The following is a 57,671-nucleotide window of genomic DNA, read 5'->3' as shown; positions in this document are numbered from 1 at the left end:
GCTTATGCGGCATACACGGAAGCACAACAAGCTGACGATGCAAGCCAAACGCTACAGATGAAACTGGACGATCTTGCCAAATAAGGGCACAAGTTGATGAAAAAGTTGTTCAACAAAGTGCTCGTTTCTGCCGTTGTGCTTGGAGCACTTGCAGGGTGTGCTAGCGAAGAAGACACCATTATCATGGCTCCTGTGCCAATGGTAACGAGTGAATTTACGCCCACAACTCAGTGGAGCACATCGATTGGTGATGGCGTAGGGCATTACTTCTCAAAGTTATCTCCAGAATACGCTTACGACAAAGTATTTATTGCTAGCCGTGATGGTTTGGTGAAAGCCTTGAACCCTAAAACGGGTAAAGAGCTGTGGAAAACCGATCTTGAACAAGATGGCACCATGCGTTTATCCGGCGGTATAGCGGCGGCCTATAGCCAAATTTACATTGGTAGTGAAAACGGTTTAGTCACTGCGCTTAATGAAGCTACAGGCGAGCTTGTATGGCAAGTTAAAGTCGACGGTGAAGTGCTAGCAGCTCCGGCTGCAGATGCGAACATGATCATTGTTAATACCAGTCGTGGCACTTTGGTGAGTTTAGACCAAGCGACGGGTGAGCAAAAATGGACCATCAGTACTGAAGTTCCTAATTTAACGTTGAGAGGCGACAGCAAACCTGTTGCGGTATCGGGCGGTGTTTTTTGGGGAACCTCAGGTGGCCGTCTTGCTGCCGCTATCGTTGAGCGTGGTCAGTTGATTTGGCAACAACCGATTGGCATGCCTAAAGGTGCCACTGAAATTGACCGCCTAGTCGATGTTGATGCCTCACCTATCGTGATTGGCGGCATGCTGTATGCGGTTGGTTTTAATGGCCAGTTGATCGCCATTGATCTGCGTTCGGGCAAACCAGCTTGGAAGCGGAATTACTCTTCAGCAACAGACATGGCTAGCGATGGTGGCCGATTATTTGTGGTGACCGACAAAGATCATGTGGTGGCTGTGGATACAAGAAGCGGTACCGAACTTTGGAGCAACAAACAGCTTGAACACCGTTTGCTAACTGCACCAGCGATTATCAATGGCTACCTTGTGCTAGGTGACAGTGAAGGTTATCTACATTGGATTGATCGCAGCAGTGGCGAATTCGTTGCCCAACAGTTGGTTGATAAGAGCGGTTTTGCGGTGAGTCCTCTCGCTGTCGATGATGGTTATGTCAGCATGACCCGTAATGGCAATGTAAAGAAACTGACGATTAAAAAATAAATCGTGATATAATTCACATTCGGCTCCTGGCTGGTAACAGTTAGGGGCCGTTTTATTGAATAAATAGATGTGGTTATAGGTAAAAATTTAATGCTTGCTAGCAAGTGTTTACCTATAACTACATAAGAGAAAATATTGTAGAGGTTAGTATGGTTCCTGTTGTTGCTCTTGTTGGGCGTCCCAATGTCGGTAAATCTACGTTGTTTAACCGATTAACTCGCACTCGCGATGCGTTGGTGGCGGATTTCCCCGGTTTAACGCGTGACCGTAAATATGGCCAAGCTAAATTGGGTGAGCACGACTTCATTGTTATCGATACTGGCGGTATTGATGGTAGTGAAGAGGGTGTAGAAACGAAAATGGCTCAACAGTCATTGGCCGCGATTGATGAAGCTGATGTTGTGCTATTTATGGTTGATGGTCGCGCTGGTTTAACGGCGGCTGATGAAGTGATCGCCCAACATCTGCGTAAGATTGAAAAGCGCGCTATTTTAGTCGTGAATAAAGTGGATGGCATTGACGCTGATGCTGCAAGTGCTGAGTTTTGGCAATTGGGCGTCGATCAAATGTACCAAATTGCTGCCGCTCATGGCCGTGGTGTTGGGATCCTTATCGACCGAGCTTTGAATCCACTTGCTGAAGAAATGATCGAGCAGGCTGAAGGCGAAATCGAAGATCTAACCGACTTTGAAGATGCCGAAGAAGAAAAGTTAGATTACACCGAAGAAGAAGCCGAAGCTGAATACAAACGTCTGCAAGATCAGCCGATAAAACTGGCGATCATTGGCCGTCCGAATGTCGGTAAATCGACACTCACCAACCGCATTCTCGGTGAAGAGCGTGTTGTGGTTTACGACATGCCCGGAACGACGCGAGACTCCATCTACATCCCGATGATGCGTGATGAGCGCGAGTATGTATTGATTGATACTGCTGGCGTGCGTCGTCGTACTCGCATTAACGAAACGGTTGAAAAATTCTCGGTCGTCAAAACCTTAAAAGCCGTTGAAGATGCAAACGTTGTTCTGTTAGTCATTGACGCTCGTGAGAATATCTCAGATCAAGATCTTAGCCTGCTAGGTTTTGCACTAAACGCCGGACGTTCAATAGTGCTTGCAGTCAATAAGTGGGATGGGCTCGATAACGACGTCAAAGAACGTGTCAAGAAAGAGCTCGATCGCCGTTTAGGCTTTGTCGATTTTGCTCGTATCCACTTTATCTCTGCATTGCATGGTACGGGTGTTGGTCATCTATTTGAATCGGTTCAAGAAGCGTATAAATCGGCGACAACACGTGTTGGTACATCGGTATTGACTCGCATTCTTAAAATGGCAACCGATGATCACCAACCGCCTATGGTTCGTAGCCGCCGCGTAAAACTCAAATACGCTCACGCAGGTGGTTATAACCCGCCGATTATCGTTGTACACGGTAACTTGGTGAATGAGCTGCCAGATTCTTACAAACGTTATTTGATGAACTATTACCGTAAGTCTTTAGAAATCATGGGTACGCCTATTCGTATCCAGTTCCAAAGCAGTGATAACCCATTTGAAGGAAAAGTGAATAAGCTGACCTTATCTCAAGAGCGTAAACGTAAACGCTTAATGACGATGATGAAAGGACGCAGCAAGTAGCCTTCCTCATAATTGAAATACCCAAGTTTAGACTTGGGTATTTTTTTGCCTAAAATTTATCATTGGCGATAGAGTCTCACTAACGTGGCGGTCTGGAAATGAAGTGCAGTACCAAAATGATTGAGTGAAAAACAGAGCATGGCAACGTTGCTGCTTTGTATAAGTATCAAACAAAACGAGTAGAACATTTCGCCAAAAGATCATTTTAATATATTCTGGTTTCTTTTATTTATTAGCTGTAATTTGGATTTTTATATCGTTATAAATCCATATGCAGAATATGTAACTTATGCTTTCGGTGTGTGGTTATATAAATGTTCTTTTGAGAGTAGATCGCTGAACGGAGCAGATAAAGCAAATGATCAGGCTGAGATCTTTTATCGATCATAGCCTAATGTGTATGAGGTGGTTGGTGAGCCTAAAGGTATTGTGATAGAGATCAAAGCTGAACTCTCGATAATCCGAGACCATACGTGCCGTTTGATGAAGTGTCGGCTATCACATGCACGATCTATCTACGCAAACGAGCTATCTATTAAAACGAACGATATAAAACATCTACCAAAATCACACTATGTGAAAGATGTTATGTGAAAGACACAAAGAGAGATGGGATCAATATGCAGGAAAATCTTTGCCCTTGTTGCCAAAATCCACTGATGTGGGATGGGCGTTACCATTGTGCTCAGTGCAAACATCACTTTAACAAAATTGGTTTTTGCCCTGAGTGTGATTCTGAGCTGGAGAAATTGCAGGCGTGTGGCGCAGCAAACTTTTTCTGTAATTCATGCAATGAGCTCAAATCAAAATCTAAGATTCGATTTGAGTTTCAAGCACAAGATTAAGTGATTAATTAACGGTAGAGAAAACTTCGCCATCCGCCACTCGGGTGATCAATTGATCGCCAGTTTTTAGATCGCAAGCGCGGTGAATCACTTTGCCTGAGCTATCTCGCGTGATCGAATAGCCTCGTTTTAGTGTCGCTAATGGGCTTACTGCGTCAAGCTTCTCTGCGGCTAGCGTTAAACGGTGTGCTGTGCGCAGGAGTTTTTTCTCCATTACGTCCAGTAATCGTTGCTCGCTTTTGGCTAGTCGATGCTGCTGCTTCGCTAAGGTTTGTACGGGAGAATGCAACTGCAGTTGATGGTATTGCTGGCCAATGTGCTCACGCTGAGTCGAAATATAGCGCTGTATCGCCCGCTGTAGGCGCATTTCTGTGTCATCAAGTTGCTGGCTTTGACGCTGCAAGCGGTAAGTGGGGTGCTGTTTCTCTAGCGCGTGAACCAAAGCGCGTAAATGATGCGCTTGTTGACTGGTGTAATAGCGCATCGCACTTTGTAGCTTGTGCTGGTATGAGGCGAAAGCTTGTCGCTTATTACTGTTGTCTCGGCTGACTAATTCTGCAGCAGCGGAGGGGGTTGGGGCACGTACGTCAGCCACAAAATCAGCAATCGTCACATCGATTTCATGCCCGACGGCACTGATAATTGGGATCTGACTAGCGGCAATTGTGCGCGCTACGATCTCGTGGTTAAAACACCATAAATCTTCTAAAGAACCGCCACCGCGACCCACAATCAATACATCACACTCTTGCCTCGCATTTGCTCTACCAATCGCTTGAGCAATTTGAATGGCCGCTTGTTCGCCTTGAACCAGTGTAGGATAAATGATGACGGGCAAGCTTGGATCGCGCCGCTTGAGCACATCAAGAATATCAAACAGGGCTGCGCCAGTTTTTGAAGTAATAACTCCGACGCATTGAGGATTTTCCGGCAAGGGGCGCTTATTGGATTGTGCAAACAGCCCTTCCGCGGCCAACTGCATCTTCAGCTTTTCAAACTCTTGCTGGAGACGACCATCTCCTTCGGGTTGCATGCTCTCGATAATGACTTGGTAGTCACCTCTGGGTTCATAAAGAGAAAGACGCGCTTTAACAAGTACCTGCTGGCCATTTTTAGGTTTGAAGGTCACAAAGCGATTATTGCCTTTGAACATCGCACATTTTACCTGCGCGCGAGAATCTTTGAGTGAGAGATACCAATGGCCAGAAACCGGAGCGGAGAAGTTCGATATTTCACCAACGAGCCACACAATGCCCATTTCATTTTCAAGTAACAGGCGTACTTCAGCATTGAGACGAGAGACAGTGTAGATGTTTTCGTTGGTCAAAGAAGGCAAGGCTAATCCCCTAGACGAGGGTATGGAAATTAGCGGCAATATAATACATATCAAGGGTTGGAATGCAAATTAAAAATGAAAAAATGAGTGGTCAAGCGATTACCTCGGGCGTATAATCCGACCGCAATATCAAATCCAAATCGATTTATCCTGTTCATTGTGTATTAGGGCAAATTGAGACAACTTGGATTTACCTTTTATTCACTCCTCTTAATTGTGAGATATTGCAAATGCTAAGAATTGCCAAAGAAGCGCTGACATTCGATGATGTTCTTCTCGTACCAGCACACTCCACCGTTCTCCCAAACACAGCCGATCTCCATACTCAGCTGACCAAAAATATCGCACTGAACATTCCGATGATCTCAGCTTCTATGGATACAGTGACAGAGGCTCGCCTTGCGATCGCTCTTGCCCAAGAGGGTGGTATTGGTTTTATCCACAAAAATATGCCCATTGAAGAGCAGGCTGAACAAGTCCGTCTTGTCAAAATTTTTGAAGCGGGTGTAGTCACTGCGCCAGTAACAGTTCGCCCTGATGCAACCATTCAAGATGTGATTGCTTTGACAGAGAAACATGGTTTTGCCGGTTTCCCTGTGGTGAGCGATCACAATGAGCTTGTCGGTATCATCACCGGCCGCGATATTCGCTTTGTTACTGATTTAACAAAAAAAGTTGAAGCAGTCATGACACCAAAAGATCGCTTAGCCACAGTTAAAGAGGGCGCATCTCGTCAGGATGTACAAGAGCGCATGCACAAAGCGCGTGTTGAAAAAGTCTTGGTAGTGAATGATGAATTCAAACTGACTGGTATGATCACCGCGAAAGATTTCCATAAAGCAGAACGCAAACCGAATGCTTGTAAAGATGAACAAGGGCGTTTACGTGTTGGTGCGGCTGTTGGTGCCGGTGCTGGCAATGAAGAGCGCGTAAAAGCATTAGTGGAAGCGGGAGTGGATGTTCTACTGATTGACTCTTCTCATGGCCATTCAGAAGGTGTACTTAACCGTATTCGTGAAACGCGCGCCGCTTATCCTGATCTCGATATTATCGGCGGCAATGTTGCAACGGGTGCCGGTGCGAAAGCTCTAATTGACGCGGGCGTAAGCGCGGTCAAAGTCGGTATTGGCCCGGGTTCAATCTGTACAACGCGTATTGTAACGGGTGTTGGTGTTCCTCAAATTACGGCGATTTCTGATGCAGCTGAAGTGGCTGATCAATACGGTATTCCTGTGATTGCTGATGGCGGTATTCGTTTTTCTGGCGATATTTGTAAAGCGATTGCTGCTGGTGCATCTTGCGTGATGGTCGGCTCCATGTTTGCTGGTACTGAAGAAGCTCCGGGTGAAGTTATTTTGTTCCAAGGTCGTTCATATAAAGCTTATCGCGGCATGGGTTCGCTGGGTGCAATGTCTCAAGGTTCTTCTGATCGTTATTTCCAATCTGACAATGCGGCTGACAAGCTTGTACCTGAAGGGATCGAAGGCCGTATCGCTTATCGAGGCCGTCTAAAAGAGATCGTTCATCAACAAATGGGTGGTTTACGCTCAAGCATGGGCTTAACTGGCTCGGCCACTATCGAAGATCTGCGCACTAAAGCCGAGTTTGTTCGTATCTCTGGTGCAGGTATGAAAGAGTCACACGTGCACGACGTTCAAATTACCAAAGAAGCGCCAAACTACCGCTTGGGTTAATGACGAACCACGAATAGCTTGAAGCTTATGGGGAGCGCGATGCTCCCCATCCACTACATTAATGATTGAGATTGACCTTAAATGACTAAAGATATCCATGACCAACGTATTCTGATCTTAGATTTCGGCTCTCAGTACACACAACTGGTTGCCCGCCGTGTTCGCGAAATCGGTGTTTATTGTGAGCTGTGGAGCTGGGATGTTGAAGAAGCAGACATCCGTGAATTCAACCCAGATGGCATTATTCTTTCTGGTGGTCCTGAAAGCGTGACTGAAGCCAACTCTCCGCGTGCGCCACAATATGTGTTTGATTCTGGCGTACCTGTGTTTGGTGTTTGCTATGGCATGCAAACCATGGCTGAACAGTTGGGCGGAAAAGTGGCCAGTTCTGAGGAGCGTGAATTTGGTTATGCAGCTGTACAGCTAATGGGTGAATCGGCCCTGTTTAGCGACCTTGAGCTAACGCAAGACGTTTGGATGAGCCACGGAGATAAAGTGGTGCAAATTCCGGCTGATTTTGTCAAAACAGCGCAAACGGAAACTTGTCCTTATGCGGCAATGGCGAATGAAGAGAAAAAATATTATGGCGTGCAGTTTCACCCAGAAGTGACGCACACCAAAAACGGTCTAAAAATGCTTGAGAATTTCGTTCTCAACGTTTGTGGTTGCGAGCGTCTATGGACGGCTGAGTCTATCATCGAAGATGCGGTTGCTCGTATTAAAGAGCAAGTCGGCGACGATGAAGTGATCCTTGGCCTATCGGGTGGTGTAGATTCGTCAGTTGTGGCGATGCTGGCTCATCGAGCGATTGGCGATAAATTAACCTGTGTATTCGTTGATAACGGCCTATTGCGTCTGAATGAAGCTCAGCAAGTAATGGATATGTTTGGCAACAAGTTTGGTTTAAACATCATTTATGTTAATGCAGAAGATCGTTTCCTCAACGCACTGCAAGGTGAGTCTGATCCGGAAGCGAAACGCAAAATCATCGGCCATGTGTTTGTTGATATCTTTGATGAAGAATCAAAGAAATTGAAAAATGCGAAATGGCTTGCGCAAGGCACGATTTACCCAGATGTGATTGAATCGGCCGCCTCTAAAACAGGTAAAGCGCACGTGATTAAATCTCACCATAACGTTGGCGGTTTGCCTGATGATATGGAAATGGGATTGGTTGAACCACTGCGTGAGCTTTTCAAAGATGAAGTACGCAAGATTGGCCTAGAGCTTGGTCTGCCTTACAACATGCTTTACCGTCATCCATTCCCAGGCCCTGGCCTTGGCGTACGCGTGTTGGGCGAAGTGAAGAAAGAGTACTGTGATTTGCTGCGCCGCGCCGATGCTATTTTCATTGAAGAGCTGCATGCCGCTGATCTGTATAACAAAGTGTCACAAGCTTTCACGGTTTTCTTACCTGTTCGTTCGGTAGGCGTTATGGGTGATGGACGTAAATACGATTGGGTTGTATCGCTACGCGCAGTGGAAACCATTGACTTTATGACAGCACATTGGGCGCACCTGCCTTATGAGTTCTTGGGTAAGGTTTCTAACCGTATCATCAATGAAGTTAATGGTATTTCTCGTGTGGTTTACGATATTTCAGGTAAGCCACCAGCCACCATTGAGTGGGAATAATTCCTCCAGAAAAGCGTACTCCTTCTGTGAGTGCCCTGTTATGATTGCTGCGAAATAGTCGGGGAGCCGATGCAGATTCTGCATCGGCTGAGATCGAAATTCGAGACCCGTCGAACCTGATTCAGTTAATACTGACGTAGGGAACTATGAGCACTTTGTCACGAGCCGAATAACAACGGCTAACCTTTGTAAATTCGATTACCGAACTTTCCAAACCACGGTCAAAGTCAGTTCCTGTATGTCTTGTCATAGGAGCGACCATGGCACAACCAATACAGAAACACACACAAGAAACGACGCTATTAAACATACCTGTTGTACTCACTATCGCAGGGTCTGATAGCGGTGGAGGGGCAGGCATTCAAGCCGACATAAAAGCGATATCGGCAACTGGCAGTTTCGCGTGTTCCGTTATTACCGCCATTACTTCACAAAATACTCAAGGCGTCTCCGCCATTTTCCCCATTCCACTTGATCATATCGAAAGCCAGTTAGATGCCGTCTTTAGCGACTTGAAGATCGTGGCCGTTAAAATTGGCATGCTAGCCGATGCCAGTATCATCAAGATCGTTGCCAAAAAAATGCAGCAATACCAACCCAAGAGCCTTGTGATTGACCCCGTGATGGTGGCGACCAGTGGTGATTTATTACTTGAGCAATCGGCAATCAGTACATTAAAAGAAATATTGATCCCTTTGGCTGACATTATTACCCCCAATTTATTTGAGGGAGCAGTACTTACTGGCAAGCCGGTTCCTCAATCTGGAGTCGAAATGAGCGGTATGGTGGCTGATTTACGAGCGTTGGGTGCAAAGGCGGTGCTGCTAAAAGGTGGGCATTTAGAACAAGATGCAAACAGCAATGATCTTTTGATCATGCAATCTTCGTCAGAATTACTCAGTGCGAAGCGCTTTCCAACCCAAAATACCCATGGGACGGGTTGCACGCTCTCTTCCGCGATTGCTTCCTATCTTGCTCAAGGTAATAACCTGCACAAATCCGTGTATTTGGCTAAACAGTATATCTCGCAAGCTATTGGCTATGCCGATGAGCTGGATGTTGGCCAAGGTCGCGGCCCAGTTCATCACTTTTTTACTGGCCACGCTCATGTGCGCTAAGCCATTGCCGGTGCGATGATGCTTGAGAAATTTGAGGCATTGGTTGTTCACTTAACCTGATGAAAAATAGATTGAACTCTAAAAGCCTCAAGCTTTTTTGAGGCTTTTTCATATTTATCGACTTGCCTTCAAAGGGCGATGTCGCCGTACGATAATTGGTTTACATCATGATGAAACCACTCGCATTTTGACATTTAATTAATAAGTTTCACTGTCAACAATGGCTCGGCTATCCATACTATTTTCACCGTACCCACTAAGCAAAAAATAAGGGATTGATATGTTGAAAACAAAGCATTTAGCCGTGCTGATTAGCAGTGTCTTAGCCGCAAACAGTTACGCGTTAAATATCTTACCTGACCCTGAAAATTCCGCGGGTTATATTGTCTCTAAAGTAGAGCTACAAGCGGCAGAAAAAGCCAAAACAGCGGATCCTATGTATGCCATCTGGTCGAAAGCACTAGAAACGCGTTCGAATGCGATTGTTGAAGCAATAGTACCGGGTTTAAGTTCTAACCCTGAAAACGTCAAGCGTGTTGAACGAGTTTTTCCACAGTACGAGTGGGATTTCTTAACTCAAATGGCGGCTCCCGAATACACCTACACACGCTTCTTACGGGCAATTGGCAAATTCCCCGCGTTTTGTGGCGAATATACGGATGGCCGAGATTCTGACGCAATTTGTAAAAAATCCATCGTGACGGCTTTTGCTCATTTCTCACAAGAAACGGGTGGTCACATTGCGAAAGACAACGTATCTGATAATCCGAATAGGCTTGAAGAATGGCAGCAAGCATTGGTTCATGTGCGTGAAATGGGTTGGTCTGAAGGGCAAAGTGGCTACACAACCGGTTGTGGCCAAAATGATTGGCAAAATGCTCGTTGGCCGTGCGCCGCTGGGCAAGGTTATTTTGGTCGAGGTGCGAAGCAGCTCTCTTACCATTTCAACTATGGCGCTTTTTCTGAAGTGATGTTTGATGGTGATGCCAAAGTACTACTCAATAACCCCGGGTTGGTAGCGGATTCTTGGTTGAATTTAGCTTCAGCGATTTGGTTTTTCTTAACACCTCAAGCACCGAAACCGGCAATGTTGCACGTAATTGACCGTACATGGACACCTTCGCAACGTGAAAGCGATGCCGGTATTGGCTATGGTTTTGGCACCACAATTAACGTTATCAATGGTGGCATTGAGTGCGGTGAGCAGAACAAAGATAAAGGTCAACCGGTTAATCGCATTCGCTACTGGGAAGGGTTAGCGGATCATTATCAAATACCGATTGAGTCAGATGAAAAGAATACCTGTTGGCAGCAAACGCCTTACGGTAGCTTAAATTTGAACGGTGCGACGGATGTGTTGTATACCAACTGGGATGGTAATTGGAAATATTACTCTGATCGCCCAGGTGGCTACTCGTTTGAATGTGAACTGGTTGGTTTCCAAACCGCGTATTCAGCCCTTGTGGCTGGTGATTACGAAAAATGTGTGACTAACTTTTATGGTTCACATTCTAGCTGGCCCCAAGTGCGTGTTGTGGATGCGATTGATCCCGGTACGCCACCAGAGCCACCAGTGGATGGCATCGTCGGCTGGGAAGCAACAAAGGTATATAACACGGGCGATAAGGTGAGCTATAAAGGCGCTACTTATGAAGCTAAGTGGTGGTCACAAGGTAATGAACCCACTCAAGGTGATCCTTGGAAGCTTATTACAGGTGAACCAACAGCGCCCACAACGCCTGACCCTGTTGAGCCCCCGCCAGTGGTCTCCGAGCCAGAACCGCCCGTCACGCCAGAGCCTACGCCACCAAGCAGTGATTTTTCAAGCTGGGTTGCAGGGGTTACTGTTGCAAAAAATGGCGATAAAATTACGCATAATGGAAAGTGTTTTATGGCTAAAAATAACCCCGGAGTATGGGAATCACCCACGCAAAGTAACTGGTTTTGGGATGAAATAAACTGTCAATAGAGAGTGATGTTCGGTAGAAAAAGATCAGCACGATCGATTTAGGTCGTGCTGTTCTATTTTTGAACGATCAAGTGGCTAAATTTACAATCTTAGTTTCCGTTAACGTTCTTTCCATTTTGTGTGTTACTCCACTAAAATCCGCGCGTAATTTTTATCAACATTTTTTAAGGTACTCGCGAATGTCTACTAAATTGGCCAATCCAGCGCCGCTAGGCCTAATGGGTTTTGGCATGACGACTATCCTGCTTAATATCCATAATGCAGGCTTTTTCCCTATCGACTCTATGATTTTGGCGATGGGTATTTTCTACGGCGGCTTAAGTCAAGTCATCGTGGGTATCATGTGTTTCAAACGTGGTGACACTTTTGGCACCACAGCGTTTACCTCTTACGGTCTATTTTGGCTCACATTGGTTGGCCTGATTGTCATGCCATACATGGGACTACCAGCAAGCCCTGCTCATTTTATGGGTTGGTACTTAGCGTTGTGGGGCATTTTCACTGGTTTCATGTTTATCGGTTCATTGTGCTACCCGCGTGCTAAACAAGTGGTATTCGGCTCACTGACCATTCTATTTGCTTTGCTAGCGGCGCGTGATTTCACTGGTAGCGAGCTTATCGGCACGATTGCCGGCTTTGAAGGTATCTTCTGTGGCGCAAGTGCGATTTATTTTGCAATGGCTCAAGTTCTGAATAACGAATACGGCCGTGTTATTTTGCCGATTGGTGAAAAGAAAGCGCAAAACGCTGTTGTCGAAAAGTTGACGACACAAGAAATCGCAGCCTAATACGGGTTGATGAAAAAGAAAAAAGGTTAGCGTTTGCTAACCCTTTTTGCGTTTACCTTGAATGCTTTTTGCTGATGAGTTTAGCTAATCCGTTAGGATGATGGTTGTTCAACACCCACGGAGCTCTCTTCTACGGTTGGTTCTTGTCCCGTTTTGCGTTTATATTTTCCTTCCCAATATGTCGCATTCTTAATGCCGAGTTTTACTGGGTTGAAAAGATACTCATCGACACCTTGTTTTTGTTGCTCTTCATAATCTTTGAGTGCTGCAATAGCTGGTTTAGCCATAAAGAAGATGATCAAAATCCCGACTATGTTTAGCCACGCCATCAAACCCACGCCCACATCACCCATTGCCCAAGCAAGGTTCGCGGTTCTCACTGTGCCGTAGAATACCGTTGCGATGATCACTACTTTAAGAAGGAACATCAGGCCATCGACTTTAAAGGTGCGGCGAATGTAAGCAATGTTCGTTTCAGCAATGTAGTAGTATGCCAAGATCGTGGTAAAGGCGAAGAAGAACAGAGCAAACGCAACAAAAGGTTTACCCACGCCCGGTAGTGCGCTCTCAATCGCCATTTGGGTAAATACTGGGCCATTGGCACTAATATCCGCCGCGATGTTCTGTACTAAAAATGCACCTTCTGCGCCGCCGTGTACGTTATAAGCACCAGTGATCAGAATCATGAACGCGGTTGCGGAACAGACCAGCAAAGTATCAATGTAGATAGAAAATGCTTGCACTAAACCTTGCTGCGCTGGGTGATCAACACTCGCGGCAGCCGCAGCGTGCGGTCCAGTACCTTGGCCTGCTTCGTTTGAGTAAACACCTCGTTTTACCCCCCAACCAATCGCAGCACCAATACCTGCCATTGGTGTGAACGCATCACCAATGATCATGGAAAAAATACGTGGTACTTCACTGATGTTAAGCAGGATGATAACAAACGCAGTAATGACATAGGCCAAAGCCATAAATGGCACCACGACCTGTGTGAAGTTAGCGATACGCTTAAGACCACCAAAGATGATGAAAGCTAAAATAATTGACACTACGGTACCAGTAAAAATCTTAGCAAAAGTGAAGCTACCGATAGTGGTTTCAATGATTGGGCCAGCCCCAAAAGCCGCTTCTACGGCATTACCAATGCTGTTGGATTGCACGCCAGGTAAAAGCACACCACAGGCAAAGATGGTGGAAATGGCGAAGATCCATGCATACCATTTTTGTCCCATCGCTTTTTCGATGTAATAAGCGGGGCCACCACGGAATTCACCTTCATCTTCTTCTTTATAAATCTGTGCCAGAGTTGATTCAGCATAAGCAGTCGCGGCACCAAAAAAGGCCACTACCCACATCCAGAAAATAGCACCAGGGCCACCAAAACCAATTGCTGCGGCTACGCCTGCAATATTACCCGTACCGACGCGTCCCGAAAGTGAAACGGCCAAAGCTTGGAAAGAGGATATCCCTTTGGTTGAGCTTTTTCCGGAAAGAAGAAGTCGCCACATTTCAAAAAAGTGACGGACCTGAACGAATCGGGTCACAATTGAGTAGAATAAACCCGCACCAAGGCATAAATAAATTAGCGCCGGGCTCCAGATTATTCCATTCAGAAAATCAACAAATGACTGCATATGCATTTCCCTGTTTTAGTAGTTTTGGTGAGTGTTGTGTTTGCTTTGTGGGCAACATATTAATCTTTTTGTAACTTAGATGTTAATTTATTTGTCTGTGAATAATCGTTAGCGTGATGAGGAACACAAAATGCTAATGAAATGTTAAATAATAGGTGGGTTAATTAGAATTGGCTAAAATTTCAGCGCATATGGGTTGGTCACCCGAAAGGTTGGAAATTAAATTCTCTCGGATGAATCATTATGCATAATAACTTTCCACTAAGGTTTAGCTAATAATAAGCATTTTCTATTGTGGCTAGTTGATGAGGTAGCGAGAGAGATTCAACTCATGAATTGGCAAAGCACAAGTTTGCTCACTGACAATGTCGGCAAGAAGCTGTCCAGATCCGCAAGCCATCGTCCACCCTAAGGTTCCATGTCCGGTATTGGTGTAGAGGTTTTCAAATGGAGTGGAGCCTATAATCGGAGTCCCGTCAGGCGTCATTGGTCTAAAGCCTGTCCAGAATTCAGCTTGTGCTAAATCACCGCCTTGAGGAAAGAGATCGGTCACGACTTTTGCAATGGTTGCTTTGCGCGCATCAGGCAAGGCAGGATCAAACCCGGCTAACTCTGCCGTGCCCGCGACACGAATTCGATCCTCAAAACGAGTGATGGCCACTTTATATGTTTCGTCCATTACCGTTGAACGTGGGGACAATTCGACGTCGACAATCGGCAGCGTTAGTGAGTACCCTTTCACTGGATAAACAGGAATGGAGATACCCAATGTCGCCAGTAAAGCGGTAGAGTAACTGCCGAGTGCGACGACATATTTGTCTGCTTTTAGCTCACCTTTATCGGTTTGGACAGCGGTGATCTTTTTGCCTTCAGTGGTTAATGTTTTTATTTGCGTATCAAACAGAAATTGCACCCCACGGCTTTTCGCGAGCTCTGTTAATTGTTGGCAAAACAGATAGCAGTCTCCGGTTTCATCGTCGGGGAGGTACAAACCACCTCGCAATTTATCGCGTACAAGAGTAAGCCCCGGCTCTTGCTTAATGCACCCATCGACATCAAGAAGCTGATAACGAATCCCACTTTGCTCGAGTAGTTTGATGTCCTTTTGTATCGCTTGTAGCTGTTTTTCGCTGCGAAATACTTGCAACGTTCCAAGCCGACGGCCTTGATATTGCAGGTTATGTTGCTGATTCAGGTCAGCCAAACAAACGCGGCTGTAATTGGCAATCGCCAGCATTCGGGCTTTATTGATGTTGTAACGATCCTGCTGGCAGTTCAATAACATTTTACCCATCCACGCCAACAGCTGTGGGTCGATAGACGGTTTTATTTTCAACGGTGCATGCTCTTCAAACAGCCACTTTAATGCTTTTTGTGGGATGCCGGGTGCAGCCCAAGGGGAAGAGTAGCCGTAAGATATTTGCCCTGCGTTAGCAAAACTGGTTTCTTTTGCACCTTGTGATTGGCGATCCACCACCGTTACTCGGTGGCCCGCTTGTGATAAATACCATGCGCTGGTTAGCCCGATGACGCCGCTGCCTAAGACGATCACGTCCATGTTGTCTCCTTAAATCACCCTAGTGTGTTCTCTGAGCACATTCAGAGTCGGTGTAAATGTTCACATAATGGCAACATCAAACCTCAAATTGAGTGGAAACACAATCACTAGCCCCTACACCTATTTTTATGTGGTGATGACAGAAGGGGTGGTAAATGAAGTCAGAGACAGGTCGCTATCAGCGCTGAGTGTGCCTATGTTTCAATACTGCATAAATCATAACGATAAAAGTGATAGCGGCCATTGCCCAGATCCAATAGCGGTAAGCAGAATAAAAGTGGCTGATTTGGTGAAGATGTTCAAACGCAAAATGGGTGAGTAAACCAAAGACCGCGACCCAAACTGTGGTGGCAAGCACGTTACCCAGTAAAAATACTCTGATGGGCATTTTCGCCACTCCGCAGGCTAATGGCATGAATTGTTTCATCCCCTCAACAAAGCGACTGATGATTAAGCAAATCGGGCCGTATTTTTGAATAGCGCTTTGCAGTTTTTGAAATTTAGCCCCTGAAATATAGCCTTTTTTATCCAGCCAACCCTCAAAATAATAGCCGAGTAGATAGCCGCAACTATTACCAATAAAGCAGCTTAGCCACGATACAATCATAACAAGAGAGAAATTCATTACGCCATTGGATGACAAAATGGACGCGGCAATCATGAGCGATTGGCCGGGCATCGGAATGCCAATCCCTTCGAAAAAGATGCTGATGATCAGTGCTAGGTAGCCGTACTGTTCCAATAACGGCTGCATTGAGAGGAGCAGTTGATTGATAGGTTGCAAAGCGGGTATCCACCATCGAAAGTTTGAGGTTATTTAATACGCTGGTTCTTGGTTTGAATCAACGTCATCGTGTGATAATGCCCATTTCTTGGCTCTTAAAATAGAATACGTTGTGGTTAGTACCTTCAAATTAGCTGAAAATCATCAGCAAATTTGTTGTGGTTTCTATGCTCTTTTGGCGTAGTACACTGCTTAAAAATCAAGAGGAGTTATTTTATGTTTCATGCCCATGTTTATTTTGATCTCGCAGAGCAAGCGAAAGCACAACGCGTACAACAAAAAATTGCCCAACAACGACATGATGTACAAGCCATGTTTGGCTTAGTACCAAGGCTTGTTGGCCCGCACTTAAAGCCGATGTTTGAAGTACACCTTGCTGACAATAGCCACGGATTTATTGAGTGGCTAGATGAACATCGGGAAGGTCTTAGCGTGTTGATCCATCCGGTTTCTGGAGACGATAGGTATGACCATTCTGAGGGACAAGTTCTATGGTTAGGAGAGACTTTAGGGGTGAACTTAGCCGTATTGCGTTAGAGGATGCCTATCAAATTAATAGCCACAGTGAATTAGTGTTTAATGCTCATCTTGTCTAGTCTGTACAGAACGCAGCAGAAACAATAATCGTGGCAAGGTTTTGAAGAAAAAGGTTTTTCGAACAAGTCGTGACCGCAGGCTCATCACCTCTCGTTGTTATTGTATATACATGATGTTGTTCTAAGTTTTGTTGCATTTGAATTTAATACAGTGAATGTTCAGCCAATATCGACCGTGCTGAGTGTTTTTAGAATAAATCAAGCACACTTAAATAGCCGCAGTAATGCGAAGCAAGGAGAACGCAATGGAGAATAAAGGTATGAATTCGGGCGGTAAATGCCCTGTCATGCACGGCGGAGTAACTTCTGCTGAACTATCCAATATGGATTGGTGGCCAAAAGCACTGAATCTTGACATTCTTCACCAGCACGACGTGAAAACCAACCCAATGGGTGCGGATTTTAATTACCGCGATGCGCTAAAAACATTGGATGTTGATGCCTTGAAAAAAGATCTCAAAGCACTAATGACCGATAGCCAAGAGTGGTGGCCTGCCGACTGGGGGCATTACGGCGGTTTGATGATCCGCATGGCATGGCACTCCGCTGGGACTTACCGAATTGCAGATGGTCGCGGTGGTGCGGGCTCTGGCAACCAGCGTTTTGCTCCGCTTAACTCGTGGCCTGATAATGCCAACTTAGATAAAGCTCGTCGCTTATTGTGGACAATCAAACAAAAATACGGCAACAAAATCAGTTGGGCAGATCTGATGATCTTGGCGGGTAATATGGCTTATGAATCCATGGGGCTTAAAACCTTTGGTTTCGCTTTTGGTCGTGAAGATATTTGGCACCCAGAAAAAGACACTTATTGGGGCTCAGAAAAAGAGTGGCTAGCGCCAAGTGGCGGAGAAAATAGCCGCTATTCCGGTGTGCGTGATTTAGAAAATCCGCTTGCTGCCGTGATGATGGGCCTGATTTATGTAAACCCTGAAGGCGTTGACGGTAATCCAGACCCGCTTAAAACCGCACATGACATGCGCGTTACTTTTGAGCGGATGGCAATGAATGATGAAGAAACCGTGGCGCTGACAGCGGGCGGGCATACGGTGGGTAAAGCGCATGGTAATGGTAGCGCTGCGAACTTAGGGCCAGATCCTGAAGGGGCGGACTTGCACGAACAAGGCTTGGGTTGGAATAACCATACCAGCCGCGGCATTGGCCGTAATACCGTCACCAGTGGTATTGAAGGTGCATGGACTACACACCCAACCCAGTGGGATAACGGTTTCTTCCACCTGCTATTTACTTACGAATGGCAACTAACGAAGAGCCCAGCCGGTGCGTGGCAGTGGGAGCCAATCAACATCAAAGAGGAAGATAAACCGGTTGATGTGGAAGACCCAAGCATTCGCTATAACCCGATGATGACCGATGCCGATATGGCGCTGAAGATGGATCCTGAATATCGCAAGATCTCAGAGCGTTTCTACAAAGACCCAGCGTATTTCTCTGAAGTGTTTGCGCGTGCTTGGTTTAAGCTTACTCACCGTGATATGGGGCCTAAAGCGCGTTACTTTGGCCCTGATGTTCCGGCAGAAGATCTCATTTGGCAAGATCCCATCCCCGTAGGTCGCAAAGATTATGATGTGGATGCGGTGAAAGCGAAAATTGTGGCCAGCGGCTTAAGCATAAGTGAGATGGTCAGCACCGCATGGGATAGTGCACGTACTTTCCGTGGTTCCGATAAACGTGGTGGCGCTAACGGTGCACGCATTCGCTTAGCTCCTCAAAAAGATTGGCAAGGTAATGAGCCAGAAAGACTCAGCAAAGTGTTGGCTGTTCTGGAGAAAATTGCCGCTGATGCGGGTATTAGCATCGCCGATACCATTGTTTTGGCGGGTAACGTCGGTGTTGAACAAGCGGCCAAAGCGGCAGGCGTTAATATTACTGTGCCTTTTATTGCAGGACGTGGTGATGCAACGCTTGAACAAACCGATGTGGAATCGTTTGATGTGCTTGAGCCACTGGCGGATGGTTTCCGTAACTGGCAAAAGCAACATTACGTGGTTAACCCAGAAGAGATGCTGCTAGATAAAGCGCAACTATTGCGCCTGACCGCCCCAGAAATGACCGTATTGATTGGTGGATTGCGAGTGCTCGGTACAAACTATGGCGGTAGTCAGCATGGTGTATTGACTGATCGTGTTGGGGCGTTGACTAACGATTTCTTCGTTAACCTCACCGACATGAATTACACTTGGAAGCCAACGGGCCGTAATTCTTACGATATGGTTGAGCGTAAGAGCGGTAAAACAAAATGGACAGCGACTCGTGTTGATCTGGTGTTTGGTTCAAACTCCATTTTGCGCTCATACGCTGAAATTTACGCGCAGGACGATAACAAAGAGAAGTTCGTCAAAGACTTTGTCGCTGCTTGGACCAAAATCATGAACGCCGATCGCTTCGACGTGTTGTAAACCCTCTTCACTCAGTAATCTTGATATTAAGGCCCTCTTAGCGAGGGCCTTGTTGTGCCTTGGTTTTCTCTCTAAACGGCTTGTTTATAAAAGACTGGTCCCTAAAAAACGAGTGTTTCTAAAAACAGACGGTATCTAAAAAATAGAGGGCATCTAGGAAGCATCACACAGCGATATATTTTATTGTAATTCCAAGTGCGCCAGTGTTTTGAAGTGCTTGAAGGTTTCGCATTGTGACAGACTTTTGCCTAATTTTTTATTAATCAGCACTTGGAAAAGATCATACAGCCCCATCGCCTCTTCATAGTCACATTTACTTAAGGCGAGGAAAAAGATCAGATAGGCTTTTTCACCATTGCCCCACTCAATTCCACGCGGTGCAGCGACGGTGTAAACCATCGAACGTTTAGCAAAGAGTTCAATCGAGTGAGGTAGAGCAATGTATTCGCCCATCATGGTTGAAACCAAACTCTCTCGCTCTTGCAGTGAAGCTCGGTATCCTTCCTCTACCAACTCCGTTGATTCAAGATGCGAGCAAACCTGCTCAAAGAGGTGTGATTGCTCAATGACGTCATCGAGGTAGAGAAATTGAGCCTTGGAAAAATACTTATCCAAAAGATAAGAGTGCGTGCGATCAACCAACACTTGTTTGCCCAGTTCTTCCAATTGATGTTGGGTAGGGAAGGGGTCAACCACAAAGCTCTGAATCTCTCTATTGGCTAAGGGCATGGTGGTAATAATGAGGTCCGCTTGCGTGGCATCAGCGGTGATCAACTGTTCAGGGGAATAAACCGTTTTCATATCCAATTGCGGATACTGGCGGCGGATGATCGCTTCTAGCCCAAGTGTCGCGGCATTACCGGCGTCGCAATACAGGAGCGCTTTGGGTGTACGATGACCTAAATGGTAATTACGCTCAAGCCCCACACCAATGTGAATCACAAGATAGCCTATTTCGTGCTGTGTCATGCAGTAACCCGTCTCTCTGATCCAGTCTGCGATGGCCGATAAGGTAATACTGTAAGCGAGTGGGTAGTGCTGTTTGATATGTTCGGCCAATGGGTTAATTGTGGCGACATGATGTTTGACACGAATGATCATATGGCAGACGTGGTTGTGAAGATCGCGGCGTAATAGCGCATCGTCACGCACATCGTAAGGGTAATTTTGATAGATATAATCAAAGATGTGAGTGACTAGAGCATCGGCTTCATGCTGTACACCTTGGCTAAGGAGGGCTTGATTCGTCGCAATTCTCGCTTGAATGTGAATCGCCAAGGCGGCAATTTCATGGTTATTGGCGGGTAACAGCATCGGTAGCGCAGAAAATAACGCTTTGGCAATTGGTAGCGTCGTTTCATGAACATCGTTTTTAGAAAATTCGGTAAGCTCTTTGCCACACGCGAGCCTGTGCAGTGTGACGGCGGCATAAAGGGTTAACCAACGCAGCCCAATATCATTGATATAGAGTGTATGGTTGGTCAACACTTCACGAAAGCGCGCTGCAAAAATTTGCTGAGATTTTTCAGGGAAAATCGTACTAATAAAGCCCAGAGCTTGTTTTGTCTCTTTTTGTTCGATGTAGATCAGTTGGGTTAAACGGGAGCGAATCGCCATTTCTGGGCCTTGGATCAGCATGCCAAAACGAGGTTTACTTTCAATCGATAAACCAAACGTGGCCAGTTGGCTGCGTACATCAACCATATCATTTTGAATAACGGTGCGGCTTAGATTCCATGTCTCGGCCAATTCGTCAATTTTTACGCCTTGTTCTGCCGTTAATAGCAGTACTTGAATCTGGATGATGCGCTCTTTACTGGTCCTTGGAATCGTTTCTGCATTTTGCACCCTCGACAAAAAATGCTCGAAAGTTGATGGGTTGTAAATATTGAGTTGGTAACCGGAACCGCGCTGGTGGAGAAGATGTGCGCCATGATTGACCATCACATTATTGAGCAGCGCGACATCGGTGCGTATGGTGCGTGTCGAAACATTAAGCCGTTGCGCAAGTTCGTCCTGAGTCAAAGGCGAGGCGGATACAGCATCCAACAAATGAATTAGGCGAGGGTGCGGTAGCTTGTACATCATCGATTCCCATTCCAGCATGAACAGCGCTATCTAAAAGGTAAAATGCACTAAAGGCAATAGCCAACGCTTTGTTATGCCGGAGCACATGCTCCGGCGTCGGTGTTATGAATGTGCCAGTTGTTTTTTAGTAATGGTCAGCAGGGTTTTCACATCCTCGGGGCGAGTCTGTCCGGTTTTCTCATCGATGATTGAGCTATAAATGTGTGGAATGACTTTTTCGACTCCAGCATCGAGAGCGATGCGTAAAATCTCTTCAAAGTTGTTTAGATCAATACCACCCGTTGGCTCTAACCAAAAGTGGTGACGAGCACAGGCGTTGGCAACTTCTTGGTACTCAGCTTTGCATTTTAGCCCCTGCATTGGGAAGAATTTGACTGAGCTGCAGCCCATATCTTGCAACATGGCAATCGCTGTATCTACGGGAACTATTAGTTCTTCCATACCTGAACTTTTTGGGCCAGTTGAGATTTTAACCAAGCCAACAGTGCCTGATGGTGAAATCAAACCATTCACGATGGTGTGATGTTGACCTAGCGCTTGACGCGTAGCCCCCACACCAGTAAAGACTTGATTAACATGCTGAGGCTGCAGTATTCCGGCTAAAGCCGTCACCATATCCGATTGTTTCGGATCCCCTGCACCAAGGCCAATCGATAAAGCATTCTCGATTTTTTCGGCGCACGCTTTCATATCAGCCGCAGCGCTTGCGGTATCTGGGTAATCTTTCGAGAGCATACCGACCAACACATGGCCTTCTGCGGCTTGGTAGACTTCAATCGCATTATGATGAGAGCCCGCCAGCACATTGAGACATACACGGTCAGCGTAAAAATTAGGGCTTAAAGACATTCTAATGACTCCTGATTGAGTTGGTTCATGGCGCTAAGAATAAGTTCAAGTTGATGAGATGAAACACTGCGGACATCAAATTCCACCGAACCCTCATTGGATTTGTAAGCGCGGCAGTAAATCGCTGGGTTACCATTTTGGAGGCGTGTGACGGCTTCATTAGCGCTGATACCAAATTGTTTGGCATCAAAACTCACTTCTGCACGTGCGATATCTCGGCCTGCACTGTCCCAAACCACGCGTGCGCTTATCCCTTCAATACGGTTTAACGCCTCGATAAATGGCGTCATTTTATCCACCATTTGTTGGCCAGTTTCTTGTTGGCGGCTTAAGTACAACTCAATGGCATGCGTTAGGCCTAAAATGCCTTCTTTACCGACTTTCATGGCACGGCCAATACCTGCAGATTGCTGCTTAACCCATTCCACATATTGATGTTTCCCAATCACTAAACCGCTGGTTGGGCCTTCAATCGCTTTCGCACCACTGTAGATAACCAGATCAGCCCCTTGCTGATAATAGAGTTGTAGATCCTCTTCTGCTGCTGCATCAACAATCAGCGGAAGCTGGTGGTCTTGAGCCACTTTGGCCGCTTGTGGCACGGTTAACATGCTTTTTTGCACACAATGGTGCGATTTAATGTAGAGAATGGCGGCGGTATTGGGGGTGATTGCCGCGGCTAATTGTTCTGCGCTGCATTCATTAGCCCAACCGGCCTCAATCAGGTTACCGCCGCCAAGATTTACCATGCTGCCAACCGGGGCACCATAATTGACGTTATGCCCTTTGGGGATCACAATATCCGTTGCGATCGGGTGCGTTTTTGCATGCAGATGCTCAAGCAGATAAGGGTTACCACGCACAATGACTGCCGCGACACTCTGTGCAATTCCCGCTGAAGCGCATGAGACGACGACTGCATTTTCAACTTGCAGCAAACGAGCAATATATTGGCCAGTTTTGTTCACCAAATCGCTCATTTCAAAGTAGTTGTTCATCCCAAAACAGACAGTCTGTTCCACTTCGGGTTGCGGAGTAGAAACACCAAGAGCTGTCATACGGCCAGATGCGTTGATCACTTGTTTCAAGTGATATTTTTCAAGAATGGAAGACATAATGCTGTTGTCCTTGTTCAGTCAATACAAGCTTGCCGTCAATAATGGCAGCAAGAGGCGTAAATCTCTGTTGTCCAGTTCGATGCTGGTGATGAGTATCGGTGTAGTTAACCGACGCTTTATTGATGGTGTAGAGCGTTAAATCGGCATCATAGCCTGCAATTAAGTGCCCCTTTTTCGCTAGGCGAAGTGCTTGCGCTGCTTGACTCGTCACGCGCTCAATGATCTGCTCATGGGATAATCCGAGTGTAAAAAACATCGACATCAGGTGTGCAAGACCGTAAACCGGGCCATTGAGCCGGTTCTTACAGTAAATGTCAGAACTGATCGTATCGGGCAAAATCCCTTGTGCGATGGCCTGCTCAGCCACCTCAAAACTGAAACTGGCACTGCCGTGGCCGATATCAAGTTTCAGGCCTCGAGCTCTGGCCTGCTGAACGCTGCTTTTTATTTCCCCATGACAATCAAGAATGCGGTTAGGCTTGCCATTAAAGCAGTGAGTGAGAATATCGCCTTTGCCCAGCAGAGCGACAATCTCATCCAAATCTGGCGGCGCATTACCGACGTGCACCATCAATGGAACGCAGCCGCATTGCTGTTGTAATGCTTTGGCTGCATGAAGTGGCATTAAGCCATTGTGGCCGACAACACTACCGCTCATGCGTGCTTTTAAGCCGACAATAAATTCGGGATGACGAAGCAGTGCTTGCTTTGCGCTATCCAGATCAATGTCGTTAGCATCGGCCAGTTCATTTTGGCGCAACAAGCCAATTTTCGAGATGTTAAGTAGTGCGTGCACATGGGTTGTGCATTGCGCTGCAAGCTGCGCAAAATCATCCACATCGTTTGCGCCTGTGCTGCCCGCATCAATGACAGTCGTCACGCCACCGGACACCCCAACGTTATCGGGGTGGTCGTTATAAATAGGCGAGTTCGGATAGCAGTGAGTGTGGCCGTCAATCCAACCGGCACTGACAAAAACGTCATGATCTAAATCGACGGTCTGTTTTGCCAATGAACCAGCAAGATCGCCCACCGCCGCTATTTTGTTGCCCTGAAGGGCGATATCGATACTACACCCACCCGCTTGTTGGGCATTTTTGATCAGGATGTCATACATAATTTGCATCTCACGCTCTTCGCTCATCGGCGCGAAGAGCGATTCTCAGTAGAATTTAAACCCCAGCTTGTTTTACAGTGCGATAGGAAAAAGAGCTCCTAACGCCATCGCTCCGAGAATGGCACCACCCGTAATCGGTTTACCCCACACATAGAAAATCAATGCGCCACCTAGAGAGCCGATCCCAATTGGGATAGAAGCGGCCATCGCAGATAAAATGATCAATGGTCCAAGAAAACGGCCGGAGCTATTGCCTGCTCCCATCATCACATCAGCCCCGTAGGTTGAATCGCTTTGGTTGATGGTAAATTTACGTGCCAGCACAATTAAGCCACCAATCGCCAAACCAGCGAGCATGCCTGTGAGTAACGAAGCGGTGAAATTTTCAAGAGGATAAACAATGCCAGCACCCAGTAGTAAAGCTGGAATCCCTAAACCCACACCAGTTTGCACTGCGCCACCGATATCCAAAATGCCCACGAGCGAACCTTCAATGATGCGAGCAAACAGAAAGCTTGCACCAAAAGCGGCCACCGCACCGTACGCGCCTGTATCCATCCCTGCTCGCAGCATGGAAACAAACGCCACTTCGTTAAAAGCACCGACACCGTATAAGTAGTACATGTGCGTTCCGGCAAAAACCCCGGCTGAAAGCAAGCCGACGAAAATCGGGAAAGACCAGTCGGCATACCAAAAGTTGTGTTTCATTTTTTCGTCCATGGTCAACTCCTTATTTGCCACTGATCATGAGATGGATGTTTTCAAGCCACAAAGGAACTTGCATATGGAAAGCTTCGATAAATTTCATGTCGAACCCGCGGAAGAAAGCACTTAACGCAAACAGTGCAATAATCGCCGCCATCATGATCTGGGTTACTTTGTTCCAACCACTCTCTTCAACACCTTTACCAATCAAAATACCCAGCACCAAACCAGGAACGGCGTTGCCCATGATCATTTGCGCTAAACCACCAAAGATAGTGGCCCAAAAGCCCGATTTCTTACCCGCTTCAATTGCCGCTAGCCAGAAAATAACCGGCATGACGGTATTCACCAGTAAGTTTGCCGCTGGTACTAATACCTTTACCGCCGTGACTTGCAGCGCCGCAGGAACGGCCGCCGCCGTTGAGTTAAGAAACGCAACCACAATCGCACCGATAATGGCGCAAGCAATGCCCATTCGTTTTGGATCATGCAAGGTAGTGGCAAGGTCGCGGTTTTTTATCATCAGCGCCGCCGCGCCCCAGTTCGGGATGATGCGGTGGTCAACATCTTGAGTGAATGCCCCTGCCGCAACCGTTGAGGCCCAAGCATTAAAGAAGAATCCAAGCCCAAAAGAGAAGTGAGAGGCAGGGTCGCCTTCACACGAGTTCAACTCTCCCAGAGTACGAAATGCACCCATACCTTGGATAGTTGGAGCATGGAACATCCTTGCCGCGCCTACTCCAACGCCGATACCGACTAAGCCACCAATGATGATGGACTTAAAGAGAATGATAAGAAACATGTCAGGGATCCTTATAGTGACCTGTTAACGTTTGAAATCGACCTGTTCCACATCGATGTGGGTCAGGCTGACCGTAACCTCTAGCTTGACGCTGTATTGGCGTCGATCTCTTGCAAGAAAGAAGAAAAGGAATTTCTCTCGCGTTACTTTCTCTTCTGCTTGCAAAACGTTGACGTCTAACGGCTCAATCCGGAGGAGGACTTTTGCGTTATTCTTAAGTAACGTGGGTTGTACTTGGCTTAAAGCCGCGGCAAAAGCCTGCTGCTTTGTTTCGCCCTTGCCACTCACAGTTACCTTAGTGGTTAACTGCTCTTTCATGCTTTGATGCCATGCTTAGCCACAAACGCCTTCACCAGTTTTTCGCCCAGCTCTTCTTTATCCATAAAGCCGAAACCCAAAACCACACAGCCTTCATTGATCGCGGTTATCCCTTCCTCAACAGAGCGCATTCCATAACGGCATTGATAGCCATATTTTGTTTGCGCTGTGATAGCACCAGCGCCGCCGCTGCCGCAAAAAGAGATCCCTAAATCGGCTTGCTGCTGATGCATGACATCACCTAGCTTCATGTCTGCGGCCATGCCGGGAATAACGGTCACTTCAGCGCCTGCCGCTTGAGCACCTGCTCCTACTTTCTGACCTTTGCCCATGCGATCACCAATAACGACTTTGATTACTGACATGTTGTTTCTCCTGCTGTTGGGTTTAATTCGTTTTCTTTAGCTACTTCAAAATGGACCGAAAGCAGATGCGCTTCTTCATAAGCGAGGTTCTCCATCCAACGACACACTTGCTCGGCCAAGGTGAAACAAATGGGAGAGATTTCATCAAACATCTCCATATCGAGCTCAGGCAACGATTCGCCACTAAACGAGCGCCAAACCATCGCTTTGATGTGTGTTTCGAGCATTTTTTTCTGTAGCGAATCGGGGTAGATAGCGTGTGAATTAAGCAAGGCAATGGCTCGTTCGGTGAGCGACAAACCAAGCTCTATAATCTGTGCATCATCCATGCTAATGGGTTGAGAGTTTTGCACCGTGGGATTCTCCAAATGTTTAGCTTGGAGAAGAAAATAGCGTAAAAGGGATCAAGGGTGGATAAGCCCTATTTCCACTTCCAAATGGAAATAAACCGTGGCTAGTAACATTCGCGCGGTTTTATGTGATGTGTGAAGAAGATTTATGGGAGTAAATGCGCTGAAAAGGTGATTTGAATCGCTATTTTAAGCGCAAATTTATCGTCTCTTTATTTGCTGCCTGTCACAAAATAACTGGTGGTTATTTTGGTTTTATGTTTATTTTCCCAATCGAGCGTCAGGAAGCACGCAATATTAACGGAGGATAGCTTTGAGCCGAGCAAAAGTACGCATGCTGTCGGTTGCGAGCATAGGAGCGTAGTCAGCGTTTTGTGCCTCAAGCTGATAATGGTTTGGTCCTATTTTGCGTACTACGCGTAGCAAGTAGTGGTTATCACCCGTTTCATCTTGAGTTTCAATCGCCATGACCAGATTAGAAATTGAACCTGCGCTCTTTGGTGTGACCCATTCAAGTAGTAGTAAATCACCATCTTGAATCGGGTTTTTACCTCCATTCATTGAATTACCTGAAGCGGGGGCAATGAAATGTCTTGTTGGGTCAAGCTTACCGTAACCATCGGCGACTAAATATTGATCTTGAGTATCATGAGTACCTTGCTTGAAATGACCGCAAGCAATTTTTAGATCGGGGTAGAGGGGCAAATAGGTACCTTTTTCGCTTGCTTGGCTTGGTAACGGAAGGATCTTGGCCGAAGTTTGGATTGGCTTCGAGTTTGAATGTGCTTCTTGCTTACTGACTCGCTGTATGTATTCGGCAAAACGCAAATCGACAAGTTCTTGAATAAGATCATGAAGCTGTGGCAAATCGGCATTGTCTACAGCAAAAGTGGGTAAAAAGCGATGATTATCCACCTTAAACCATGCATGGCCAGAAGAGTCTGGGCTTGTAAATGCTTTGACTGGGTTTCGATTCCAGTAATTTAGCCATTCGGATCCTGTTGCGCTAAATTGCTTGGCTTGTTCGGTGAGATCTCGTCGCATTAAATCAGGTCTACGTGATAGCACTTTATGACTTTGAATCGCTAGCTCATTCAATGTTGGGGGCTTTCGCAAACCATCAAGCTCTAATAGTACTTCAAGTAAAACGGCTTTAAAGCATTTGCTCATCGCTGTGATTTCGACTGCTTTGAGCAAAAACTCGTCATATTTCGTCAGTCGTTGAGTCAGTGCTAAGTCACTTTCTTGGTCTGCCACGAACCTAAACCAACTTTTCATCGAGCGGCGTACTTTACTGAGATCATGGCCATGGTGGAAAAATTCGGCGGCACTTGGTCGGTGTGCGAGCTGATGCTTGAGATCTTGGTAATCTTCAGCCGCAGTTGAACGTATCTGTTTTGCTAAGGTTTGCCAAAATTGCAGCAGTTGTGGATCAAAGTTGACATAGCAACCAGCCGCTAACGAAGTGGTTTGGTTGGTCGTTTTGACTATTTCTTTCAGTGAACCCACATTGAGTAGGGTTGCGGGCCGATTTAAAAATGAAGAGTGATTACCGATAAAATCTAACACCATTAATTGCTGTTTACCTGTACTCGGAGATTGGCGCAAACCGCGGCCTAATTGCTGTAAAAAGAGTATTTTTGATTCGGTGGGACGAATCATCAAAATGGTATCAATCGCGGGTAGATCGGTTCCTTCATTGAACAGGTCGACAGAAAAAAGAATGTCGATACTTCCTTCATTCAACTGTTTTAAGGCGTCGTTTCGACGTATTTGAGAGTCACTATAGACAGCGATAGCGCGAACGCCTTGTTTGGAAAAGTATTTCGCCATGTAATCGGCATGACGTTTAGAAATACAGAAAGCTAATGTGCGCTGTTGTTTTCTGTCAAACCAATGTTGATAAATATGTTCGGCACGCTGCTTGGTTGCAAATGCACTGTCCAAAGCTGTGGGGTCAAATTTGCCATTGCGCCAAGGGATTTCTTGATAATCGACGAATTGATCGTAAATACCGTAGTAATGAAATGGCACTAAAATTTTCTCATCAATGCCATGCACCAAGTTACGCTCAAACACTAAATTGTTGTCGCAAAGCGATAATATATCGGCTTGATCAGAGCGCTCGGGTGTTGCGGTTAAGCCTAAAAGAAACGCTGGTTGGAAATAAGCGAGTAAATCTCGGTAACTACGCGCACTCGCGTGATGAAATTCATCGACAACAATATAGTCAAAATCATCGGCTTTGAAGCGCGCTAACTGCGCTTTTTTACCTAAGGTGGCGACTGAAGCAAAAAGATAATCAGCTTCCTCTGTTTTTTCAGCTCCGTTGTATAAGCCAGTTTTAGCGTTAGGTATTAATTTACTAAATGTGCTTTCAGCTTGAGTCAGAATCTCTTCTCGATGGGCAACAAACAAGACGCGTTTTGCTTGCATCTGTTGGGCATCAAAAGCGGCTAACCATGTTTTTCCCATTCCAGTCGCTAAGACAACCAAGCCACGTACATAGCCTTGCTCACGGCTCTGGTTTAGCGCTGATAAAGCCAACACTTGCATTGAGTTTGGGGTAGGTATCTCCGGTGCTTCATCGGCTCCATCCAACAGTGTTAATGAACGTTGCGTTGACAGTTTTTTGTAGCGCAGTAAGTAGTCGTCTATCCAGTGATGGGAGAGAGTCATACTCTGTTCATGAGAAAAAATAGCTGAAAACTGCTCACGAATATATTCAAATTCTTGCGCTGCGGGTGAAGTGGCTGGTTGCTCAAAATCGTGGCGTAAAGCCCACTCATAGCTTTGTAGTAATGCTGTTTTACTGATGTTATTTGAACCGACCCAAGCACACCCTTCATTGATGATCCCTTGTTCTGTTTTAACAAAAATGTAGGATTTCATATGAAAGCTATGTTGACTTTCACAAGTAAAAATACGGCATTGCGCTCCACGTTCCGCCAATATCATAAGGCGTCGTAATGCGACTGGGTGGGTTATTGCTAGATAGTCCGAAGTCAGTAATTTGAGTGAGGCTCCACTTTTTAGAGCGTCAAGAATAGGGTCAAATAGTAAATCCAATCCGGAAGGTTGAACGAAAGAAACCGAGATCTCTATTTCACTAGCGTGGTTAATGGCTTGGATTAACTTAGGAAGTAGCGGGTCTTGTTTCCCTCCCGCACTTAATTTTGGACCGCTATATAAAGTGGCTAGACCCTTGTTTCTATGAGCGCTCATCGCTCTTCACTTTTTATTAAAATAGCATTCAACCACTGTTCGTTTTGGCGATCCGTTCTTAAATCATTGGTTATCCAGATTTTTGCCACATTCAATGGGGCATGAGCGATCCACTGTGCTAAACGTTGTTCATCACCGTTGGTAAATCGACGGCCATCACGTTCCACTTCCCCTGTTCCATATTTAAAAGAACAATATAAAGGGGCTAATGGTTTTAGCTGAGAAGCTAAATGAGTAAAGGTATCTGGAAGATCCAATTCACCAACATGCAGTAACGATGCGCAAGCCCAAATACCATTAAAAGATTGATCACTTTGAAAATCAGCAAAGGTTGAAACGGTGACCGGAATTTGAAGCAGTTGAGATGCTAAGCTTGCTAATTCTTCACTAGCGTCAAATGCCACCACTTTATAACCCTGCTCAATGAAACTTTTTGCATCTCTGCCAGAACCACAACCAGCATCAAGGATGATGCCCCCTTTTGGAATATGGGGCGTAAAGTGTTCCATCAGCGAATGGGTATCTACTTCTTTGGTTGATGCAAAAAACAGTTGGGCATTTTGGTTGTAGAACTCGATAGACATAATCGCTCCTCAAAGTGAACGCTATTCTAACTATCTAATACCAAAGGCTCAATTGATTGCAGTACAAGTGTGATCAACTGAGTTGTTTTAAGTTTTTCGTGCGCAGACAGTTAGCCTAAAGTCGCCATAGAACTCAAGTGATGTTCTATTCAATAAGAATGACTAATTAACCATTAATATTATTAATTTCACTTATTCCACAGAGGGCTTTACTCTGCACTTCGGCTTCAATTTGAATGAGAAAGAAAATATGACAGCGATTACTGATTTAGAGGTTTTACTGCAATCCATGTCACCCGAGTTGGTGGGCGGAAGTTATGTGTTTTGTACTGTGCAAGGGGCATTAGCCGATTATTTGCATTTAGAACCCGTGGCGACATTTCAAGAGCGTGAAGGGCTGACCTTGGTCGTTGAGCAGCAAAAAGCCGTTGCGGCGCAGCTCGATTTTGAATCGGTATTCAGCTTAATTACGCTGACGGTTCATTCAAGTTTAGAGGCGGTGGGTTTAACGGCCGCTTTTGCAACTAAGCTAGCTTCGTATGGCATCAGCGCTAATGTGATTGCGGGCTATTATCATGACCATATTTTTGTGCAAAAAGAGAAGGCAGAAAAGGCGATGGCAGCACTCAAAGAGTTCGCACAATAACGATTTCCTTGCTACCTGCAACTCCAAGTTGTTTGGTTATAAATATTCAAAATAGCATAGTTTGATGCAACCAATCGGTTAAGTGTAGAGGATAAGTGTATGAGTAATATGGTAATGAAAGTGAAGACGGCATCTGGTCGGCAAGTGACCTATCACCGGAATTTAACGGCGCTGCGCCAGTCGTTTGACCAAGCTGGGATTCGCTACCAGTTGATCGAGACGAAAGTTGCTGAGGTTCGTTCTCCTCGCTGAATGAGTTAGCGTACGTCAGTTAATTTTCATTCAGGGATGATTGAGTGTGTCAAAAGGGGAGTGGTGATGCGTTTGTTGAGTTTGCAGTTTTGTTTCCAAAATTGAGAAACATATTTTCGAGAATAAGCGTGTATTGATAAGAGTCTTTTCTAGGATTTATACCGAATGCCGTGATATTATCCTGCGCCCAACGGCTGGGTGGTGGGTTTATAAACCACTACAGGCCTTATTAGTAGCAGATAGTTTCATTGTTGTGGATGATGATTCTATGTAAAAAGAGATCGTATTTTGCTTGATATATTACGCGAAGTATTAGGATGGACATCTGTCGCATTCTATATATCACTCACTATTTTTAATTCGATGAAGTTTACACGCTATGCTGCTTTTGCTTCGGCTGCGAATGACATTGCTTGGTCAATTTTGATGGGTTGGTGGCCTAAAGTCATTCTTAACCTGTCGGTTGGTGCCATTAACGCCTATCGATATGTGAAAGATTTTACTAACACCAGCAAAATGGTGATCAATTCTGCTGCGGCTTTGATGGCGAGCGGTATTCTTTATATTGCTTATGTGGCCGTAAGCAGCTTTATCAATAACCCCACACTTGCCGAAGCCTTGCAGTTTGGCGATCTCGCGTTAATTTTGTTGGCGCTGTATATGACTGACCTGAAAAGGTTCCGTTTGCTCATGTTCTTATCGGGGTTTGTTGGTATGGCCGCCTATTTCGGTAACCCACAAATGATGATCATCAAAGCGTTGGTTATTTGTATTATGGCTTACAAGCTTTTCCGCGCCGATAAACTCACGGCAGTCGCTGCCCATCAGCAACAAACAAAACTATAACAGCGGGTGTGTAACAAGCTGCTTTGGCCAGTAATTAGGCATAATGAATGTATTCAATGATCACTTGATTACCTTCTATCGATACATGCTGGATATCACCATCAACGCTTATCCGGTTTTTTAAACAGATCGCTTTTACCTCGCTGGTGGCGGTCTGTTTAAAACTCGGCAATATCCTGTGCGGCTCAATATGCAGATGACGACAAAATTGGCTAATAAACGGCATTGATAAAGGGCTATCTCCGCGTAAAAGATGGGAAAATTCAAGTTGAGTGAGGTTAAGCCGCTTGGCCATTTCCATTTGAGTTAAATGCATTTTGGCCTTTTGTGACATCCAGGCATTGTATAAGGCTTGGCGATCTTCCTCGCTAAACTCCATCGTTTATTCTCTTTCTATTATCAGCTCTAGTAGTGGTGTAGAGTGACAAAAACAAGCCGCTATGATGTCAGTAGCAGGTTAGAGGCTATTCAAATTTTCCAAGTTAAACGAGTAAGTGACACCAGAGAAAGACTCGCTGGTGCCTTACATGGTGAGTATTTAAAACCAACTTACCCATAAACGTTTAAGGCTATCGATCATACGTTTAAACCAACTGCCTTTATCAACGCTCTCTAATGCAACCAAAGGAACTTCACCCACAGTGCGATCACCCACTTGATAAATCACTTTACCTACTACATCATTTTTTTCGATTGGTGCTTGTAAATTTTCATCAAGTGAAATCAATCCTTTAAGTGATGATATTTCACCTTTGGTGAGCGTCAAATAGTGAGTTTCAGCAACGCCAACGGCCAACTGATCACTTTTTCCCATCCAAATGCGCGCCTGTTCTAGAGGCATGCCAGCTTGGTGTGGTGCAACGGTTTCAAAAAACCGAAAGCCGTAGCTCAGCAGCTGTTTACTATCCGCTTCACGACTTTTCGCACTGTTTGAACCCATCACGACAGAGATTAATCGCATATCACCCTGAGTTGCTGATGTAGTCAGGCTAAAGCCCGCACCGCTGGTATAGCCAGTTTTCATACCATCAACATTAAGACTGCGGTCGCGCAATAGCCCATTACGGTTGTATTGCGTTATCCCATTGTAGGTAAACGCGGTTTCACTGTAGAGCGGGTATATTTCCGGTAGGTCACGAATTATCGCTTGCGCAAGCTTCGCAATGTCATAAGGCGTGCTGTGTAAGCCTGAACTGTCTAGCCCATGAGGGTTGGTAAACGCTGTATTTTTTAAGCCAAGAGTTGAAGCCCAAGAATTCATGAGATTGACAAAGGCATTCTCTGAGCCAGCAACATGCTCCGCAATCGCTACACTTGCATCGTTTCCAGACTGAACAATTAGGCCTCGGTATAGATCCATCATGTTCACTTTAGTGCCGACTTCGATAAACATTTTTGAAGAGTCAGGAAAGTTTTTAGCCCAAGCACGTTGGCTAATCACCGCTTGGTCGCTGGCCTTGATATTGCCAAGTTTCATCTCTTGCCCCGCCACATAAGCGGTCATCAATTTCGTAAGGCTCGCCGGGTTTAGCTTGGTGTGCGCGTTATGTTCCACTAAAACAGTGCCTGTATGGAAATCGATCAAAACATAACCTTTCGCAGAAAGCTGAGGAGGGTTGGGAACCACAACAGGTGTTGCCTGGCTTATCAGGGGCATAAAAGATAAGCAAGCTGCAGAAATAAAGACTATAGACTTGATATTTTTCATAATTTACATCCCAAAATCAAAGAAGAAAACAACATAACGGTGGCTAGGTTACCTTGTTTCGCGCTCTGGACTCGTAAAGTAGTGTAAATGAACGTAACAAGCTTATGAAGCGGTTGAGAATGGCGAGCTGGCACAAGTTGAAATGGTTTCTCACTTTTCATAAATTCAGTAACTTATATTGATGTTACCAATTTGGTGTTGCATCAAATGTTACATCAATTTCCTGCTTCAAAAGGAACTGAACCCGCGTCCATGTATTCCAAAATCATTTAAAAATTCTAGCTTGTTATAGCAATTTAATCTAAAGCAATAGCGCTGATACTGAGTATTTTACCCAGCCTCACTATCTATTTACCCATCCTCACTATCTATTAGTAGTAGCGATTTTAACACATCGGGAGAAGACGGTAGCATTCCGACTTTTAAGCCAAATGGTTTGAATACCTTGTTGAGAATCTCTGTATTGTAGCTGCCCCGATCATTCTCTATATCTGAGAGTGTTTTTCTTGAGACATCTACAAGTCTTGCGAACACATCCTGTTTGAGTCCCAGTATATTAATGCGTAAACTTTTTAACGCTTGGCCTTGTGTTAGCTCTCCAAGCAATAAGTGTTTGATGATTTTGTTTGCCTCTGTTTTGCGTTCTGATGGACGAGTGGAGGGGGAGATTTTTGAGACTCTCTGACTTATTGAAGCTTTGGGCGATGTATTAACGACATGGCTCTCTGATATCTCGTGAGGTGTATCTCGATTGGCCCTTAAACGAGCTATGACCTCTTCTACAGACTCTCTTTTTTCTGGAGCACTTTTATTCATAGTAGCCTCGCTTTATCAGATCCTCTAAAGCTTATGAATTAGTTATTAATGTTATGAGTAAAAAATTACTCATAACATTGATTCTTAGATGTTAATGAGTATTTTCTTACTCACTTAGCTTTTATCTAGATCTCTGAGGTGATCAAGTAAATATTCTGTGTAGTAAAGCGGCATCACGATGTGCTCTCTCTCTGTTGCTGGAGAGCCTTGAGTACCTGTAAGTTTGATTGTCTTGTGGGGCTTACACTTCTCGATGTAGGATTGCAATGATTTCGCACGGGTTCGCTTACCGCTTTTTACTTCAACAGGTATGATTCGACCTAGGTCATCAGCGATAATGAACTCTATCTCTGCTCTTGCGTCTCCCCAAGAGAAGCTTGGTTCAATACCTAGCGCAGCGATTTCCTGTTGAACATAGTTTTCGGCGACATATCCTTTGTATTCATAGCCTTGCTGTTTGATTTCACGGTAACCAGTGCCGAGCATATGGTTCAATAGCCCGACATCAAAGAGAAACAGTTTAACCGTATTTTCCTTCTGATAAGCAGCTAAAGGAGAACGAGGCTGTCCTTCAATAGGATGATTTTTTAAAGCAAGCCGACACTTGTGAAGCCATGTGATCGCACTTTCATATTCAGCATAGCGAGACTTGCGTTCGTGAACTCCCTTGAATTTAAACCGTTTAACGGAGTCGTCGAATACCGAAGATAGTTGAGCGGGAATGCTTCGAAATACAGATTCGATTAGCTGTGCGTCCACTTTTCCTGAGTACTTTCCGAAATCACGCATGTAGCCCTCAATTAAGTTCCTATGAATTTCAGATACGGCTTCAATGCGTTCAATAATACTGAGTTCTGAGTTTTCGAACCATGAGTTTACGGCTTCAGGCATACCGCCAACAAAATAATAGTCGGTCAGTAGTTCGATTAATTTTGTATGAGCTGCTGGAGAATTCAGCTTTTGGTCAAACGCTTTTTGCAGTGCTTTTTCTCCAGATGCCCACAAGAATTCCCTGAAAGTCAGTGGCCTTAAATTGTGTTGCTCAACTTTTCCAACGGGAAAGGACGTGAGCAATCCGATATTTGAACCACTAGCAGCAACATAAGCTTTGGGAGCCTTTTCTGCAAAGTACTTAAGAGAGGTGACCGCTCTTGGACATTCACCAATTTCATCTAAAATAAGAAGATCTGTCGATGGTTCGAAGATTTCTCCTGTTAATAGTTCAATGTTGGTGATGATGTCATCAGGGTTTAGAGAGCCTGAAAAAGCTTCAATTAACTCAGGGCTTTCTAGGAAATCGATTCTTATGACATTTTCGAATGTACTTCCTAATAGTTCCTGTAATAAGAATGTTTTACCAGTTTGTCTAGCACCGTCAATCAGTAAAGGCTTCCTTGTCGGCTTGTCTTTCCAGGTGAGTAGGTTTTCAAGTAGTGTTCGTTTCATCTAGCCACCTCAGTTAAAGTGCTTATCTGGTTGAGTGTGTATTACACAAAAATGCGCAATTAAATGCAAGGTATAACATTTTTTTGCGCTTAAAAAAGAGATTTTTAACACTTTTATGCGCGTAAAAGTGTTTTGAGTGATTTCTATGCGAATGATAGTGTTGGGGCTGTGAGGGAGGTGATGGATCTATGCATCATTTCTGTTTGGTTGCTTCACAAGGGCAATGATCACAGTGAGAAGGCCCTAGCGGACTTTCAGAGGCCGAAGTCTATTGTTAGCTAGCTCTTATAGGTAATAAGCTTTATTAGCAAGTAATCCATTGGTTAAGCGGACAGAACCCTTGGCATTACAAATAAATGTGGTCCTACCGTCCGCAATGACTTTCTCTACAGCATCATGTTGATGTCCTGCCACCCAATACCTAGCTCTTGAGATCAACTCATTACTCAACCCCGCATTATAGTACGGAGCATAATCGTTGTTGGCATTTTGCTCGAAAGCAAAAGCTTCTTTAGATGGAAGGCGGTGATATATTGCTATATCAACTTTCTCTGGAAAGTTGCTAATGAATGCTTTGTGCTGTTCTTCAATCATTTGATGGCTGATGTACTTTGTATCTAAATATTTGTTTTATCCCGACCAATGGGTTGGACTGAATCTTTCCGCAATTCGCCGCGTAGTTCATCACTTCATTTATTCGCTGACATACTCGCTTAACTGTCTCTAATGCGCCCTTTGCTTCTACAGGTCGTAAGACTTGAATCACAATTGGGGCAGTTAGCTCACTTATCGGCATGTTACCGAGGTTGGGAAAGATATGTAGCTCGAGAGATCGCCAGATATCGTTGGCATAGTCTTCGGAAACGTCATGCTTTTTTACTTCAAACCATTCTTATGCAACTGACTTAGTTGTTGATGACTGAGCTATCTATGCGGTAATTAGTTGGTTATCTCTGTGAGTTTTAGGATCAATGCTTTCAGCGACATGTTGGCGCATTTCTCTTGTTTTCTCTCTCGCAGATGCGAGAGTAATGTCAGGAAAAGCACCAAGGCTGATGTTCTTGCGTTTTTTAGTTACTGGATGGATGTAGTTGAAAATCCAAAGTTTTGCGCCATTAGGTTTTATACATAAGTACAGACCGTTGCCATCGGCAAGCGAATATTCTTTTTCTAAGGGCTTAGCTTTGGTTACTTGAGTTTTCTATAAGATTTTGATTTTATTGGGTATTTTAATGGTTCCTTTCTAATGTAACACACAATATGTGTTGTTATTGGTTAGTGTTACGAGGAATGTTACTAAATGACTGAGATTAAGTGAATCTTGATGAGACGCCCTGAACCACTTAAAGCTAGATAGGACAAGGGTTTAGAAAAGAAAACGGGACGTCCTGAGACGTCCCGTTACTAGTGATTGGTGGAGCTGGCGGGATTTGAACCCGCGTCCGAAAATCATTCATCATTGGTACTACATGCTTATTCGATCTTTAATTTCACCATCAAACTGCGAACCGACACGCTATCTAATGGCTATCCTGAATTAGTTTTAATGCTTTGTCTCTCAGGCGGGAGACGCGGCACGAGCTTGTTTGGTTTTGACTCTCTGTTATTCCCCGTCTTACGAGCGGAAGCTAGGGCAGAAAGGCTCTTGGCAGGTTATTAAGCTGCTAGTGCGTAGTTTTCGTCGTTTGCGACTATTTTTTTGCGGCTTTTAACGTGGCAAACCGCCCCACGGCATGCACCTCAGACTGCAAAATTCCCGTCGAATCCAGAATCAGCCCCAAGTGTGTTGACGCATACTACCAGAAAACCTTTGTCTGTCTAGCTTTCTGCGTCTAAGTGGTCAAGATTAACGCAATGAGCTCTTCATTACGCGTGCTTTCTCTCTTGCCCAATCTTTTTCTTTTAAATCATCACGTTTGTCATGCAGTTTTTTACCTTTCGCTACACCAATTTTGATTTTCACCCAAGAGCGAGACCAATACAGTGATAGTGCGATAAGTGTCATGCCTTCACGGTTGATGCGTCCATAAAGGTTGTCCAGTTCACGGCGGCTGATTAACAGCTTGCGCACGCGAGTTGGGTTGGCAACCACGTGAGTGGATGCTTGCTGCAGTGGCGTTATTGTCATTCCGGAAACAAAGGCTTCTCCATCTCGCATGAAAACGTAGCTTTCTGCGATATTCGCTTTGCCTTGACGAAGAGATTTGACTTCCCAGCCTTGGAGCTCCATGCCAGCTTCTACTTCATCTTCGATAAAGTATTCGTGGCGAGCTTTTTTATTTACAGCAATGGTATTGCTACCTGCTTTTGAGTTTGATTTTTTCTTTACCATAGTGGCGGCATTATACGGTTTGGTTTGAGCTTAGGAAATCCTTTTATTTGCGTAGGATAAGAATAAAAGTAAAATTGTTACACACCAGACTCTTTCGGTGGTGATGAGGAGAGAATATGAAGCAAGTCAGTCGTTCTGCTTTAGTGTCTTTTAGTGCAGAACAAATGTTTAATCTCGTGAATGACGTTGCTCGTTATCCTGAATTTTTGCCAGGTTGTTCTGGTTCTCGCGTTATTGAATCTTCCGATTTGTCGATGGTGGCTTCGGTGGATGTTTCAAAGGCAGGGATAAGTAAGACGTTCACAACGTCGAATGTGTTGGTGGCCAGTGAAGCTATTTTGATGAATTTGGTCGATGGTCCTTTTAAGGCTTTAAAAGGCGGTTGGTATTTTACTGCACTTGATGAACAGGCCTGCAAGGTTGAACTTAAACTGGAGTTTGAATTTTCGAGCAAAATGGTGGAATTGGCTTTTGGCAAGATATTCAATGAATTGACTAGTAATATGGTTAACGCATTTACCAAACGAGCGAAACAGGTGTATCAGTAATGAGTATTGAATCTGAGATGATCCATGTTGAGGTTGTCTATGCATTGCCTCATGAGCAAAGAGTACTTAATTTGGTGGTAGACAAAAACTCAACCGTCGAAACGATAATTCAACAGTCCGGTGTGCTTGAACTCTACCCAGAGATTGATTTATCAAAAAATAAGGTCGGAATTTTTAGTCGTAACGTTAAGCTAGATTCGACGGTCAGAGACCGTGATCGCATTGAAATTTATCGTCCGTTATTGGCCGACCCTAAAGAGATCCGTCGCAAGAGAGCCGAGCAGGCAAAAGCACAACAGTAAACGTTGCTGCGGTATTGGATGCAAGATAAAGGGCTCGTTATGAGCCCTGTCCGTTAGTGTCACTCATTGTGAGGTGCACTTTGGGTATCATTTGTTTGAACGTGTTTTCGTTCAGTTTACGCCTTCAAAAAACCGTTCGCTAGGAGGGTAGTCGCCACTGATTTCCATCAAAGCACCTGCGGTATTAAATGTCGCAATCAGGTTTTTCTGTATCGATTCTTTGTGGCCTTCCGTGTGGTGATAAATGTAATACCAAGTATCGGGATAACCGTTTTCAATAAGCATCGGCGACCCCATGACAAACCTAACCTGTTCTTTGCTCATACCGAACTTGAGTTGATCGACGGCTTGCTGTTCAACGTAGTTGCCTTGGTTAATATCAATACGATAAACGAGTTTTTCTAATAAAGAGCATCCAGTCAGCATTGTCATTGCTAAAGGGACTGCGATTAACCACTTTTTTAACTGCATATTCAAAATTCTTTGCCAATAGGTCGTAAAACTGGACTGATAATAAACAAGCTCGCAGCAGAAGTAAAAAATAGACTGAGCTACGAGCTAGTTGAGACTGCAAATTTTGAGTTTGGTTGCAAACCTAAAAAGAAAAATGTCAGCTTAGGCGGCGATCAGCAGTTCTTTCGCATTAGCAAGGGTAGATTCGGTGATTTGGCTACCCCCTAAAAGGCGAGCAAGTTCAGCGACGCGTTGTTCATTGTCTAACCGTTTCATTTGTGTTTCTGTCTTTCCTGCTTTGGCTTGCTTGCTGACAAACAGTTGTTGGTGCCCGCAACCTGCCACTTGTGGTAAGTGAGTCACACACAGTACTTGAGTTGATTCGCCTAATGTCCTTAACATTTTTCCGACCACCGCAGCAGTTGGCCCACTGATACCGACATCGACCTCATCAAAAATAAGGCTAGGAGTGTCTACTTTTTGAGCGGTGATCACTTGGATTGCTAGAGATATCCGTGACAGTTCTCCGCCTGACGCGACTTTAGCGATAGGCTGCAGCGGTTGACCTGGGTTGGTCGAGACTAAGAAGGTTACGGTGTCAAAACCCAGTGGTGATGGATGCGTTGTTTCATGATTAACTTCGATGCAGAACTTGGCTTTTTCCATGCTCAGTTCGTGCATGCTATTGGTGATTAATTTATCCAGCTCTTTCGCGTAACGGCTACGAGACTTATGCAGTTTGTCGGCACAGGTTGCAAACTGCTGATACTGTTTGGAAACGTTACTTTCCAGTTCTTGTAATTTATCTTCAGAGCAGTCAAGTTGCGCTATTTGTTTGAGCAGATCTTGGTGGTGGTGGTAAAGCGTTTCAGGAGCGATGTAGTGCTTGCGCGATATGGACATCACTTTAGAGTAACGTTCTTCTACATAAGCCATACGTTCAGGATCGACATCGATACTGTCCAGATAGTTTCGCAATTCACTGTTGGCTTCTTCGAGTTGGATGATGGCTTCAGCCACCATGTTGGGTAAGGTGGCAAGTTTTTCATCTAACTCGGCCAGTTCAAGCAAGGCGTGGTTGGCTGACTGCAGCAAACTTAGCGCATTGACTTCTTGCCCCTCATAAATAAGTTCAATGGCTTGCTGGCAAGTGGTAGCAAGCTCGCCACTGTTGGCTAAACGTCTGTGCTCTTGTTCGAGTTCGGTGAACTCTTCTTCACCAATCGCCAATTCATTGAGTTCTTTGATTTGATATTCCAGCAGTTGAACTTGAGCTTGGTTTTGTTGACTATTTTCTTTGAGTTGATTGAGCTGGTTATCTGCTTGACGCCACATTTGGTAGGCTAAGCGTGTCTCTTTGACAAGATTCACGTGACCTGCGTATTGGTCCAGCATGCTCATTTGATACTCACTTTTCATCAGTTGATGATGGGCGTGTTGACCGTGGATGTTGATCAGTAATTGACCTAGAGCTTTGAGTTGTGAAAGAGGCACAGGGCTGCCATTGATGAAGGCACGAGAGCGGCCATCTTTGGTGATGATTCGGCGTAAAATACACTCTTTTTGGTCGAGCAAGTCATTGTCTTCCAACCAGCGCGTGGCGTTGAGGTTATTGTCCAAAATAAAGGCGGCGCTGACTTCGGTTTTTTCTTCACCCTGCCTGACCATTCCTGCTTCCGCACGGCCACCAAGACATAAACTGAGCGCGTCAATTGCAATGGATTTACCCGCACCGGTTTCGCCAGTAATGGTAGTCATTCCTTTGGAAAGCTCTAACTGCAATGATTTAACAATAGCAAAATTATTCACACTTAAATGAGCCAGCATTTCTGTACCTATATAATCAAATAACACTGTATAAGTGAACAGTATAAACTGTTTTTTTATACAGTAAAGATGCCTGTCAGAAAACTATGAGTATTGTAAACTGCGCTGAGTTTAGTGCATGCGACAGGAAGTGATTTATGTTGCTTGATAGCTCTGGCTTTCTAGTGAATTTTACTTCATTCGATGGGGTTAATTAGTTTTGAATTGATTATTAAATGCTCATTAAATAGTTTGACGAGGTTCACAAAAAAGATAGAATACGCAACCTGTATACAATGTAACAAGGTGTAGTAAATGATGAACTCAGCACTTCTTTCGCTATTAGAAAAGAAAAGCACCTCTGAAAAAGGTAAATCCCAATCGACATTGGCTGATAAACTATCGAGTGTCATGGTGTTTGGCGCGACAATCGCCGTAGTTGGTTTGCTAGGGTTAATCTACATTGCATAAATTCACATAAAAAAGACGCTTGATGCGTCTTTTTTATCATCTAGAGAATAGCGCTTACTTGGTCGCTATCACTTCAATTTCCACTTTCGCATCCATAGGCAGGCGAGCAACTTCCACGCATGAGCGCGCTGGAAAAGAGGCTTGGTGGCTTTCAAAGACCATCGTAATTCTCGTCATTAGTGGGTTGCCATTGGTGTAGTGAAACTGACTTAACCGCTGAATGTCGGTAATAGGTTCATCATTGACATAAAGTGGAATACTGCGGTTGCGATACCAAATAAGATCAGCATGCCGATCATTGCGTTGCCACCCGGTGCCATAAATCCTTCTTGACCACCTTCTAAAGTGCGTGATTTACGAGCCAATAACGCTGGAATTAAGCAAGCCCAGATTGTTGCAGCAGCACCCGCATAGCCAATCGCCAGAATAAAGCCGAAAGGGAACAATAAAGAAAGGGTGAGTGGTGGAATAAATGTCACTAGCCACGTTTTAGTTCGACCTTGTTTGTTGTCTTCAAATTTAAACAGGTCTGCCAGAAAATCAAAAACACCTAAGCCTACTCCAATGAACGAAGAAAGAATGGCTGCCATTGAGAAGGTGTTGATTGCGTGCGATACCTTGTCTGAATCAATCACAGAGCCTAACGCTGCTAACAGAACTTCAACGTTACCACCTTGGGCAATCACTGGGCCGAAATTGCTACGTGGTAGGTTACCGTAAATACTGGCCATCCACAGGAAGTACAGACATAGTGCGATAACGGTACCGCCCAAAATGGCGTATTTTGCGCGATGCTCACACCCATAGTAAGAACGCATACTGGCCACTGAGTGATGATAACCAAATGAAGTTAACGCCACAGGTAACATTGCCATAGCGTATGGGGCATAATTGGATTCTTCGTTAATGCGGTCGAAAAGTACGCTAGTATCTATGTTAACGGCTAAACCAGAAACACCAAATACGAAGCTCAGTACCATAAAGGCAATAAGAACAATAGAGATCCTGTCGACTGCTCGAGTAGAGTGCCAAACGAAAAGAGAGAAAACAGCAACAAACAGGACTGATGTGATTTTGTTATTGATACCTAAAACACCTTCTAGAATTAAACCTGAAGATGTGATGTAAGCATAAAGTAAGATACCGCCGACAAAATAAACTGCTAAATTATTAATTCGGTTGACGTTATCGCCAAGGATGTCTTTGGTCACAGTGTTGAAAGACACTTTAAGATCGTAACGCTTGAATGCTTCCAATAGCATCCAACCCGAGAGTGTCATCATGATCATAGTGAAGGTAATTGTGATAAGAGACCAAGTCGTCCAAGCGCCTGCTCCCGCACTCGGTAAACCTAACATTCCGGCTCCGACACAGACGCTTGCTATGATACAAGCTCCGCCTACTAAAGATGGATTATTGTTCATAATCGTTACTCTTGTTTAAGTTTCATGTTGAGGAAAAAGCCCGCTAAATTTATAGATTTTGTTTTGCTCGATTTAGAAGGAAATAGCGCGCCAATTAGGCGCGCTTTAGTTAGTGATTATTCAACTTCCTTTAGACGGGCTGTGAAGTGGCGTAGCACTTGTGGCTCGTAGGTGAAATCGAGTCCCTTCACGTTGTGGGCATTCTCTTTTACTTTCCCAAATGCTTCGATAACAAAGTCCATGTGCGTTTGAGTGTAAGTAGCACGAGGAATGGTTAGGCGTAACAACTCAGCAGGACAAGGGTGTTGTTTACCCGTTGCAGGATCACGGCCTAATAGTAACGAACCGATTTCCACCGCGCGAATACCGGCGACTTTGTAGAGTTCACAGGCCAAAGCATGAGCCGGGAATTGATGCGAAGGGATATGAGGTAATAGTTTGCCTGCATCAACGAATGCTGCGTGGCCGCCAGCCTGCTGACACACAACCCCAATGGCTTCTAGGCCATCAACAAGGTACTGAACCTGGCCGATACGGTACTCTAGCCAGTCTTGACGCATGCCATCATATAGACCGACAGCAAGACGCTCCATTGCACCACCTTCAAGACCACCATAAGTAGGGAAACCTTCTTGAATCACACAAAGCGTGCGGCATTCCGTGTAAGTGTCCATCATCGATTCATCTTTGAAACACAACAGACCGCCCATTTGAACCATTGCATCTTTCTTAGCAGACATGGCTAAACCATCTGCGTATTTATAGGTTTCACGAGTGATTTCTTCGATAGTCCAATTTTGATAACCCGGTTCGCGTTGCTGAATAAAGTAAGCATTCTCAGCAAAGCGCGCAGAGTCCATGATGACAGGAATATCGTAGCGTTGAGCAATCTCGTATACCGCTTTTAAGTTAGCGATAGAGACAGGCTGACCACCGGCAGAGTTACAAGTAATCGTGCTGACAATGTAAGGTACGTTCGCAGGCCCTGCTTCTTCAATCGCCATTTCCAGTTTCGCGATATCAAAGTTACCTTTGAAATCTGCATTGACAGATGTATCGAACGCATCTTTGGTATAGACGTTTTTCGCCACGCAGCAGTTAACCTGAGTGTGACCTTGAGTGGTGTCGAAGAAGTAGTTAGACAGCGCCACCATTTTTGAACGGTCTAGGCCTTTTTCTTTTTCACGCTTTTTAATTAGAACAGGAATATAGATTTGCTCTGCACCACGGCCTTGGTGAGTTGGGATAGTTAACTCATAACCGAAGATATCTTTCACCGCATTCGCCAGCGCATAGTAGCTGCGGCTGCCACTGTAAGCTTCATCACCCATTAGCATTGCTGCTTGCATTCTTTGAGTAATAGAGCCTGTGCCGCTATCAGTGAGAAGGTCAATAAATACATCGTCACTATCGATAAGGAATGGGTTCATACCCGCTTTAAGGATGGCCTCTTCGCGATATTCACGTGTTGTACGTTTTACTGGTTCAACAACACGAATGCGGAAGGGTTCTGGTAAGTGTTTAAAGTTTTCCATGATAATACCTTTGAATAATTTAAATTTCGTCAGGCGATATTAGTCAACACCCTTTATATATTTAGAGTGCAAAATATCGCGCCAAATAATTAGCGATAAAATTCGAGTGAAATAAATCTATTTGAGAATAACCAAGCAACAACTTTAAATTAATAAAGATGAATGCAAGTATCGAAAAGCGATATAAATAGATTTAGTGTTGATGCTGATTGTTTAATGGATTCGAAAGAATGCAGAAACAACCAAGCAGGCTAGGCGTGTGCAAAAGATGGTAAAATTGAGATTTGATAGTCGTGCGTGTACCAAGCTAGGAAGCTTGACCATAACTTATCTTGAATTTTTAGATTTTTACTCATATCTAAATCCGTTGTGAGTTATAGCTGGTTGACTGATGGAACGATTCTTAACCAAGTTGATCAGTAAGTAAATTGATAGAAATAATAATTGTGATCGAAGTCCTTAACTTGAATATGGAATAAATCATGGCTCACAAATAATCAGCTATAGGATAAGTAAATTTATGATAGAAAATAAATAGAAATTTAAAAACTCATTAAATATTAAAGATTCCCGATAAAAAGACCTCGATATTATTAATCGAGGTCGACAGTCAATAGAAGGTGAAGAGGTTGGTTTAAAACAATTTACTCGACCAACCCAGTTTCTTTCTTAGCACGTGATAGTAGCTGTAATCTTTAGGATGAATGAGCTTTAGAATATTTGGGCTTTGGTAAATATGCACTTCATCACCGGGGGAAACCGGTAGGGATACTTGTCCATCGCAGCTAACTTCCTGTGTTCCGCGATTATCAGGCGAAACCAGCAGTTTTATCTGGCGGTTGCCATCCACAACTAGGGGGCGGCTTGAAAGGGTATGCGGGAACATGGGGACCAATGTAATGGCGTTTAAACTGGGGGATAAAATCGGCCCGCCGCCAGAAAGTGAATAAGCGGTAGAGCCCGTTGGGGTAGAAACGATAAGGCCATCAGAGCGTTGAGAAAAAGCGAAGCTATTATCTATATAGACTTCAAATTCAATCATATGTGCAATTTTGCCGGGGTGTAATACGGCTTCATTAAGCGCTGCATTATGACTTTTGACTTGCCCGTGACGATGAATTTCTGTTTCCAGTAAGAAGCGTTGCTCTTCTAAATATTCGCCATTGAGTACTGCAAGTAGCCTTGGTTGAAAATCTTCTGGGTTGAGATCGGTCAAAAATCCTAAATTGCCACGATTCACCCCAATCACGGAAATGTCGAAGCGTGATAATACGCGTGCGGCACCGAGCATATTGCCATCGCCCCCAACCACAACCGCAAGGTCTGCTTTTTTGCCGATTTCAAGCAGGCTAGCGAAATGTTCCGCAGGTACACCTTCCAATATTTCGCTGAGACGATCATCAATAAAGACCGGATATCCCATTGAAGTTAGCCATTGGTAAAGCTCTTTATGTGTCTGAATGGCTTGTTGATCTCTTGGTTTTCCAATGATAGCGATCACTTCAAATGGTTTTTTCATAAATTTTCCAAACTAATTAGGCTTGAATCAGGATTGTTCATCCCCATAATAAGGGCAAGTTATGCCTTTGTGCGAATTTTTGTGTGCTTAACTTTTTGAACTGTGGAGGTTAAGCGCAAAATAGTTGGATTCTGGAGATATCATGAACAACGAAGAAAACAAAATCAAAGAAGAAGAACTACAGCAAGAAGTAGTGGGTCAAGAAGCTGAAGTCGTTGGTACTGACGCGGATATCGATTGGAACGAACAAGTTGAAGTCGATGAGAAAGAGTCCCAAATTGCGCAATTAGAAGCGGCGCTACTGTCGAGCGAAGCAAAAATTCAAGAGCAAAAAGACTCGGTGCTAAGAGCGAAAGCGGAAGTTGAAAATATGCGCCGCCGTTCAGAGCAAGAGATCGATAAAGCGCGTAAATATGCGTTGAGCCGTTTTGCTGAAGAGTTGTTGCCAGTGTTAGACAACCTAGAGCGCACGATTCAAGCTGCTGACGCTGAGAACGAAGTGGTGAAACCGCTGGTGGAAGGTGTGGAACTGACACACAAAACTTTCATTGGCGTAGTTGAAAAGTTTGGCTTGAAAGAGATTAATCCTGAAGGCGAAACATTCAACCCAGAATTGCACCAAGCAATGTCAATTCAAGAGAGCCCAGATCATGAACCTAATACTGTGATGTTTGTGATGCAAAAGGGCTATGAGTTGAATGGCCGAGTGATTCGCCCTGCGATGGTCATGGTATCAAAGTAAAGAGTTGCGAAATAAGCCAAATGCTTTATTGGCGTTAATTTATTCAGTGCCAAAGAGAGGTGTACGTCGCCTCTCTTTTTTATGTCGAAATCGATTAATGTCGAGATAGAAACCTTCATTAAGTGATTTCGGGATTGAAAAAGTCGTTATTTACGCTGTTTAGTCGAAATATCATAACTTTTTTCAATTTTGCCCTTGAAAAGGTGCTGAGTGACCTTATTTATTGGGCATACGAGAAACGAACATCCTTGTTTAGTTTGTGAGTAAGGGTTGAAACCCTGTTCTCCCTCCCCCACATAGGGGGTAGCATAAAACAAAAATAGAATTTATTTGGAGATAGCCTGATGGGTAAAATCATTGGTATTGACTTAGGTACTACTAACTCTTGTGTTGCTGTTTTAGATGGCGACAAACCTCGCGTTATTGAAAACGCTGAAGGTGAACGTACAACTGCATCGGTAATTGCATATACAGATGGTGAGACGCTAGTAGGTCAGCCTGCAAAACGTCAAGCGGTAACAAACCCAACCAATACGCTATTTGCAATTAAGCGTTTGATCGGTCGTCGTTTTGAAGACGAAGAAGTTCAACGTGATATTGAAATCATGCCTTACAAAATCGTGAAGGCTGATAATGGCGATGCTTGGGTTGAAGCAAGAGGCCAAAAAATGGCCGCTCCTCAAGTTTCAGCTGAAGTTCTGAAGAAAATGAAGAAAACAGCTGAAGATTTTCTTGGTGAGCCAGTTACTGGTGCCGTTATTACGGTTCCTGCATACTTTAACGATGCACAACGTCAAGCAACGAAAGATGCAGGTCGTATTGCAGGTCTTGAAGTAAAACGTATCATCAACGAACCAACAGCGGCTGCACTTGCTTATGGTTTGGACAAACAAGGTGGCGATCGCGTTATCGCGGTATACGACCTTGGTGGTGGTACATTTGATATTTCAATTATCGAGATCGATGAAGTTGAAGGCGAGAAAACATTCGAAGTTCTAGCAACTAACGGTGACACACACCTTGGTGGTGAAGACTTTGATAACCGCATGATCAACTATCTCGTTGATGAGTTCAAAAAAGAGCAAGGCATCAACCTAAAAACTGATCCACTTGCGATGCAGCGTCTGAAAGAAGCCGCAGAAAAAGCGAAGATTGAGTTGTCATCAGCGCAACAAACAGATGTGAACTTGCCTTACATCACCGCTGATGCCGCAGGTCCTAAGCACATGAACGTGAAAGTGACACGTGCGAAACTAGAATCTCTAGTGGAAGACCTTGTTCAGCGTTCGCTTGAGCCACTGAAAGTGGCGCTGGCTGATGCAGACTTGTCTGTCGGCGACATTACTGACGTTATCCTTGTAGGTGGTCAGACTCGTATGCCTATGGTTCAGAAGAAAGTGGCTGAATTCTTTGGCAAAGAAGCGCGTAAAGATGTTAACCCAGATGAAGCGGTTGCTGTTGGTGCGGCCATTCAAGGTGGTGTGCTTGCGGGTGAAGTAAAAGACGTACTGCTACTTGACGTAACGCCTCTGTCTCTCGGTATCGAGACAATGGGTGGCGTGATGACTAAGCTGGTTGAGAAAAACACAACGATTCCAACTAAAGCGAATCAAGTATTCTCTACCGCTGAAGACAACCAAAACGCAGTAACGATCCATGTTCTACAAGGTGAGCGTAAGCAAGCCATGTACAACAAATCGCTAGGTCAATTTAACCTAGAAGGTATTCAAGCTGCACCACGTGGCATGCCACAAATTGAAGTTGTGTTTGACTTGGATGCGGATGGTATCTTGCACGTGTCTGCGAAAGATAAACAAACAGGCAAAGAGCAGAAGATCACTATCCAAGCGTCTGGCGGTTTGAGCGATGCTGAAATCGAGAAAATGGTCCAAGAAGCTGAAGCAAACAAAGAAGCGGACAAAAAGTTCGAAGAGTTAGCGACAGCACGTAACCAAGCGGACCAAATGATTCACGGTACTCGTAAGCAAATTGAAGAAGCGGGTGATGCTCTTCCTGCTGACGATAAAGTGAAGATTGAAGCGGCCATTACTGAGCTTGAAGAAGCGAAGAAAGGTGAAGACAAAGAAGCGATCGACGCTAAAGTTCAAGCGCTTATGGCTGCTGCTCAAAAACTGATGGAGATCGCTCAGCAAAAAGCTCAAGCACAACAAGCGGGTGAAGGCCAACAACAGTCTGCAGAAGACGATGTCGTTGACGCTGAGTTTGAAGAAGTCAAAGAAGACAAAAAGTAATTGATTGAGTTCCCTCCTTTTAAACGGGGAGGGCTAGGGTTGGGTGGCTCGCGAGTTTAACCCACCCTAACTTCTCTAAGAGAAGAATGAAATCAACGGTATGATGCGGGCGTTTGGGGTAACTCTTACGCCCGTATGTCTGTAATTAATGAAAACTCATTGGTGTCCATCTAACTAACAGTGTCTTTTTAGTTTGAATTCACTAGAATCTAGAACCATTAGTTAGGTCGATATAAACACCAAGCGGCAGCGTGTCGTTTGCGGTAACAAATTGGTGACGAAGAAGATGTCAAAACGTGATTTTTACGAAGTATTAGGCGTAGGCCGAGATGCCTCTGAGCGCGATATTAAAAAGGCGTATAAGCGCCTAGCAATGAAGTTTCACCCTGATAGAAACCAAGGGGATGACAGCGCTTCGGACAAGTTTAAAGAAGTAAAAGAAGCGTATGAAATTTTAACCGATTCGCAAAAGAAAGCGGCTTATGATCAGTACGGTCATGCTGCTTTTGAACAAGGCGGAATGGGCGGTGGCGGCTTTGGTGGCGGCAGTGCTGATTTTGGCGATATCTTCGGTGATGTCTTTGGTGACATTTTCGGTGGTGGTCGCCGGGGCGGTGGTCAAGCGCGTGCACAACGTGGTGCTGACTTGCGTTACAACATGGAACTGTCTTTAGAAGAGGCCGTTCGTGGTTGTTCGAAAGAGATTGAAGTGCCAACACTGGTCCATTGTGATTCTTGTGAAGGTACTGGCGCGAAGAAAGGCTCGTCTGCGCAAACGTGTGGAACCTGTCATGGTCACGGCCAAGTACAGATGCGCCAAGGATTTTTTGCTGTACAGCAAACCTGTCCGACTTGCCATGGTAAAGGTAAGATCATTAAAGACCCATGTAACGTGTGTCACGGACAGGGGCGTAAGCAAAAAACCAAAACGCTTAATGTTAAAATTCCAGCCGGTGTGGATACGGGCGATCGCATTCGTTTATCTGGCGAAGGTGAAGCGGGAGAAATGGGCGCTCCAGCGGGGGATTTGTATGTACAAGTTCACGTCAAAGAGCACCACATTTTTGAACGCGATGGTAACAACTTATACTGTGAAGTCCCTGTAAGTTTTGCTATGGCTGCACTTGGCGGTGAAGTTGAAGTTCCAACACTCGATGGTCGTGTAAACTTGAAAGTGCCAGAAGAGACGCAAACAGGGCGCATGTTCCGTATGCGTGGTAAAGGTGTGAAAGGCGTACGCGGTGGGGCGATCGGTGATTTGGTTGTCAAACTCGTAGTTGAAACACCAGTGAAACTGAGCGCGCGTCAAAAAGAACTATTACGTGAATTTGAAGAAACTTGCGGTGGTGAAGCGGCAAATAAGCATAAGCCTAAATCGGAAGGTTTCTTTAATGGCGTGAAAAAGTTCTTCGATGATTTAACCAGCTAATTCACTGTTGAATTATTATCTATCCAATAAGGCCTGCAATGCAGGCCTTATTCGTTCCAGATACAGGATGACTTTGTCCTCCCCTCACAAACGGAACATTTGTAGTGTTCTATTTCCAACATGCGCTTGGGGCTGATTCGTTGGTTGATTTCAATGTCATGACCTTATCGCTGGTTAGACATTCATCCTTGTCTTGGCCTCTGGTGCTCTGCGCCGTCGCGGTGATGGTGTAGCTACTGGTTGCGGAGCTGGCGACTGAAAACTGATAGCGTTCAGCATCGCTTTCACAGATGACGCAATTTCCCCCTGAAATGATCCCACTCCAGTCATAACCCTTATCGTAGTGATGCTCCAGTTCCAGTTGAATTCTCCCCATATCGGCGAGTGCGGTGGTTCGGTGCCCTTTTAAAACGTGCTTGGTATAACTTGGATAAGCGATTGCAGACAGTACGCCAATAATCACAACCGCAATCAATAATTCGATCAATGTCATCCCGAACGACCGCCGGTTGTGGTTGTTGCATTTAGAATTTCGAATCATCACGTGGAGTTCCTTGTTGATTTACCCGCTATTTTTATTAGGTGATAGCATTCGCGCAAGGTGAATTTTGTTTCATATTTTAATTACATAGGAATTTGGGAAATGGCTCGCGGGTTTACTTTACTTGAGCTGCTTATCACGGTTTCCGTTTTGTCTATTTTACTCACGATAGCGGCTCCCAATTTCAAACAAGTCAGTGATACGCAAAAGATGCAACGTTTAGCGGGTGAGATTAATGGCTTGATGATGAGCGCCCGTTCGGAAGCAGTAATGAGAAAGCAGCCGCTATGGGCGCATATTGTCATGTCGGGTTCGGTTAATAGCCAAGGTGAATGGCAAATCGTGCTGACTAATTCAGGAACCTATCCCGGGGGGCAAGTGATTTCATCGCTATCGGGGCAACCTTATCGCAATATTGAATTGGGGGTGAATTACCCGTCAAATCAGATCCATTTTGAAGCCATTAATGGCCGAGCTGTAAATGGGAGCCTTGATTTTTCAACACACCAAGGTGCACTCAAATTCACGACCTATAGACCTTCAGGACGAATGCGCCTATGTGGTAATGGAGGAGACTATTTTGGTTTTAAGCAGTGCAGCTAACATACCGAGAGCAAAAAAGCATACCTATAAAGCTCATATCGCTGAAACCAAGCAGATGGGGGCAACGTTAATTGAGTTCATGGTGGCATCCATGCTTGGCTTGATTGCGATAGCCATTATCGGCTCCGTATTCATTACTGGGCAGAAGGTAGCGACCGAAAGAGGCAAGGAGCTACTGCTACTGCAACAAGTGACGGGCGCGCTGCAATACCTCAAACAAGATATTCAACGTGCAGGTTATGATGGCGGTCATGGTAACTCACTCACGTTACTGGATAGCGATGATATCGTTTTTGTTTCGGCCGACCAATCAACGCTCGCGTATGCCTACCTTGATGATACGGGGGCAACGAAACAGATCAGAAATGTTGGGTTTGTCATGACTTCTGGCGCGTTGGGTGTCTGTGACAGGCCGACGTCTGTGATTTCAGGGGCCAAAACCGTTTCCCAAGCGACGGCTGGTTGCTCTGCTATTTTTGATATTAACCAGATTAATGTGACTCATTTTCAAGCCCAGCGAGCATCATTAGCGGCGAATGGTGTGAGCTCAGCCTACATGACGATCTCTATGGCAGCAGAGTTGGTGGGGGATAGCCGTGTATCAACATCATTTGGAGTGGCAATAAAACAAAGGAATTGGCAGTAATGAAGCAAGCTCAGCAAGGCGCTGTAACGTTATTGATCACCACGCTTTTGTTGGTGCTCGCTTTAGTGGTGGCATTAGGCTCCTACCGTTCGCTCTTTTTTCAGATCAAACGAGCACAAAATGAGGTGCAAGCGAGGCAACAGCATTGGCGAGCAGAAGGGGGGCTTGAGTGTGGTTATAGCCATATTATGAACAATAAAAATAGTTCAATTCCCAACAACCTCAATACCTTGTGTGTCGATTTAGAGTTAACGTACCTCTCTGCAGACCCTACTAACGCCAGTACACTTATGTCCCAGTATCAAATGACGACGTTGAAAAAGAACATTCTGTTTCAACGTGGGAGAAGTCCAGGAGCCATTCGTTCTACTTCAGACTTAATAGTGTTTGGCTCTACACTTATTTCTCCACCAGATCCCGGGCCCAAAAATAGTGATGGGAAATATGAATGCGCGGCTATCGCCGTTGCTAAATATGTTATTGCTACGGCGGGAGTGACAAATAATGGTGTTGGGAGTGCTATTCAAAAACCAAGCGCTGTTTTTGACAATAGTGCCGATTGCGCGCCGACGCATAAAACGAACAGTAGTTCACAAAGCGGTATTTGGAAAAATAGTCGCGGTCTTTATGAAGCAGTCGATGTCAAAAATGATATTTACCGAGATGAAACGCTAAACCCATTTAAAGATCTCTTTGGTTACGAACGGGGAGAATGGGAAAAAGCACGCGACGATACTGAATTTAAGTTCTTGAGTTACACAATGACTAGTGGTGATGTTGATTGTGTTTCGAAATTTAAAGGTGCTTTGGTTCTTGGTCAGCCGAATCAAGTATGGATTGATGGCAGTTGTCAACTGAACCAAGCATCGATTGATACAATGTCAACCATACAAAATGCTCATCCTGGGACTTACCTTTTTTTGCTGGTGCATAATGGCGTGTTAGGGATTCGAGGGAGTGGCAGCATTCAAGGGGGGCTCTTTCATTTTAACAGTGGATTTGCCGCTGATACGGCAAATTGGAATGGATTTGATACTGAACTCATCGCGGATCTCAATGCTAATTTTGATGCACCGATAAAAACATTGTACGGCAGCGCTACCACCTTGACGCCAAAGCACGCTACCTACTTACAGTCGGGATCTTTTCAATTTACCGGAGGAATGGCCTTTGATACCCAAGGTCAGATCGCACTATTTTATAACTCGCTACGTTTGCAATATAACAGTGATATTGAAAACAGCTTTTCCTTTTCGGTTCCACCTAGATGGCAAAAAGGTTCATGGAATGATCTCTAAACAACAAGGATTTAGCCTAATAGAAGTAATGATATCGTTTGTTCTAATTGGTGTTGGGGCACTGGGTTTGGTCAAATTACAAGTGTTGGTTGAACAAAAGGCGGATTTTGCCGTTCATAGTATCGAAGCACTACATTTGGCCGAACAAAAGTTGGAATGGTTTCGTAGCCGTGGCGCTTCTGCCGCGATTTCTACTCTCACGCCAGCGAATTTTGATAGTGATATTGTCAACGGACAAGATCACTCACATCCCTTTTATACACTCAGTTGGTCAGTACCAACGGTCTCTTTATCGGGCTCACTGAAAACCATTTATATTGAGTCCTATTGGCATGATCGTCAGGGAAATAAGCAGTCGGTTGAGCTGAAAACCATGATTTCGCAGTTCAGTGAGTTTGATTAGCGTCTCGATGCTTATACAAAAATGAAATATTTGATTTTGCAAATTGGTTACTGATTTGTAGGAAAAAAGAGCATAAGAATGTGTTTGGATTGTTGTGGTGGAATGCTATTTTTGCAAAATATGTCCCCGTTTTTGTAAAAAACTGTAGAAGCTTGTGCTTTGGTTGAGGCTTTTTTATAGAATAACCGACGATTAATAGGTCGGCTAAATAAATTGATATAGGCCTACAGCAGCAACATCACATATGGAGTTACGAATGAGTAACCAAGTCGTAAAACAAGCACCATTTCCGAAGCCGAGCGGTATGGATCGCTTTTTAAATTTTATTGAACGTGCAGGAAATAAAATTCCTGACCCTGCGATTTTGTTCTTCTGGGCATTGATTATTGTTTGGGTTTCATCGGCACTGTTATCGAATGTGACATTTGATTTGACCAACCCTCGAACGGGTGAAGCATTGCAGGTGAATAACCTACTGACAGGTAAAGCGCTCGCGAGTTTTCTAGCCAATATGGTGACCACATTCACCAGTTTTGCGCCGCTAGGTATCGTGCTGGTTGCCATGCTCGGTGTGGGAGTGGCTGATTCTTCAGGGTTTATCACTACAGGCCTTAAGAAAATGCTAAATTTCACGCCAGCGAAACTACTAACACCGATGCTGATTTTGGTGGCGATAGTGTCGCATACGGCTGCTGATGCTGGTTATGTATTGGTTATTCCTCTGGGTGGGATTATTTTCCATGCGGCAGGGCGTCATCCACTGGCCGGTATTGCAGCCGCATTTGCTGGTGTTTCTGGTGGCTTTTCAGCGAACTTTATTCCTTCTGGTATTGATCCTTTGCTCGCTGGTTTTACACAAACCGCCGCACAAATTTTGGATCCTCAATACATAGTGAATCCGCTGGCGAACATTTTCTTCACGGGTTTATCTTCGGTGATCATCGTCGCGATTGGTTGGTATGTTACTGAGAAAATTATTGAACCTCGTCTAGCGAATATGCCTGTCGATGAAGATACGGAAATAGCGCCTGATCTAGGAACATTCAGCGCAACGGAATCGAGGGCATTTCGTTTTGCTGGCTGGGCAATGGTGGTAGGTATTGCATTACTAGTAGCGGCTTTGATCCCAGAAAACTCAGCACTGCGTTCGCCTGATGGTGAGCTAACGGCCTTTTCTGCTCCAGTGATGAAGTCGATCGTTCCTTTGATTTTTATCTTGTTTATTATTCCGGGAATTGTGTATGGCCGAGTGGCTGGCACCTTTAAAAACAGTAATGACGTGATAAAAGCGATGTCTGGCACCATGGCTACGATGGGCGCATACATAGTGATGTCGTTCTTCTGTGCTCAGTTCCTATCAGCGTTTGGTCAATCTAATATTGGTACTATGTTGGCATTGTATGGCGCCGAAGGCCTAAAAGCGATGGACTTACCCGGCCAAGCAACGATTGTGGGGATGATTTTACTCACGGCTAGCGTTAATTTGCTGGTGGGTTCGGCCTCGGCAAAATGGGCATTGATTGGTCCAATTCTGGTACCTATGCTGATGGCGGTAGGGATTTCTCCCGAGCTATCGCAAGCGGCTTACCGTGTGGGCGATTCGGTTTCTAACATTATTTCTCCACTGATGGTCTTCTTCCCATTAGTCGTGGTGTATTGCCAACGTTATGTAAAATCGACGGGCATTGGCACCTTGGCTTCAATGATGATGCCTTTCTCCATTGCGATGCTGATTGGTTGGACGCTGTTCCTGCTCGCTTACTGGGCTTTTGGTATTCCGCTAGGGGTGCAAGCGCCTTACACATACAGCTTGTAGCGTTAACGTTATTTATCGAGTCTGAATTTAAAGCCCGCGAGTGTATCGCGGGCTTTTTCAATCTTATTTGTGCAGATGTTGCGCGTGAAATGCTAAGTGATCATCAATGAAACTTTGAATGAAAAAATAACTGTGATCATAACCTTTATGCATTCTTAACGAGAGTTGGCTATTGCTCGCTTGTGCAGCGGCGAGTAAGCGTTCAGGTTTAAGCTGTTGGTGTAAAAACGGGTCTTCCTCTCCTTGGTCAACCAAAATGGGTAAGGATGATGAGTGAGTAGTGAGCAATTCAACCGCATCGTATTGCTTCCAATCTTGCAGGTTATTACCAAGGTAGTGGCGAAATGCTTTTTGCCCCCAAGGGCAGTGTATTGGGTTGCTTATCGGGCTAAATGCTGAAATTGAGCGATAGCGTTGAGGGTTTTTCAATCCGATGGTTAACGCACCATGGCCACCCATACTGTGTCCTGCAATCGCTCGCTGTTGGTTTACGGGAAAATGTTGTTCTATTAAGGCTGGAAGTTCTTGCACAATGTAGCTGTACATTTGGTAGTGCTTATCCCAAGGCGCTTGAGTTGCGTTGAGGTAAAATCCTGCGCCAAGGCCAAAATCATACGCTCCTTGCGGGTCGTCAGGAACACCTTCACCTCTTGGGCTGGTATCGGCGGCAACAATCGCGATACCGAGCTTAGCCGCGCTTTGAAATGCGCCAGCTTTTTGCATGAAATTTTCATCGCTGCATGTTAAGCCGGATAACCAATACAACACCGGAACCGATTGGTAGGCCGCTTGAGGTGGAAGATAAATAGCAAAACGCATACTGCACCCTAGTACTTGTGATGAGTGCGTGTACTGTTTATGCCAGCCTTCAAATACTTTGGCTTGGCTAATGTTTTCAATGTGCATAGCAAGTTTCCCCACCCAGCCCTTTAAGAAAAAAGGGCTGGTTATTAAAGCTTATTGGTCAAAATGAATCACAGAACGAATACTTTCACCTTTATGCATTAAATCAAAGGCTTGGTTTATATCCTCTAAACCCATG

Annotated in this window: 52 protein-coding genes, 1 other RNA gene, 4 pseudogenes and 1 riboswitch (2 of these 58 cut by a window edge); of the genes and pseudogenes, 25 read left to right on the top strand and 32 right to left on the bottom strand. The window is 44.9% G+C overall.

The genetic code is table 11. The annotated features are described in order from the left end of the window. The 4 genes from AACT18_RS14555 to AACT18_RS14540 form a co-directional block, all read left to right on the top strand. A protein-coding gene (locus AACT18_RS14555) for a YfgM family protein (RefSeq protein WP_013857490.1) crosses the window boundary here: on the top strand, positions 1–84 show its end. 531 nt of this gene lie to the left of the window's left edge; 84 of the gene's 615 nt are visible here — the last part of the coding sequence; its start codon lies beyond the left edge, outside the window; it ends in the stop codon at positions 82–84. A 12-nt stretch (positions 85–96) separates the two neighbouring features. After that, complete coding sequence (gene bamB, locus AACT18_RS14550; RefSeq protein ID WP_026027694.1) at positions 97–1,257, top strand: outer membrane protein assembly factor BamB; 1,161 nt, start codon at positions 97–99, stop codon at positions 1,255–1,257. A gap of 149 nt (positions 1,258–1,406) precedes the next feature. Further along, a complete protein-coding gene (gene der, locus AACT18_RS14545; protein WP_029388206.1) occupies positions 1,407–2,894 on the top strand; it encodes a ribosome biogenesis GTPase Der in 1,488 nt (495 codons plus the stop codon). 620 nt (positions 2,895–3,514) lie between these two features. Then, positions 3,515–3,739, top strand: coding sequence for a zinc ribbon domain-containing protein (locus tag AACT18_RS14540; protein ID WP_176428358.1), 225 nt, complete (start codon positions 3,515–3,517; stop codon positions 3,737–3,739). Between the two features lie 4 nt (positions 3,740–3,743). Here AACT18_RS14540 and xseA read toward each other — a convergent pair whose 3' ends face one another. Then, positions 3,744–5,075 (bottom strand): exodeoxyribonuclease VII large subunit, encoded by a 1,332-nt coding sequence (gene xseA / locus AACT18_RS14535; protein WP_047689015.1) that lies wholly within the window; start codon positions 5,073–5,075, stop codon positions 3,744–3,746. A gap of 230 nt (positions 5,076–5,305) precedes the next feature. On the opposite strand from xseA, the gene guaB reads away from it, so the two are divergent. The 5 genes from guaB (at position 5,306) to AACT18_RS14510 (ending at position 12,279) form a co-directional block, all read left to right on the top strand. After that, positions 5,306–6,769, top strand: coding sequence for an IMP dehydrogenase (gene guaB / locus AACT18_RS14530; RefSeq protein ID WP_026028100.1), 1,464 nt, complete (start codon positions 5,306–5,308; stop codon positions 6,767–6,769). Between the two features lie 81 nt (positions 6,770–6,850). Further along, positions 6,851–8,404 (top strand): glutamine-hydrolyzing GMP synthase, encoded by a 1,554-nt coding sequence (guaA, locus tag AACT18_RS14525; protein ID WP_094125634.1) that lies wholly within the window; start codon positions 6,851–6,853, stop codon positions 8,402–8,404. 49 nt (positions 8,405–8,453) lie between these two features. Next, positions 8,454–8,564, top strand: a riboswitch (TPP riboswitch). 100 nt (positions 8,565–8,664) lie between these two features. Next, complete coding sequence (gene thiD / locus AACT18_RS14520; RefSeq protein ID WP_094125635.1) at positions 8,665–9,522, top strand: bifunctional hydroxymethylpyrimidine kinase/phosphomethylpyrimidine kinase; 858 nt, start codon at positions 8,665–8,667, stop codon at positions 9,520–9,522. A gap of 280 nt (positions 9,523–9,802) precedes the next feature. Continuing rightward, a complete protein-coding gene (locus tag AACT18_RS14515) occupies positions 9,803–11,491 on the top strand; it encodes a chitinase (RefSeq protein ID WP_094125636.1) in 1,689 nt (562 codons plus the stop codon). 179 nt (positions 11,492–11,670) lie between these two features. Further along, a complete protein-coding gene (locus AACT18_RS14510) occupies positions 11,671–12,279 on the top strand; it encodes an acetate uptake transporter (protein ID WP_010320388.1) in 609 nt (202 codons plus the stop codon). 92 nt (positions 12,280–12,371) lie between these two features. Here the strand turns inward: AACT18_RS14510 and AACT18_RS14505 are convergent, their stop codons facing one another. The 3 genes from AACT18_RS14505 to AACT18_RS14495 form a co-directional block, all read right to left on the bottom strand. Then, positions 12,372–13,916, bottom strand: a complete 1,545-nt coding sequence (locus AACT18_RS14505) for an alanine/glycine:cation symporter family protein (RefSeq protein WP_094125637.1) — start codon at positions 13,914–13,916, stop codon at positions 12,372–12,374. A gap of 298 nt (positions 13,917–14,214) precedes the next feature. Continuing rightward, positions 14,215–15,474 (bottom strand): D-amino acid dehydrogenase, encoded by a 1,260-nt coding sequence (locus AACT18_RS14500; protein ID WP_094125252.1) that lies wholly within the window; start codon positions 15,472–15,474, stop codon positions 14,215–14,217. Between the two features lie 178 nt (positions 15,475–15,652). Beyond that, positions 15,653–16,258, bottom strand: a complete 606-nt coding sequence (locus tag AACT18_RS14495; RefSeq protein WP_019282098.1) for a DedA family protein — start codon at positions 16,256–16,258, stop codon at positions 15,653–15,655. A 216-nt stretch (positions 16,259–16,474) separates the two neighbouring features. On the opposite strand from AACT18_RS14495, the gene AACT18_RS14490 reads away from it, so the two are divergent. Further along, positions 16,475–16,795: a DOPA 4,5-dioxygenase family protein gene (locus tag AACT18_RS14490; protein ID WP_017046265.1), complete on the top strand. Its 321-nt coding sequence runs from the start codon at positions 16,475–16,477 to the stop codon at positions 16,793–16,795. A 304-nt stretch (positions 16,796–17,099) separates the two neighbouring features. Further along, positions 17,100–19,274, top strand: a complete 2,175-nt coding sequence (gene katG / locus AACT18_RS14485) for a catalase/peroxidase HPI (RefSeq protein ID WP_094125251.1) — start codon at positions 17,100–17,102, stop codon at positions 19,272–19,274. A 180-nt stretch (positions 19,275–19,454) separates the two neighbouring features. Here katG and AACT18_RS14480 read toward each other — a convergent pair whose 3' ends face one another. The 11 genes from AACT18_RS14480 to AACT18_RS14430 all read right to left on the bottom strand — a co-directional run bounded on the left by AACT18_RS14480 (position 19,455) and on the right by AACT18_RS14430 (position 30,795). Further along, a complete protein-coding gene (locus AACT18_RS14480; protein WP_237666725.1) occupies positions 19,455–21,380 on the bottom strand; it encodes a BglG family transcription antiterminator in 1,926 nt (641 codons plus the stop codon). Positions 21,381–21,464: 84 nt separating this feature from the next. Then, positions 21,465–22,211 carry a 2-dehydro-3-deoxy-phosphogluconate aldolase gene (gene dagF, locus AACT18_RS14475; protein ID WP_094125249.1) on the bottom strand — a complete coding sequence of 249 codons (747 nt, stop codon included), beginning with the start codon at positions 22,209–22,211 and terminating at the stop codon, positions 21,465–21,467. Continuing rightward, complete coding sequence (locus AACT18_RS14470; protein WP_094125248.1) at positions 22,202–23,326, bottom strand: DgaE family pyridoxal phosphate-dependent ammonia lyase; 1,125 nt, start codon at positions 23,324–23,326, stop codon at positions 22,202–22,204. The genes dagF and AACT18_RS14470 overlap by 10 nt, the downstream gene beginning before the upstream one ends. Further along, positions 23,310–24,473, bottom strand: a complete 1,164-nt coding sequence (locus AACT18_RS14465; protein ID WP_094125247.1) for an amidohydrolase/deacetylase family metallohydrolase — start codon at positions 24,471–24,473, stop codon at positions 23,310–23,312. The genes AACT18_RS14470 and AACT18_RS14465 overlap by 17 nt, the downstream gene beginning before the upstream one ends. Before the next feature lie 45 nt (positions 24,474–24,518). Further along, on the bottom strand, positions 24,519–25,166 hold the full coding sequence (locus tag AACT18_RS14460; protein WP_094125246.1) for a DUF4310 family protein: 648 nt from the start codon (positions 25,164–25,166) through the stop codon (positions 24,519–24,521). A gap of 10 nt (positions 25,167–25,176) precedes the next feature. Next, positions 25,177–25,953 carry a DUF4311 domain-containing protein gene (locus AACT18_RS14455; protein ID WP_017045612.1) on the bottom strand — a complete coding sequence of 259 codons (777 nt, stop codon included), beginning with the start codon at positions 25,951–25,953 and terminating at the stop codon, positions 25,177–25,179. A gap of 24 nt (positions 25,954–25,977) precedes the next feature. Then, entirely contained in the window at positions 25,978–26,271 is a 294-nt protein-coding gene (locus tag AACT18_RS14450) for a DUF4312 family protein (RefSeq protein ID WP_017047947.1), read from the bottom strand. After that, the gene (locus AACT18_RS14445; RefSeq protein ID WP_017045611.1) at positions 26,268–26,636 is read right to left on the bottom strand and encodes an SFCGS family glycine-rich protein; all 369 of its coding nucleotides are present in this window, start codon (positions 26,634–26,636) and stop codon (positions 26,268–26,270) included. The genes AACT18_RS14450 and AACT18_RS14445 overlap by 4 nt, the downstream gene beginning before the upstream one ends. After that, positions 26,627–26,989 carry a transcriptional regulator gene (locus AACT18_RS14440; RefSeq protein WP_228209387.1) on the bottom strand — a complete coding sequence of 121 codons (363 nt, stop codon included), beginning with the start codon at positions 26,987–26,989 and terminating at the stop codon, positions 26,627–26,629. Before AACT18_RS14440 ends, AACT18_RS14445 begins: the two co-directional genes overlap by 10 nt. A 294-nt stretch (positions 26,990–27,283) precedes the next feature. Further along, positions 27,284–30,211, bottom strand: a complete 2,928-nt coding sequence (locus AACT18_RS14435; protein WP_094125245.1) for a DEAD/DEAH box helicase family protein — start codon at positions 30,209–30,211, stop codon at positions 27,284–27,286. Continuing rightward, the gene (locus AACT18_RS14430; protein ID WP_094125244.1) at positions 30,208–30,795 is read right to left on the bottom strand and encodes a class I SAM-dependent methyltransferase; all 588 of its coding nucleotides are present in this window, start codon (positions 30,793–30,795) and stop codon (positions 30,208–30,210) included. Before AACT18_RS14430 ends, AACT18_RS14435 begins: the two co-directional genes overlap by 4 nt. Before the next feature lie 250 nt (positions 30,796–31,045). On the opposite strand from AACT18_RS14430, the gene AACT18_RS14425 reads away from it, so the two are divergent. The 3 genes from AACT18_RS14425 (at position 31,046) to AACT18_RS14415 (ending at position 32,539) form a co-directional block, all read left to right on the top strand. Beyond that, positions 31,046–31,441, top strand: coding sequence for an ACT domain-containing protein (locus AACT18_RS14425; protein WP_094124952.1), 396 nt, complete (start codon positions 31,046–31,048; stop codon positions 31,439–31,441). A 99-nt stretch (positions 31,442–31,540) separates the two neighbouring features. Then, complete coding sequence (locus tag AACT18_RS14420; protein WP_176428357.1) at positions 31,541–31,693, top strand: hypothetical protein; 153 nt, start codon at positions 31,541–31,543, stop codon at positions 31,691–31,693. 288 nt (positions 31,694–31,981) lie between these two features. After that, complete coding sequence (locus AACT18_RS14415) at positions 31,982–32,539, top strand: hypothetical protein (protein ID WP_094124951.1); 558 nt, start codon at positions 31,982–31,984, stop codon at positions 32,537–32,539. Between the two features lie 34 nt (positions 32,540–32,573). On the opposite strand, the gene AACT18_RS14410 is transcribed toward AACT18_RS14415, so the two are convergent. From AACT18_RS14410 to smpB, 8 genes and pseudogenes are all read right to left on the bottom strand, one after another. Further along, on the bottom strand, positions 32,574–32,918 hold the full coding sequence (locus AACT18_RS14410; protein WP_010320369.1) for a helix-turn-helix domain-containing protein: 345 nt from the start codon (positions 32,916–32,918) through the stop codon (positions 32,574–32,576). Positions 32,919–33,077: 159 nt separating this feature from the next. Continuing rightward, positions 33,078–34,247 carry a D-alanyl-D-alanine carboxypeptidase family protein gene (locus tag AACT18_RS14405; protein ID WP_094124950.1) on the bottom strand — a complete coding sequence of 390 codons (1,170 nt, stop codon included), beginning with the start codon at positions 34,245–34,247 and terminating at the stop codon, positions 33,078–33,080. 351 nt (positions 34,248–34,598) lie between these two features. Then, positions 34,599–34,895, bottom strand: a pseudogene (locus tag AACT18_RS18155) (helix-turn-helix transcriptional regulator); the annotation flags it as partial. Positions 34,896–35,177: 282 nt separating this feature from the next. Beyond that, a complete protein-coding gene (locus AACT18_RS14395; protein WP_094124857.1) occupies positions 35,178–36,509 on the bottom strand; it encodes an ATP-binding protein in 1,332 nt (443 codons plus the stop codon). A 285-nt stretch (positions 36,510–36,794) separates the two neighbouring features. Beyond that, a pseudogene (locus AACT18_RS14390) lies at positions 36,795–37,127 on the bottom strand (metallophosphoesterase); the annotation flags it as partial. Continuing rightward, positions 37,126–37,707, bottom strand: a pseudogene (locus tag AACT18_RS18150) (phage integrase central domain-containing protein); the annotation flags it as partial. The pseudogenes AACT18_RS18150 and AACT18_RS14390, both read right to left, overlap by 2 nt. Positions 37,708–37,921: 214 nt before the next feature. Further along, positions 37,922–38,288, bottom strand: a transfer-messenger RNA (tmRNA) gene (ssrA, locus tag AACT18_RS14375). 67 nt (positions 38,289–38,355) lie between these two features. Beyond that, positions 38,356–38,841 (bottom strand): SsrA-binding protein SmpB, encoded by a 486-nt coding sequence (smpB, locus tag AACT18_RS14370; protein WP_013857439.1) that lies wholly within the window; start codon positions 38,839–38,841, stop codon positions 38,356–38,358. A gap of 116 nt (positions 38,842–38,957) precedes the next feature. On the opposite strand from smpB, the gene AACT18_RS14365 reads away from it, so the two are divergent. After that, positions 38,958–39,389, top strand: a complete 432-nt coding sequence (locus AACT18_RS14365) for an SRPBCC family protein (protein ID WP_013857438.1) — start codon at positions 38,958–38,960, stop codon at positions 39,387–39,389. Then, on the top strand, positions 39,389–39,691 hold the full coding sequence (locus AACT18_RS14360; RefSeq protein WP_010319507.1) for an RnfH family protein: 303 nt from the start codon (positions 39,389–39,391) through the stop codon (positions 39,689–39,691). The genes AACT18_RS14365 and AACT18_RS14360 overlap by 1 nt, the downstream gene beginning before the upstream one ends. Positions 39,692–39,802: 111 nt before the next feature. On the opposite strand, the gene bamE is transcribed toward AACT18_RS14360, so the two are convergent. Continuing rightward, positions 39,803–40,162 carry an outer membrane protein assembly factor BamE gene (gene bamE / locus AACT18_RS14355; RefSeq protein WP_026027472.1) on the bottom strand — a complete coding sequence of 120 codons (360 nt, stop codon included), beginning with the start codon at positions 40,160–40,162 and terminating at the stop codon, positions 39,803–39,805. Between the two features lie 144 nt (positions 40,163–40,306). After that, positions 40,307–41,971, bottom strand: a complete 1,665-nt coding sequence (gene recN / locus AACT18_RS14350; protein WP_094124844.1) for a DNA repair protein RecN — start codon at positions 41,969–41,971, stop codon at positions 40,307–40,309. 294 nt (positions 41,972–42,265) lie between these two features. Here recN and AACT18_RS14345 point away from each other — a divergent pair, with 294 nt between their 5' ends. Next, the gene (locus AACT18_RS14345) at positions 42,266–42,421 is read left to right on the top strand and encodes a hypothetical protein (protein ID WP_017047959.1); all 156 of its coding nucleotides are present in this window, start codon (positions 42,266–42,268) and stop codon (positions 42,419–42,421) included. 54 nt (positions 42,422–42,475) lie between these two features. On the opposite strand, the pseudogene AACT18_RS14340 reads toward AACT18_RS14345, so the two are convergent. From AACT18_RS14340 to nadK, 4 genes and pseudogenes are all read right to left on the bottom strand, one after another. Next, positions 42,476–42,577: pseudogene (locus tag AACT18_RS14340) on the bottom strand (Rid family hydrolase); the annotation flags it as partial. A gap of 53 nt (positions 42,578–42,630) precedes the next feature. After that, positions 42,631–43,845, bottom strand: coding sequence for an aromatic amino acid transporter (locus AACT18_RS14335; protein ID WP_026028108.1), 1,215 nt, complete (start codon positions 43,843–43,845; stop codon positions 42,631–42,633). 116 nt (positions 43,846–43,961) lie between these two features. Next, positions 43,962–45,380, bottom strand: a complete 1,419-nt coding sequence (gene tnaA, locus AACT18_RS14330) for a tryptophanase (protein ID WP_094125721.1) — start codon at positions 45,378–45,380, stop codon at positions 43,962–43,964. Positions 45,381–46,014: 634 nt separating this feature from the next. Continuing rightward, a complete protein-coding gene (gene nadK / locus AACT18_RS14325) occupies positions 46,015–46,899 on the bottom strand; it encodes an NAD(+) kinase (RefSeq protein WP_013857433.1) in 885 nt (294 codons plus the stop codon). Between the two features lie 142 nt (positions 46,900–47,041). Here nadK and grpE point away from each other — a divergent pair, with 142 nt between their 5' ends. The 3 genes from grpE to dnaJ all read left to right on the top strand — a co-directional run bounded on the left by grpE (position 47,042) and on the right by dnaJ (position 51,322). After that, positions 47,042–47,641, top strand: coding sequence for a nucleotide exchange factor GrpE (grpE, locus tag AACT18_RS14320; RefSeq protein ID WP_038148829.1), 600 nt, complete (start codon positions 47,042–47,044; stop codon positions 47,639–47,641). A gap of 344 nt (positions 47,642–47,985) precedes the next feature. Next, the gene (dnaK, locus tag AACT18_RS14315) at positions 47,986–49,893 is read left to right on the top strand and encodes a molecular chaperone DnaK (protein WP_013857431.1); all 1,908 of its coding nucleotides are present in this window, start codon (positions 47,986–47,988) and stop codon (positions 49,891–49,893) included. A 286-nt stretch (positions 49,894–50,179) separates the two neighbouring features. Then, entirely contained in the window at positions 50,180–51,322 is a 1,143-nt protein-coding gene (gene dnaJ / locus AACT18_RS14310; protein WP_026027474.1) for a molecular chaperone DnaJ, read from the top strand. A 109-nt stretch (positions 51,323–51,431) separates the two neighbouring features. Here dnaJ and AACT18_RS14305 read toward each other — a convergent pair whose 3' ends face one another. Then, complete coding sequence (locus tag AACT18_RS14305; protein ID WP_026028109.1) at positions 51,432–51,863, bottom strand: type IV pilin protein; 432 nt, start codon at positions 51,861–51,863, stop codon at positions 51,432–51,434. Between the two features lie 102 nt (positions 51,864–51,965). Between AACT18_RS14305 and AACT18_RS14300 the strand changes: the two genes are divergently transcribed. The 5 genes from AACT18_RS14300 (at position 51,966) to AACT18_RS14280 (ending at position 56,629) form a co-directional block, all read left to right on the top strand. After that, positions 51,966–52,466, top strand: a complete 501-nt coding sequence (locus tag AACT18_RS14300) for a GspH/FimT family pseudopilin (RefSeq protein ID WP_017043370.1) — start codon at positions 51,966–51,968, stop codon at positions 52,464–52,466. Beyond that, the gene (locus tag AACT18_RS14295; protein ID WP_094124938.1) at positions 52,444–53,112 is read left to right on the top strand and encodes a PilW family protein; all 669 of its coding nucleotides are present in this window, start codon (positions 52,444–52,446) and stop codon (positions 53,110–53,112) included. Before AACT18_RS14300 ends, AACT18_RS14295 begins: the two co-directional genes overlap by 23 nt. Next, positions 53,103–54,410, top strand: a complete 1,308-nt coding sequence (locus AACT18_RS14290; RefSeq protein WP_094124937.1) for a hypothetical protein — start codon at positions 53,103–53,105, stop codon at positions 54,408–54,410. The genes AACT18_RS14295 and AACT18_RS14290 overlap by 10 nt, the downstream gene beginning before the upstream one ends. Further along, positions 54,400–54,813: a type IV pilus modification PilV family protein gene (locus AACT18_RS14285; protein ID WP_017045593.1), complete on the top strand. Its 414-nt coding sequence runs from the start codon at positions 54,400–54,402 to the stop codon at positions 54,811–54,813. The genes AACT18_RS14290 and AACT18_RS14285 overlap by 11 nt, the downstream gene beginning before the upstream one ends. A 256-nt stretch (positions 54,814–55,069) precedes the next feature. Further along, positions 55,070–56,629, top strand: coding sequence for an AbgT family transporter (locus AACT18_RS14280; protein WP_019281153.1), 1,560 nt, complete (start codon positions 55,070–55,072; stop codon positions 56,627–56,629). 63 nt (positions 56,630–56,692) lie between these two features. Here the strand turns inward: AACT18_RS14280 and fghA are convergent, their stop codons facing one another. Beyond that, a complete protein-coding gene (gene fghA / locus AACT18_RS14275; RefSeq protein ID WP_094124936.1) occupies positions 56,693–57,535 on the bottom strand; it encodes an S-formylglutathione hydrolase in 843 nt (280 codons plus the stop codon). 51 nt (positions 57,536–57,586) lie between these two features. Continuing rightward, positions 57,587–57,671: the final stretch of an S-(hydroxymethyl)glutathione dehydrogenase/class III alcohol dehydrogenase gene (locus AACT18_RS14270; RefSeq protein ID WP_094124935.1), read on the bottom strand. Its footprint extends 1,049 nt past the window's final position; the window shows 85 of its 1,134 coding nt (coding positions 1,050–1,134); its start codon lies off the right edge, out of view; it ends in the stop codon at positions 57,587–57,589.

Source organism: Vibrio sp. V04_P4A5T148, from assembly GCF_963875605.1.
Taxonomy (GTDB): Bacteria; Pseudomonadota; Gammaproteobacteria; order Enterobacterales; family Vibrionaceae; genus Vibrio; species Vibrio anguillarum.
This window is presented reverse-complemented; position numbering and strand designations above follow the sequence as displayed.

Excerpts from the sequence above, each read along its gene's own strand:
- bamE (WP_026027472.1), bottom strand. The coding sequence starts at position 40,162 with ATGCAGTTAAAAAAGTGGTTAATCGCAGTCCCTTTAGCAATGACAATG.
- AACT18_RS14305 (WP_026028109.1), bottom strand. The coding sequence starts at position 51,863 with ATGATTCGAAATTCTAAATGCAACAACCACAACCGGCGGTCGTTCGGG.
- AACT18_RS14425 (WP_094124952.1), top strand. The coding sequence starts at position 31,046 with ATGACAGCGATTACTGATTTAGAGGTTTTACTGCAATCCATGTCACCC.
- thiD (WP_094125635.1), top strand. The coding sequence starts at position 8,665 with ATGGCACAACCAATACAGAAACACACACAAGAAACGACGCTATTAAAC.
- AACT18_RS14540 (WP_176428358.1), top strand. The coding sequence starts at position 3,515 with ATGCAGGAAAATCTTTGCCCTTGTTGCCAAAATCCACTGATGTGGGAT.
- nadK (WP_013857433.1), bottom strand. The coding sequence starts at position 46,899 with ATGAAAAAACCATTTGAAGTGATCGCTATCATTGGAAAACCAAGAGAT.
- grpE (WP_038148829.1), top strand. The coding sequence starts at position 47,042 with ATGAACAACGAAGAAAACAAAATCAAAGAAGAAGAACTACAGCAAGAA.
- dagF (WP_094125249.1), bottom strand. The coding sequence starts at position 22,211 with ATGTCTTTAAGCCCTAATTTTTACGCTGACCGTGTATGTCTCAATGTG.
- AACT18_RS14420 (WP_176428357.1), top strand. The coding sequence starts at position 31,541 with ATGAGTAATATGGTAATGAAAGTGAAGACGGCATCTGGTCGGCAAGTG.
- guaB (WP_026028100.1), top strand. The coding sequence starts at position 5,306 with ATGCTAAGAATTGCCAAAGAAGCGCTGACATTCGATGATGTTCTTCTC.
- dnaJ (WP_026027474.1), top strand. The coding sequence starts at position 50,180 with ATGTCAAAACGTGATTTTTACGAAGTATTAGGCGTAGGCCGAGATGCC.
- AACT18_RS14335 (WP_026028108.1), bottom strand. The coding sequence starts at position 43,845 with ATGAACAATAATCCATCTTTAGTAGGCGGAGCTTGTATCATAGCAAGC.
- AACT18_RS14455 (WP_017045612.1), bottom strand. The coding sequence starts at position 25,953 with ATGTTTCTTATCATTCTCTTTAAGTCCATCATCATTGGTGGCTTAGTC.
- fghA (WP_094124936.1), bottom strand. The coding sequence starts at position 57,535 with ATGCACATTGAAAACATTAGCCAAGCCAAAGTATTTGAAGGCTGGCAT.
- AACT18_RS14410 (WP_010320369.1), bottom strand. The coding sequence starts at position 32,918 with ATGGAGTTTAGCGAGGAAGATCGCCAAGCCTTATACAATGCCTGGATG.
- AACT18_RS14470 (WP_094125248.1), bottom strand. The coding sequence starts at position 23,326 with ATGTCTTCCATTCTTGAAAAATATCACTTGAAACAAGTGATCAACGCA.
- AACT18_RS14405 (WP_094124950.1), bottom strand. The coding sequence starts at position 34,247 with ATGAAAAATATCAAGTCTATAGTCTTTATTTCTGCAGCTTGCTTATCT.
- AACT18_RS14500 (WP_094125252.1), bottom strand. The coding sequence starts at position 15,474 with ATGGACGTGATCGTCTTAGGCAGCGGCGTCATCGGGCTAACCAGCGCA.
- AACT18_RS14465 (WP_094125247.1), bottom strand. The coding sequence starts at position 24,473 with ATGAGCGAAGAGCGTGAGATGCAAATTATGTATGACATCCTGATCAAA.
- AACT18_RS14300 (WP_017043370.1), top strand. The coding sequence starts at position 51,966 with ATGGCTCGCGGGTTTACTTTACTTGAGCTGCTTATCACGGTTTCCGTT.
- AACT18_RS14515 (WP_094125636.1), top strand. The coding sequence starts at position 9,803 with ATGTTGAAAACAAAGCATTTAGCCGTGCTGATTAGCAGTGTCTTAGCC.
- AACT18_RS14510 (WP_010320388.1), top strand. The coding sequence starts at position 11,671 with ATGTCTACTAAATTGGCCAATCCAGCGCCGCTAGGCCTAATGGGTTTT.
- AACT18_RS14435 (WP_094125245.1), bottom strand. The coding sequence starts at position 30,211 with ATGAGCGCTCATAGAAACAAGGGTCTAGCCACTTTATATAGCGGTCCA.
- bamB (WP_026027694.1), top strand. The coding sequence starts at position 97 with ATGAAAAAGTTGTTCAACAAAGTGCTCGTTTCTGCCGTTGTGCTTGGA.
- dnaK (WP_013857431.1), top strand. The coding sequence starts at position 47,986 with ATGGGTAAAATCATTGGTATTGACTTAGGTACTACTAACTCTTGTGTT.
- smpB (WP_013857439.1), bottom strand. The coding sequence starts at position 38,841 with ATGGTAAAGAAAAAATCAAACTCAAAAGCAGGTAGCAATACCATTGCT.
- AACT18_RS14395 (WP_094124857.1), bottom strand. The coding sequence starts at position 36,509 with ATGAAACGAACACTACTTGAAAACCTACTCACCTGGAAAGACAAGCCG.
- AACT18_RS14345 (WP_017047959.1), top strand. The coding sequence starts at position 42,266 with ATGATGAACTCAGCACTTCTTTCGCTATTAGAAAAGAAAAGCACCTCT.
- AACT18_RS14490 (WP_017046265.1), top strand. The coding sequence starts at position 16,475 with ATGTTTCATGCCCATGTTTATTTTGATCTCGCAGAGCAAGCGAAAGCA.
- der (WP_029388206.1), top strand. The coding sequence starts at position 1,407 with ATGGTTCCTGTTGTTGCTCTTGTTGGGCGTCCCAATGTCGGTAAATCT.
- AACT18_RS14280 (WP_019281153.1), top strand. The coding sequence starts at position 55,070 with ATGAGTAACCAAGTCGTAAAACAAGCACCATTTCCGAAGCCGAGCGGT.
- AACT18_RS14460 (WP_094125246.1), bottom strand. The coding sequence starts at position 25,166 with ATGGACGAAAAAATGAAACACAACTTTTGGTATGCCGACTGGTCTTTC.
- AACT18_RS14505 (WP_094125637.1), bottom strand. The coding sequence starts at position 13,916 with ATGCAGTCATTTGTTGATTTTCTGAATGGAATAATCTGGAGCCCGGCG.
- AACT18_RS14285 (WP_017045593.1), top strand. The coding sequence starts at position 54,400 with ATGATCTCTAAACAACAAGGATTTAGCCTAATAGAAGTAATGATATCG.
- AACT18_RS14480 (WP_237666725.1), bottom strand. The coding sequence starts at position 21,380 with ATGCTGGAATGGGAATCGATGATGTACAAGCTACCGCACCCTCGCCTA.
- AACT18_RS14450 (WP_017047947.1), bottom strand. The coding sequence starts at position 26,271 with ATGAAAGAGCAGTTAACCACTAAGGTAACTGTGAGTGGCAAGGGCGAA.
- guaA (WP_094125634.1), top strand. The coding sequence starts at position 6,851 with ATGACTAAAGATATCCATGACCAACGTATTCTGATCTTAGATTTCGGC.
- AACT18_RS14360 (WP_010319507.1), top strand. The coding sequence starts at position 39,389 with ATGAGTATTGAATCTGAGATGATCCATGTTGAGGTTGTCTATGCATTG.
- tnaA (WP_094125721.1), bottom strand. The coding sequence starts at position 45,380 with ATGGAAAACTTTAAACACTTACCAGAACCCTTCCGCATTCGTGTTGTT.
- AACT18_RS14430 (WP_094125244.1), bottom strand. The coding sequence starts at position 30,795 with ATGTCTATCGAGTTCTACAACCAAAATGCCCAACTGTTTTTTGCATCA.
- AACT18_RS14365 (WP_013857438.1), top strand. The coding sequence starts at position 38,958 with ATGAAGCAAGTCAGTCGTTCTGCTTTAGTGTCTTTTAGTGCAGAACAA.
- katG (WP_094125251.1), top strand. The coding sequence starts at position 17,100 with ATGGAGAATAAAGGTATGAATTCGGGCGGTAAATGCCCTGTCATGCAC.
- recN (WP_094124844.1), bottom strand. The coding sequence starts at position 41,971 with ATGCTGGCTCATTTAAGTGTGAATAATTTTGCTATTGTTAAATCATTG.
- AACT18_RS14445 (WP_017045611.1), bottom strand. The coding sequence starts at position 26,636 with ATGTCAGTAATCAAAGTCGTTATTGGTGATCGCATGGGCAAAGGTCAG.